The sequence below is a fragment of the Microlunatus sp. GCM10028923 genome (genome assembly GCF_042666975.1).
Taxonomy (GTDB): Bacteria; Actinomycetota; Actinomycetes; order Propionibacteriales; family Propionibacteriaceae; genus Microlunatus.
In genome coordinates this window covers 57297-112188 of sequence record NZ_JBHTFF010000010.1, presented here as the reverse complement: position 1 = coordinate 112188, position 54892 = coordinate 57297, and the positions used below count along the sequence as shown (strand labels likewise).

At 70.4% G+C, this 54892-nt stretch carries 59 protein-coding genes and 1 tRNA gene (1 of these 60 running past the window's edge); 29 read left to right on the top strand and 31 right to left on the bottom strand.

Annotation, left to right across the window (positions count from 1 at the left end):
• Nucleotides 1-508, bottom strand: the 5' end (the start) of a protein-coding gene (locus tag ACFQU4_RS23545) for a PKD domain-containing protein (RefSeq protein WP_377496582.1). Its footprint begins 2648 nt before the window's first position; only the first 508 of its 3156 coding nucleotides appear in the window; the start codon lies at nt 506-508; the stop codon falls past the left edge of the window.
• Between the two features lie 228 nt (nt 509-736).
• Here ACFQU4_RS23545 and ACFQU4_RS23540 point away from each other — a divergent pair, with 228 nt between their 5' ends.
• From ACFQU4_RS23540 to ACFQU4_RS23530, 3 genes are read left to right on the top strand one after another with little or no spacing between them, the layout of a single operon-like run.
• Nucleotides 737-1744, top strand: coding sequence for a glycosyltransferase (locus ACFQU4_RS23540; protein WP_377496580.1), 1008 nt, complete (start codon nt 737-739; stop codon nt 1742-1744).
• On the top strand, nt 1741-2664 hold the full coding sequence (locus ACFQU4_RS23535) for a glycosyltransferase family 2 protein (RefSeq protein ID WP_377496578.1): 924 nt from the start codon (nt 1741-1743) through the stop codon (nt 2662-2664). The genes ACFQU4_RS23540 and ACFQU4_RS23535 overlap by 4 nt, the downstream gene beginning before the upstream one ends.
• Before the next feature lie 44 nt (nt 2665-2708).
• A complete protein-coding gene (locus ACFQU4_RS23530) occupies nt 2709-3293 on the top strand; it encodes a hypothetical protein (RefSeq protein ID WP_377496576.1) in 585 nt (194 codons plus the stop codon).
• Here ACFQU4_RS23530 and ACFQU4_RS23525 read toward each other — a convergent pair.
• Nucleotides 3290-4144 (bottom strand): helix-turn-helix domain-containing protein, encoded by an 855-nt coding sequence (locus tag ACFQU4_RS23525; protein ID WP_377496574.1) that lies wholly within the window; start codon nt 4142-4144, stop codon nt 3290-3292. The genes ACFQU4_RS23530 and ACFQU4_RS23525 overlap by 4 nt on opposite strands.
• Before the next feature lie 98 nt (nt 4145-4242).
• Between ACFQU4_RS23525 and ACFQU4_RS23520 the strand changes: the two genes are divergently transcribed.
• Nucleotides 4243-5982, top strand: coding sequence for a hypothetical protein (locus tag ACFQU4_RS23520; protein ID WP_377496572.1), 1740 nt, complete (start codon nt 4243-4245; stop codon nt 5980-5982).
• A complete protein-coding gene (locus tag ACFQU4_RS23515; RefSeq protein ID WP_377496569.1) occupies nt 5979-7052 on the top strand; it encodes a Gfo/Idh/MocA family protein in 1074 nt (357 codons plus the stop codon). The genes ACFQU4_RS23520 and ACFQU4_RS23515 overlap by 4 nt, the downstream gene beginning before the upstream one ends.
• A 15-nt stretch (nt 7053-7067) precedes the next feature.
• On the opposite strand, the gene ACFQU4_RS23510 is transcribed toward ACFQU4_RS23515, so the two are convergent.
• From ACFQU4_RS23510 to ACFQU4_RS23490, 5 genes are read right to left on the bottom strand one after another with little or no spacing between them, the layout of a single operon-like run.
• On the bottom strand, nt 7068-8249 hold the full coding sequence (locus ACFQU4_RS23510) for a hypothetical protein (protein ID WP_377496567.1): 1182 nt from the start codon (nt 8247-8249) through the stop codon (nt 7068-7070).
• Nucleotides 8250-8265: 16 nt separating this feature from the next.
• Complete coding sequence (locus ACFQU4_RS23505) at nt 8266-9384, bottom strand: DUF1972 domain-containing protein (protein ID WP_377496565.1); 1119 nt, start codon at nt 9382-9384, stop codon at nt 8266-8268.
• A 1-nt stretch (nt 9385) separates the two neighbouring features.
• The gene (locus ACFQU4_RS23500) at nt 9386-9817 is read right to left on the bottom strand and encodes an adenylyltransferase/cytidyltransferase family protein (RefSeq protein WP_377496563.1); all 432 of its coding nucleotides are present in this window, start codon (nt 9815-9817) and stop codon (nt 9386-9388) included.
• Nucleotides 9814-10584 (bottom strand): CDP-alcohol phosphatidyltransferase family protein, encoded by a 771-nt coding sequence (locus tag ACFQU4_RS23495; RefSeq protein WP_377496560.1) that lies wholly within the window; start codon nt 10582-10584, stop codon nt 9814-9816. Before ACFQU4_RS23495 ends, ACFQU4_RS23500 begins: the two co-directional genes overlap by 4 nt.
• Before the next feature lie 19 nt (nt 10585-10603).
• Complete coding sequence (locus tag ACFQU4_RS23490) at nt 10604-10987, bottom strand: adenylyltransferase/cytidyltransferase family protein (RefSeq protein WP_377496558.1); 384 nt, start codon at nt 10985-10987, stop codon at nt 10604-10606.
• Nucleotides 10988-11186: 199 nt separating this feature from the next.
• Between ACFQU4_RS23490 and ACFQU4_RS23485 the strand changes: the two genes are divergently transcribed.
• Both ACFQU4_RS23485 and ACFQU4_RS23480 read left to right on the top strand, forming a co-directional pair.
• Complete coding sequence (locus ACFQU4_RS23485) at nt 11187-12086, top strand: siderophore-interacting protein (protein ID WP_377496556.1); 900 nt, start codon at nt 11187-11189, stop codon at nt 12084-12086.
• A 31-nt stretch (nt 12087-12117) separates the two neighbouring features.
• Nucleotides 12118-12921, top strand: coding sequence for a GNAT family N-acetyltransferase (locus tag ACFQU4_RS23480; protein WP_377496553.1), 804 nt, complete (start codon nt 12118-12120; stop codon nt 12919-12921).
• On the opposite strand, the gene ACFQU4_RS23475 is transcribed toward ACFQU4_RS23480, so the two are convergent.
• Together ACFQU4_RS23475 and ACFQU4_RS23470 are read right to left on the bottom strand one after the other, a co-directional pair.
• Nucleotides 12922-13818 (bottom strand): phosphotransferase, encoded by an 897-nt coding sequence (locus ACFQU4_RS23475; RefSeq protein ID WP_377496551.1) that lies wholly within the window; start codon nt 13816-13818, stop codon nt 12922-12924.
• Nucleotides 13815-14390 carry a TetR/AcrR family transcriptional regulator gene (locus ACFQU4_RS23470; protein ID WP_377496548.1) on the bottom strand — a complete coding sequence of 192 codons (576 nt, stop codon included), beginning with the start codon at nt 14388-14390 and terminating at the stop codon, nt 13815-13817. The genes ACFQU4_RS23475 and ACFQU4_RS23470 overlap by 4 nt, the downstream gene beginning before the upstream one ends.
• A gap of 102 nt (nt 14391-14492) precedes the next feature.
• On the opposite strand from ACFQU4_RS23470, the gene ACFQU4_RS23465 reads away from it, so the two are divergent.
• The 3 genes from ACFQU4_RS23465 to ACFQU4_RS23455 are packed head-to-tail and all read left to right on the top strand — an operon-like array spanning nt 14493 to nt 17961.
• Entirely contained in the window at nt 14493-16265 is a 1773-nt protein-coding gene (locus ACFQU4_RS23465) for an ABC transporter ATP-binding protein (protein WP_377496546.1), read from the top strand.
• A 45-nt stretch (nt 16266-16310) separates the two neighbouring features.
• Nucleotides 16311-16952 (top strand): DedA family protein, encoded by a 642-nt coding sequence (locus tag ACFQU4_RS23460; protein ID WP_377496544.1) that lies wholly within the window; start codon nt 16311-16313, stop codon nt 16950-16952.
• Nucleotides 16953-16968: 16 nt separating this feature from the next.
• Nucleotides 16969-17961, top strand: a complete 993-nt coding sequence (locus ACFQU4_RS23455) for an RNA polymerase subunit sigma-70 (RefSeq protein WP_377496541.1) — start codon at nt 16969-16971, stop codon at nt 17959-17961.
• Nucleotides 17962-18031: 70 nt separating this feature from the next.
• On the opposite strand, the gene ACFQU4_RS23450 is transcribed toward ACFQU4_RS23455, so the two are convergent.
• The 3 genes from ACFQU4_RS23450 to ACFQU4_RS23440 form a co-directional block, all read right to left on the bottom strand.
• On the bottom strand, nt 18032-18532 hold the full coding sequence (locus ACFQU4_RS23450) for a DoxX family membrane protein (RefSeq protein WP_377496538.1): 501 nt from the start codon (nt 18530-18532) through the stop codon (nt 18032-18034).
• 161 nt (nt 18533-18693) lie between these two features.
• Complete coding sequence (locus tag ACFQU4_RS23445; protein WP_377496536.1) at nt 18694-20046, bottom strand: polysaccharide pyruvyl transferase family protein; 1353 nt, start codon at nt 20044-20046, stop codon at nt 18694-18696.
• 45 nt (nt 20047-20091) lie between these two features.
• On the bottom strand, nt 20092-20577 hold the full coding sequence (locus ACFQU4_RS23440; RefSeq protein WP_377496534.1) for a hypothetical protein: 486 nt from the start codon (nt 20575-20577) through the stop codon (nt 20092-20094).
• A gap of 65 nt (nt 20578-20642) precedes the next feature.
• Between ACFQU4_RS23440 and ACFQU4_RS23435 the strand changes: the two genes are divergently transcribed.
• On the top strand, nt 20643-21257 hold the full coding sequence (locus ACFQU4_RS23435) for a TetR/AcrR family transcriptional regulator (RefSeq protein ID WP_377496531.1): 615 nt from the start codon (nt 20643-20645) through the stop codon (nt 21255-21257).
• Here the strand turns inward: ACFQU4_RS23435 and ACFQU4_RS23430 are convergent, their stop codons facing one another.
• Nucleotides 21258-22088 carry a nitroreductase/quinone reductase family protein gene (locus tag ACFQU4_RS23430; RefSeq protein WP_377496529.1) on the bottom strand — a complete coding sequence of 277 codons (831 nt, stop codon included), beginning with the start codon at nt 22086-22088 and terminating at the stop codon, nt 21258-21260. It abuts the gene before it with no gap.
• Between the two features lie 247 nt (nt 22089-22335).
• Here ACFQU4_RS23430 and ACFQU4_RS23425 point away from each other — a divergent pair, with 247 nt between their 5' ends.
• On the top strand, nt 22336-22749 hold the full coding sequence (locus ACFQU4_RS23425) for a VOC family protein (RefSeq protein WP_377496527.1): 414 nt from the start codon (nt 22336-22338) through the stop codon (nt 22747-22749).
• A gap of 6 nt (nt 22750-22755) precedes the next feature.
• Here the strand turns inward: ACFQU4_RS23425 and ACFQU4_RS23420 are convergent, their stop codons facing one another.
• The gene (locus ACFQU4_RS23420; RefSeq protein ID WP_377496524.1) at nt 22756-23685 is read right to left on the bottom strand and encodes a serine hydrolase domain-containing protein; all 930 of its coding nucleotides are present in this window, start codon (nt 23683-23685) and stop codon (nt 22756-22758) included.
• Nucleotides 23686-23796: 111 nt separating this feature from the next.
• Here ACFQU4_RS23420 and ACFQU4_RS23415 point away from each other — a divergent pair, with 111 nt between their 5' ends.
• A complete protein-coding gene (locus ACFQU4_RS23415) occupies nt 23797-24252 on the top strand; it encodes an NUDIX hydrolase (RefSeq protein ID WP_377496522.1) in 456 nt (151 codons plus the stop codon).
• A 93-nt stretch (nt 24253-24345) separates the two neighbouring features.
• Nucleotides 24346-24888 (top strand): GrpB family protein, encoded by a 543-nt coding sequence (locus ACFQU4_RS23410; RefSeq protein WP_377496519.1) that lies wholly within the window; start codon nt 24346-24348, stop codon nt 24886-24888.
• A gap of 76 nt (nt 24889-24964) precedes the next feature.
• Here ACFQU4_RS23410 and ACFQU4_RS23405 read toward each other — a convergent pair whose 3' ends face one another.
• From ACFQU4_RS23405 to ACFQU4_RS23390, 4 genes are all read right to left on the bottom strand, one after another.
• Nucleotides 24965-26524 (bottom strand): DUF222 domain-containing protein, encoded by a 1560-nt coding sequence (locus ACFQU4_RS23405; RefSeq protein WP_377496516.1) that lies wholly within the window; start codon nt 26522-26524, stop codon nt 24965-24967.
• Between the two features lie 308 nt (nt 26525-26832).
• Nucleotides 26833-27120: a hypothetical protein gene (locus ACFQU4_RS23400; protein WP_377496514.1), complete on the bottom strand. Its 288-nt coding sequence runs from the start codon at nt 27118-27120 to the stop codon at nt 26833-26835.
• A 153-nt stretch (nt 27121-27273) separates the two neighbouring features.
• Nucleotides 27274-28215 (bottom strand): phosphotransferase family protein, encoded by a 942-nt coding sequence (locus ACFQU4_RS23395; RefSeq protein WP_377496513.1) that lies wholly within the window; start codon nt 28213-28215, stop codon nt 27274-27276.
• A 98-nt stretch (nt 28216-28313) separates the two neighbouring features.
• Nucleotides 28314-28946: a nucleotidyltransferase domain-containing protein gene (locus ACFQU4_RS23390; protein WP_377496511.1), complete on the bottom strand. Its 633-nt coding sequence runs from the start codon at nt 28944-28946 to the stop codon at nt 28314-28316.
• Between the two features lie 35 nt (nt 28947-28981).
• On the opposite strand from ACFQU4_RS23390, the gene ACFQU4_RS23385 reads away from it, so the two are divergent.
• A complete protein-coding gene (locus ACFQU4_RS23385; RefSeq protein WP_377496509.1) occupies nt 28982-29356 on the top strand; it encodes a VOC family protein in 375 nt (124 codons plus the stop codon).
• Here the strand turns inward: ACFQU4_RS23385 and ACFQU4_RS23380 are convergent.
• Nucleotides 29343-29858 carry a hypothetical protein gene (locus ACFQU4_RS23380; RefSeq protein ID WP_377496507.1) on the bottom strand — a complete coding sequence of 172 codons (516 nt, stop codon included), beginning with the start codon at nt 29856-29858 and terminating at the stop codon, nt 29343-29345. The genes ACFQU4_RS23385 and ACFQU4_RS23380 overlap by 14 nt on opposite strands.
• 57 nt (nt 29859-29915) lie before the next feature.
• Here ACFQU4_RS23380 and ACFQU4_RS23375 point away from each other — a divergent pair, with 57 nt between their 5' ends.
• The 4 genes from ACFQU4_RS23375 to ACFQU4_RS23360 are packed head-to-tail and all read left to right on the top strand — an operon-like array spanning nt 29916 to nt 33645.
• A complete protein-coding gene (locus ACFQU4_RS23375; protein WP_377496505.1) occupies nt 29916-30773 on the top strand; it encodes a GIY-YIG nuclease family protein in 858 nt (285 codons plus the stop codon).
• A gap of 9 nt (nt 30774-30782) precedes the next feature.
• A complete protein-coding gene (locus ACFQU4_RS23370) occupies nt 30783-31937 on the top strand; it encodes an NAD(P) transhydrogenase subunit alpha (protein WP_377496503.1) in 1155 nt (384 codons plus the stop codon).
• Nucleotides 31934-32269 (top strand): NAD(P) transhydrogenase subunit alpha, encoded by a 336-nt coding sequence (locus tag ACFQU4_RS23365; protein WP_377496501.1) that lies wholly within the window; start codon nt 31934-31936, stop codon nt 32267-32269. Before ACFQU4_RS23370 ends, ACFQU4_RS23365 begins: the two co-directional genes overlap by 4 nt.
• Nucleotides 32266-33645, top strand: coding sequence for an NAD(P)(+) transhydrogenase (Re/Si-specific) subunit beta (locus ACFQU4_RS23360; RefSeq protein ID WP_377496499.1), 1380 nt, complete (start codon nt 32266-32268; stop codon nt 33643-33645). The genes ACFQU4_RS23365 and ACFQU4_RS23360 overlap by 4 nt, the downstream gene beginning before the upstream one ends.
• A 21-nt stretch (nt 33646-33666) precedes the next feature.
• On the opposite strand, the gene ACFQU4_RS23355 is transcribed toward ACFQU4_RS23360, so the two are convergent.
• The 4 genes from ACFQU4_RS23355 to ACFQU4_RS23340 are packed head-to-tail and all read right to left on the bottom strand — an operon-like array spanning nt 33667 to nt 39176.
• Nucleotides 33667-35448 carry an ABC transporter ATP-binding protein gene (locus ACFQU4_RS23355; RefSeq protein ID WP_377496497.1) on the bottom strand — a complete coding sequence of 594 codons (1782 nt, stop codon included), beginning with the start codon at nt 35446-35448 and terminating at the stop codon, nt 33667-33669.
• Nucleotides 35445-37148 carry an ABC transporter transmembrane domain-containing protein gene (locus ACFQU4_RS23350; RefSeq protein ID WP_377496495.1) on the bottom strand — a complete coding sequence of 568 codons (1704 nt, stop codon included), beginning with the start codon at nt 37146-37148 and terminating at the stop codon, nt 35445-35447. The genes ACFQU4_RS23355 and ACFQU4_RS23350 overlap by 4 nt, the downstream gene beginning before the upstream one ends.
• Nucleotides 37149-37159: 11 nt before the next feature.
• Entirely contained in the window at nt 37160-37612 is a 453-nt protein-coding gene (locus ACFQU4_RS23345) for a DUF3817 domain-containing protein (RefSeq protein WP_377496493.1), read from the bottom strand.
• A gap of 10 nt (nt 37613-37622) precedes the next feature.
• Nucleotides 37623-39176, bottom strand: a complete 1554-nt coding sequence (locus tag ACFQU4_RS23340) for a gamma-glutamyltransferase family protein (protein ID WP_377496491.1) — start codon at nt 39174-39176, stop codon at nt 37623-37625.
• A 46-nt stretch (nt 39177-39222) separates the two neighbouring features.
• On the opposite strand from ACFQU4_RS23340, the gene ACFQU4_RS23335 reads away from it, so the two are divergent.
• Nucleotides 39223-40128: a dihydrodipicolinate synthase family protein gene (locus tag ACFQU4_RS23335; RefSeq protein WP_377496489.1), complete on the top strand. Its 906-nt coding sequence runs from the start codon at nt 39223-39225 to the stop codon at nt 40126-40128.
• A 10-nt stretch (nt 40129-40138) separates the two neighbouring features.
• A complete protein-coding gene (locus ACFQU4_RS23330) occupies nt 40139-40525 on the top strand; it encodes an MmcQ/YjbR family DNA-binding protein (RefSeq protein WP_377496487.1) in 387 nt (128 codons plus the stop codon).
• Here the strand turns inward: ACFQU4_RS23330 and ACFQU4_RS23325 are convergent.
• Nucleotides 40510-41280, bottom strand: a complete 771-nt coding sequence (locus ACFQU4_RS23325) for a metallophosphoesterase family protein (protein WP_377496485.1) — start codon at nt 41278-41280, stop codon at nt 40510-40512. The two genes, ACFQU4_RS23330 and ACFQU4_RS23325, sit on opposite strands and share 16 nt — an antisense overlap.
• A gap of 22 nt (nt 41281-41302) precedes the next feature.
• On the opposite strand from ACFQU4_RS23325, the gene ACFQU4_RS23320 reads away from it, so the two are divergent.
• Complete coding sequence (locus tag ACFQU4_RS23320) at nt 41303-42346, top strand: S66 peptidase family protein (protein ID WP_377496483.1); 1044 nt, start codon at nt 41303-41305, stop codon at nt 42344-42346.
• Here ACFQU4_RS23320 and ACFQU4_RS23315 read toward each other — a convergent pair.
• Both ACFQU4_RS23315 and ACFQU4_RS23310 read right to left on the bottom strand, forming a co-directional pair.
• Nucleotides 42326-43051, bottom strand: coding sequence for a formylglycine-generating enzyme family protein (locus tag ACFQU4_RS23315; protein WP_377496481.1), 726 nt, complete (start codon nt 43049-43051; stop codon nt 42326-42328). The two genes, ACFQU4_RS23320 and ACFQU4_RS23315, sit on opposite strands and share 21 nt — an antisense overlap.
• A 39-nt stretch (nt 43052-43090) precedes the next feature.
• The gene (locus ACFQU4_RS23310) at nt 43091-44200 is read right to left on the bottom strand and encodes a VOC family protein (protein WP_377496479.1); all 1110 of its coding nucleotides are present in this window, start codon (nt 44198-44200) and stop codon (nt 43091-43093) included.
• A gap of 160 nt (nt 44201-44360) precedes the next feature.
• Here ACFQU4_RS23310 and ACFQU4_RS23305 point away from each other — a divergent pair, with 160 nt between their 5' ends.
• Both ACFQU4_RS23305 and ACFQU4_RS23300 read left to right on the top strand, forming a co-directional pair.
• Entirely contained in the window at nt 44361-46868 is a 2508-nt protein-coding gene (locus tag ACFQU4_RS23305) for an alkaline phosphatase D family protein (protein ID WP_377496943.1), read from the top strand.
• A 24-nt stretch (nt 46869-46892) separates the two neighbouring features.
• Nucleotides 46893-48104 (top strand): MFS transporter, encoded by a 1212-nt coding sequence (locus ACFQU4_RS23300; RefSeq protein WP_377496477.1) that lies wholly within the window; start codon nt 46893-46895, stop codon nt 48102-48104.
• On the opposite strand, the gene ACFQU4_RS23295 is transcribed toward ACFQU4_RS23300, so the two are convergent.
• Together ACFQU4_RS23295 and ACFQU4_RS23290 are read right to left on the bottom strand one after the other, a co-directional pair.
• Nucleotides 48105-48350, bottom strand: a complete 246-nt coding sequence (locus ACFQU4_RS23295) for an anti-sigma factor family protein (protein WP_377496475.1) — start codon at nt 48348-48350, stop codon at nt 48105-48107. It lies immediately after the preceding gene.
• On the bottom strand, nt 48347-48973 hold the full coding sequence (locus ACFQU4_RS23290; RefSeq protein ID WP_377496473.1) for an RNA polymerase sigma factor: 627 nt from the start codon (nt 48971-48973) through the stop codon (nt 48347-48349). Before ACFQU4_RS23290 ends, ACFQU4_RS23295 begins: the two co-directional genes overlap by 4 nt.
• 42 nt (nt 48974-49015) lie before the next feature.
• Here ACFQU4_RS23290 and ACFQU4_RS23285 point away from each other — a divergent pair, with 42 nt between their 5' ends.
• Both ACFQU4_RS23285 and ACFQU4_RS23280 read left to right on the top strand, forming a co-directional pair.
• Nucleotides 49016-50239 carry an MFS transporter gene (locus ACFQU4_RS23285; RefSeq protein WP_377496471.1) on the top strand — a complete coding sequence of 408 codons (1224 nt, stop codon included), beginning with the start codon at nt 49016-49018 and terminating at the stop codon, nt 50237-50239.
• A 10-nt stretch (nt 50240-50249) separates the two neighbouring features.
• Nucleotides 50250-51323 carry a hypothetical protein gene (locus tag ACFQU4_RS23280; protein WP_377496469.1) on the top strand — a complete coding sequence of 358 codons (1074 nt, stop codon included), beginning with the start codon at nt 50250-50252 and terminating at the stop codon, nt 51321-51323.
• Nucleotide 51324: 1 nt separating this feature from the next.
• Here ACFQU4_RS23280 and ACFQU4_RS23275 read toward each other — a convergent pair whose 3' ends face one another.
• Both ACFQU4_RS23275 and ACFQU4_RS23270 read right to left on the bottom strand, forming a co-directional pair.
• A complete protein-coding gene (locus ACFQU4_RS23275) occupies nt 51325-51702 on the bottom strand; it encodes a hypothetical protein (protein WP_377496467.1) in 378 nt (125 codons plus the stop codon).
• Entirely contained in the window at nt 51612-51980 is a 369-nt protein-coding gene (locus ACFQU4_RS23270; protein WP_377496465.1) for a hypothetical protein, read from the bottom strand. Before ACFQU4_RS23270 ends, ACFQU4_RS23275 begins: the two co-directional genes overlap by 91 nt.
• 36 nt (nt 51981-52016) lie before the next feature.
• On the opposite strand from ACFQU4_RS23270, the gene ACFQU4_RS23265 reads away from it, so the two are divergent.
• The 3 genes from ACFQU4_RS23265 (at nt 52017) to ACFQU4_RS23255 (ending at nt 54029) form a co-directional block, all read left to right on the top strand.
• Nucleotides 52017-52481 carry a GNAT family N-acetyltransferase gene (locus ACFQU4_RS23265; RefSeq protein ID WP_377496463.1) on the top strand — a complete coding sequence of 155 codons (465 nt, stop codon included), beginning with the start codon at nt 52017-52019 and terminating at the stop codon, nt 52479-52481.
• Nucleotides 52482-52523: 42 nt separating this feature from the next.
• Nucleotides 52524-53879 carry a DUF222 domain-containing protein gene (locus ACFQU4_RS23260; protein WP_377496461.1) on the top strand — a complete coding sequence of 452 codons (1356 nt, stop codon included), beginning with the start codon at nt 52524-52526 and terminating at the stop codon, nt 53877-53879.
• Between the two features lie 74 nt (nt 53880-53953).
• Nucleotides 53954-54029: transfer RNA gene (locus ACFQU4_RS23255), tRNA-Thr, on the top strand.
• Between the two features lie 28 nt (nt 54030-54057).
• Here ACFQU4_RS23255 and ACFQU4_RS23250 read toward each other — a convergent pair.
• Nucleotides 54058-54630 (bottom strand): tyrosine-type recombinase/integrase, encoded by a 573-nt coding sequence (locus ACFQU4_RS23250; protein WP_377496941.1) that lies wholly within the window; start codon nt 54628-54630, stop codon nt 54058-54060.
• Nucleotides 54631-54892 lie beyond the last annotated feature (262 nt).

Sequence of the window (54892 nt, the reverse complement as noted above, 5' to 3'; positions counted from 1 at the left end):
TCCGCGACACCCCGTTGGCCTGGGAGAACCAGCCGCCCACGTAGACGACGGTGTCGGTCACCGCGATCGCCGCGATGGTCGCATTGGTCGACGGCGCGAAGCTGCTGATCAAGGCCCCGGTCGCCGTGTCGTAGGCCGCGATCCGGTAGCGGTTCTGCCTGTTGGCCGTCGTGAACGAGCCGGCGACGTAGAGCCGCTTGCCGTCCGGCGACACCTTGACGTCCTTGACGGTCGAGTTCAGCGACGGGTTGAACGTGGTGATCAGTTCGCCGGTGGTGATGTCGAAGGCGAGCAGGTTCTGTCGCGTGGTCTCGTTCTGGCCAGCCGGCGACCCGGCGGGCCGGGCCTTGGTGAACTGGCCGCCGGCGTAGACCGTGTTGCCGTTGGTCGCCTGGGTCCAGACCACGCCGTTGATCTGCACGGTCGGCAGCGCATCGGCGGTCACCATCCCGGCCGGGCGCTGCTTGATCGGACCCGGCGCCGCCGCGGCGTGCTGTACCGGCAGCACTGCCAGCAGGGCAACGACGAGCAGAAGGGCCAGCGCGCGACTCGATGCACGACTGGCAGACTTGAAGCTGCGCATTGACTTCCCCGACATTGTGCGTGCCACCGCGGCCCCACACCGCTGTCAGCACTCCCCCTGAAACGCCGACCGTAGGCCGACTCAGGGAAATGCTAACTGATCGGCGCGTGCATTTCACCTGGTCCGACAAATCTCCCTGCGACACTGGTTGCCGTGCCACGCCTCACCGTGCTGCAGTCGTTTCCGACGCCGCGGCCGACCACCAATCCGTACCTGATCATGCTCGCCGACCGGCTCGAGCAGACCGGTCAGGCCCGGGTGCTGACCTTCGGCTACCGAACCGCGCTGTTCGGTCGCTACGACGTGTTCCAGGTGCACTGGCCGGAGATCCTGCTGCACGGGTCGAGCCCGGTGAAGAAGCTCGCCCGCCAGCTGCTGGCGCTCGTTTTCATGATCAGATTGGCGGTCACCCGGACCCCGGTGGTCCGCACCGTGCACAACGTCGAACGGCCGGACGGCCTGTCCCGGCTGGATCACCGGCTGCTCGACCTGATGGACCGGCTGACCACGCTGCGGGTCCGGCTGAACCGGCTCACGCCGGTCCCGGCCGGAGCGCCGTCCATGATCATCCCGCACGGCCACTACCGGGACTGGTTCGCCGGGCAGCGCCCGGAAACCCTGGTACCGGGGCGAATCGGCTATGTCGGCCTGATCCGTCGCTACAAGGGTGTCGAGCGGTTACTGGAGGCCTTCGCCGGTACGGACGGCGAGGTCACCCTGACGATCGGCGGCCGGCCGTCCACCGCCGAGCTGGCCGAATTGATCACTGCGGCCGCGACCGCCGACGCCCGGATCTCGGTGGTCCCGCGGTTCCTGGACGACGCCGAACTGGTCTCGATCGTGACCGCGTCGGAGCTGATCGTGCTGCCGTACCGCTTCATGCACAACTCCGGCGGCACCCTGGCTGCGCTGTCGCTGGGCCGGCCGGTGCTGATCCCGGACAACGAGGTCAACCGCGAGCTGGCCGAGGAGACCGGGCCGGGCTGGGTGTACCTGTTCGACGGCGACCTCCGGCCGGACGACCTGATCACCACCCTGCAGCAGGTCCGCCGGCCCCGCACGGCCGAACCGCGCCTGGTGGGCCGCGACTGGCCGGCGGTCGCGGCGGCCCATCTGGCCGGCTACCGGCAGGCGATCGCGATCCGGCGCGGTGGCCGATGAAGATCACCGTCGGCATCCTGACCTTCCGCCGCCCGGAGTCGCTGGCCGCCTCGCTGCCGGTGGTGCTGGACCAGCTGGGCAAGGACCCGGAGCTGATCGCCGAGATCCTGGTCGTCGACAACGACCCGGACGGGTCGGCCAGGTCCACCGCGGAAACCTTTCTGGACCAGGGACTTCGCTACCTGGTCGAGCCGGAACCCGGCATCGCCGCGGCCCGCAACCGGGTGCTCGCCGAGACGGCCGGTTCCCGGTTGTTGATCTTCCTGGACGACGACGAGGTGCCGGAGCCGGACTGGTTCGACGCCCTGCTGCGGATCTGGCGGCAGTCCGGCCGGCCGGCGGCCGTGATGGGCCGGGTGTTCTCGGTTTTCGATCATGATGTCGATCCGTGGGTGACCGCCGGCGAGTTCTTCCGCCGGCGCCGGATGCCGAGCGGCACCGAGCTTGACGCGGCGGCCGCGGGCAACCTGCTGCTCGATCTTGATCAGGTCCGCCGGGCCGGCGTCCGGTTCGATCCCGCGCTCGGCCTCGGCGGCGGCGAGGACACCCTGTTCACCCGGCAGCTGCACGCCGCCGGCGGCCGGATCGTCTGGTGCGACGAGTCGGTGGCGGTGGACACGGTGCCGGCCGCCCGGACCACCCGGCGCTGGGTGACGGCCCGGTCCTGGAGCCAGGGCAACAACCAGGTCGCCGTCGAACTCCGGCTCGCCAGCGGCCCGCTCGGGCGCGGCTCCGTCCGGATCCGTGCGGTGCTCGGTGGACTGGTCCGGGTCGCCGGCGGACTGGCCCGCGCCTTCGCCGGGATGATCACGAGATCGTTGCGGCACCGGGCCCGCGGTGTCCGGACCGCCTGCCGCGGCGGCGGCATGATCGCCGGCGCACTCGGCGCCCGCTACCGGGAGTACGCCCGGGAGGCGTAGCGGACGCCGCTACGGTGAGATCTCGATGATCACCGAGGAGGACCATGACCGAGCCGATCGTCAAGCGCGGCATCAAGATCACCGGCGAGAACCCGATGATCGTGCTCTATCGAGAGAACACCGAGGACGACGTCGTCGCGCTGGTCAGCATGTGGACGGCGACGTACTCCCCGGCCGGGACCGGGCGGGCGTTGCTGATCTGGGTGGATCCCGAGTACTCCGGCCTCGGCGCCGACGCGCCGGTCGGCATCTACACCGACAATGCCGCGCTCGCCGACTACGTCTGGCAGAACTTCTACCGTGACTACGCACGGATCCGCGGTCGCGGCATCGAGACCGCTCCGCCGATTCCCGCGCTCTTCACCGAGACCTCGGGTGGGGACCGGTTCCATCGGATCACCTGCGCGGCCGGCCCGACCATGATCGAACTGGAGTGGCGCGACGTGCTCGACTGCAAGCAGGTGATCACCTACCCGCCCGGCTTCGAGTGCACCGTGGTGGTCTGCCCCTGCGCCCACGGCGAGATCCGGGTCAACGGAGTGGCCGCGCGGGGCGAGGTGCACCAGCCCGAGGAGTGGGCCGGCAGTTCGGCCGCCCTCGCCTTCGCCGAGACCTGGCGGGAGATCTAGGAGCTCGGCCTGGGCGAAGGGTCCGGGACCCGGATCGCCGCGTGCCGCCGGCGGTAGGCCGAGGGCGGGACGTCGCAGTGGGCGGTGAAGGCCTCGTAGAAGCGGGACAGGGAGCCGAACCCCGAGCGGTGCCCGACCTCGGCGACCGACGCGTCGGTGGTCAGCAGAATCCGTTGTGCCACAGCGATGCGGGAGCTGGTGAGGTAGCTGTTGATGGTCCGGCCGAGCGCCTGTTTGAAGATCGCCATGGCGTGGTGCGGATGGACGTGGATGGCGTCGGCGACGTCCTTGACCCGCAGCGGTTCGTGGCAGTGCAGGGCGATGAAGTTCGCCATCTCGGCGGCCTGGGAGAGGACGGACCGGGCTGCCGAACCGGGGTGGTCCGGGGTCGCCGCCGGCGACTGCAGGACGCGGGTGATGAAGGCCCGGAGTTCGAGCGCCACGAGTTCGCGGTCGTCGGCATCGGGTGCGGCCAGGTCACGTTCCCACTGCTGCAGGTGCCCGGCCGAATAGAGCGCGCTGACGTCGCGGGTGCCGATGATCACCTCGCCGTCGAGCAGTCGCCGGACCTGATCGGCGGCCAGCGGCCAGGTGAGGAACTGGGCCAGCGGCACGGTCGCCCAGGTCATCCGGACCAGCGGTCCCTGCACCAGCAGCTGGTGCGGTTGCGCGGCCCAGAAGACGGCCGCCTGGCCCGCCCGCAGCGTCAACGGGCGGCCGCCGATCAGGTACTGCAGCGGATCGCCGGCGTAGTTCAGTTCGATGTCGTTGTGCTGATGAGCCTGGACCATCGTCGGCGACCAGAGTGTCTGGCACGCCATGCCGTAGGTCGCCGGTTCGGTGATCGTCACCAGAGTCCTCCGTTGGCCACGGTGTTGATCTGAGGATACCGGAAGTCTTGCGGGCAAGACCGGAGGAACGTTCCGCCTTCCCCGAATATGGTCGCGCCATGAACCCGATCAGACGACGATCACTGCTCGGTGCCGGGACCGCGACGGCCGCGTTGGCCGCGTCCGGCTGGCTGGCCGGCTGCACCGGCGATCAAGGTGGCGGCGGCGACCGGCCGAAGTCGTTGCAGGACGTACCGATCAAGGAACTCGGGCCGGAGACGCCGGACGTCCACTATCCCGAGGGCTACGTCGGCGCGCGGGCCACGGTGGTCGAACCGTTCGGTGACGGCAGCACCGAGTTCCGGGTGGTCGTACCGCAGGACGCCGAGGTGGTCGGCGACTGGAACAAGAGCTCGATGACGTCCTGGTTCGAGAAGCGCACCGGGGTCAAGATCAAGTTCACCTCCGTGCTGGCCGCGGCGACCGACGGTTCGCCGGACCTGACCAAGGTCAACGCGATGCTGTCGTCCGGTGATCTTCCGGACGCGTTCCTCGGCCTGCCGTTCTCCAACGACCAGGTCTCGCTGTACGGCCAGCAGGGGCTCTTCGTCGCCCTGGATGAGTACATCGACGTCTACGCACCACACATGCGTCAGTTGCGTACCGACTATCCCGGCCATCAGGCGCTGACCCAGGCGACGGACGGGAAGGTCTACCAGTTCGCCGGCATCAACGACTGCTACCACTGCGCCTCCAGCCCCGGCCGGGCCTGGATCAACCAGCGCTACCTTGACCAGGTCGGGGCGGAGCTGCCGACCACGACCGAGGAGCTGCGCGAGGTCCTGAAACTGTTGCAGGAAAAGGATCCGACGCCGAAGCGCAACCTGATCCCGTTCGCCGCGAGCGTCGAGAACCCGGTCGACACCTTCATCATGAACGCGTTCCTCTACAACCCCGGCGGCACGGCCAACGGCGGCTGGCTGGCGCTGACCGACGGACGGGTCGAGTTCGTCGCGACCAAACCGGAATGGCGCGAGGCGCTGCGCTTCCTGCGTACCCTGCACGACGACGGGACCCTCGGCCGGGATGCGTTCACGATGACCGACGCCGCCCTGCTGCAGGCCGGCAACCAGGGCCGGCTGGGCTTCGTCCGGGCCTACTACTGGGGCTCCTTCAGCGACATCGCCTACAAGCCGGGCGCGCTGTGGAAGGACTACGTGGCGGTGCCGCCGCTGCGCGGACCGGCCGGGGTGCAGTACGCGCGCTGGGACCACTTCGGCTACAAGACGTCGCCGATGGTGATCACCTCGGCCTGCAAGCAGCCGGAGATCCTGGTCCAGTGGGCCGACGCGCAGATGGAGCTGGAGGCGTTCCAGCACCACGTCGCCGGCAACCAGGGCGAGAACTGGGACTGGTCGAAGAAGGGTGCGAAGGGCATCAACGGCAAGCAGGCCCTCTATGAGCTGAAGGCCTACCCGCCGCCCGCCGGGACCTCCTGGAACCAGTACGGCGCGATGTACAACTCCAACGACGCCCGGCTCGGCATCCAGATCAACAAGGCGAACCCGAACTTCGAGGCCGAGCTGTACCGGTCCGCCCAGTCCTATCAGCCGTTCGCGGAGCCGGAGGCCATGCAGGTCCCGCCGTTGATCTTCAACGAGGCCGACGCCACGGCGAAGGCCGACACAGCGGCGACGATCTACAACCGGGTCCGGACCGCCATGGCGGCGTTCGCGATCGGGGAGACCGACATCAACGACGACGGTGCCTGGAACGAGTACGTCACCTCGTTCGACGCGATCGGCATCCAGGCCTACCTCGAGCTGCACCAGCAGGCGTACGAGAACCGGCCGAAGTGACAATCCCGAAGGTACGCCGGCTCGGCGTGGTCGGGCTGGGCGAGGGCCGCAGCGTGCTCTCCGCCGCGCAGTCGTCGGCCCGCTGGGAGATCGCCCGGATCTGTGATCTTGACGAATCCCTGTGTCGGCAACGGATGCGGGAGTTCGATCTCGATCACTGGACGACCAGCTACGGCGACCTGCTGGCGGACCCGAAGATCGACACGATCGCGATCTACACCCCCGACCAGCTGCATCTTGATCACTGTGTACGGGCCCTGGCGGCGGACAAGCACGTGATCTGCACGAAGCCGCTGCTCGACTCGCTGGCCGGGGCCGGCCGGCTGCTCGACGCGGCGCGCCGGTCGTCGGGGCGGCTGATGGTGGGCCAGAGCACCCGGTTCTTCGAGCCGATGATCAGGCAGCGGCGCGACGTCGAGGCCGGCCGGCACGGCGAGCTCGTCGCGGTCGACGCGCACTACCGCTCCGACTCCCGTTGGTTCCTGAGCCGGGACTGGAGCACCGGCACGACCTTCTCCTGGCTGTGGAACTTCCTGATCCACGCGGTCGACCTGGTCCGCTGGTACCTGCCGGACGTGGACGAGGTGACCGGCTTCGGCACCGTCAGCCCGAACACGCTCGGCGCCGGTCTCGACCGGCCGGACTCGCTGCGGTTCGTGCTGCGCGACTCGGCCGGCCGGATCGCCACGGTGTCCGGCGACTACACGCTGCCGGCGATCGACCGGTCGCTCGAACCGGCGATCGGTTGTGTGGTCCGCGGCACCGAGGGAACCAGCCGGGCCGATTACCCCGGGCTCACGTACCACACGCGGTTCGCCGGCCAGGCGCCGCAGACCCAGGACTTCGGCCGGATGGCCGGCCATTACTTCCGGTTCGGCGGGACCAGTCACCATGCCGGGGAGTACCAGAACTACCTGGACTACTTCGCGACCTGCCTCGACGCCGGGACCGACCCGGCCCCGGGACCGGAGGAGGCCATCGGGACCCTCGGCCTGCTCGAGGCGATGGAACGCAGCATGGACCACGGCGGCCGGCCGGTCCGCCCGTCCCAGCTCCTGGCCGACCTGTGACCCCGGGCCGGGTGCTCAGTCCGCCCAGTTCCCCAGTGCGAACTGGATCGTGTTGTAGACCAAGATCAGCAGGCCGATGATCATGATCGGCCAGAACCGGAACACCCGGGGCCGGGTCACGGTCAGCGACGCCAGCAGGATGAACAGCGGGAAGACGGTGAGGGTGTTCCGGGCCAGCGAGAGGTACGTGTTGCTGGTCATCAGCGACACCGCGGTCAGCCCGGCCAGCAGGGCGGCCGGCCAGTCCCGCCGGCGCAGCAGCAGGATCACCGCGAGGCACAGCCCGATCGCGAAGATCAACTCCAGCACGCTCTGCACCCGCCAGTCCGGCAACGGCTCGGCGACCACGTGGATCAGCTGCTGGCGCAGGGTCTGCCAGGGCCACTGGGTGCTCCGGTTCCAGCCGTCCCGCTGGGCGTCGAACCAGACCGTGAGGCTGCCGGTCCGCCACCACAGCCAGCCCAGGTAGAGCGCGGCGCCCAGCCCGCCGGCCGCGACCATGATCAACCGGTGCGGCCGGAAGCTGCCCGGGTGCCGCCGGACGTCGACCAGGTAGAGCACGATCAGGGCCGGGATCAGGAACAGCCCGCTGACCCGGGTCGTCGTCGCGATCATGCCGAACAGCGCGGTCAGCAGGTAGCGGCGGCGCAGGCAGCACCACCAGGCCGCGGTGGCGCCGAGCAGGAACAAGGCCTCCGAGTACGAGACGACGAGGAACAGCGCGTACGGACCGGCCAGGAAGAAGATCACCGCCCGCCGCGCCACCGTCGCCCCGTGCCCGTGTTCGGCGATCCGGTAGACCAGCAGCCCGGCCCCGAGGGAGCACAGCGCCGGCACCAGCCAGAGTGCGACGGTGCCCGCCGGCACCGGATCGCCTAGGCCGAACAGCCAGCCCACGCCTCGCGCCAGCAGCGGGTAGCCGGGGAAGAACGCGACCCGCTCGACCGTCGTCCCGTCCGCGCAGGCGGGACCGAAGTAGCCGGCCTCGAGGATGCAGGCGAAGTAGCCCGAATCCCAGTTGAAGAAGGTGCCGAACGGGCCCGGCCGGGAGTGCTCGGGCACCCCGGCGACGGCGACGACGATCCAACCGAGGCCCTGGATCAGGGCCCGGGCGGCCAGCCAGACGAGGACCGGGAACCGGACCCACTCCGGGATCCGCACCAGCCGGTTCCGTACCGCGGTCGCGACCGTCGTCATGATCGGGATCGTCGGCTCAGGCGGCCTTCGCCGACCGGGCGGCCAGCCGGTGGCAGAGCCGTTCGTAGCCGTCGGCCACGTCGTCCCAGTCGTAGCGACGGATCGCCTCCTGCAGCGCCGCGCCGGCGGCCCGGACCCGGTCCGGTTCCCGCTCCGCGGCCATGATCTCGGCCGTCACGTCGGCCGGCCCGCTGAAGTAGCCGCCGTGACCGCCGATCACCTCGCGGTTGAAGATCACGTCGTACGCGATCGGGTACGCCCCCGCTCCGGCCGCCCGGAGCAGCGACGGATTCGTACCGCCGACGGAATGGCCGTGCAGGTAGGTCCGGCAGTGCCGGTACAGCTGATCGAGTTGATCTTGGTCCCAGATGGCACCGAGCAGCCGGACCCGGTCGTCGGCGGCCGCCTCGACCCGGGCCGTGTAGGCCTCCGCGTACGGTGCCGAGCCGACCACGACCAGCGGCAGCCGCGCCCTGCTGGCCACGTAGCCGGCGACGATCTCGCGGACATGGTTCTCCGGCTCGAACCGGGCCACCACCAGGTGGTAGCCGCCCGGCTCCAGGCCGAGCGAGGCCAGCCGGTCGGTCATCGGCGAGAGGTTGATCGGCGCCCCGTACGCGATCATGGTCGTCTCCGCGTCGAACTCGCTGCGGTAGTAGTCGGCGATGCCCCGGGCGTCGGCGATCAGGTCGTCCGACCAGCGCACCGCGAGCCGCTCGGCCAGCCGGTAGTACCGACGCCCCAGCGAGCCCCACTTGCCCCGCTGCCATTCCAGCCCGTCGACGTGGGTGGCGACCGGGATCCGGCGGGCCCGGATCACCGGCAGCAGGAGCGCGTTGGCCGCGTTGAACACCAGCGCCACCTGGATGTCCCGCAGCGCCGGGTTGATCACCGACAGCGCCGTGTGGGCGAGCGTCTCCAGGGACCGCTTGCGGACGATCGGCAGCTCGACCCGGCGCATCCCGAGGTGCTCCTCGCCGGGCCCGTCCGGGTCCGGCCGGCAGAACACCGTGACCTCGTGCCCGCGCTTGGCCAGCCGGCTGCCGACCTCCTCGACCGCGGTCTCGAAGCCGCCGTACCGGGCCGGCACGCCGCGGGTCCCGATCATCGCGATCCGCAGCTTCGCGCCGGCCATGTCAGGCCCGCCCGGTGACGGTGGTGCGCAGTACGGTGCTCGAGGTGTGTGCCGTGTAAGGGAAGTAGCGCACGATCACGCCGACCGAGGCCATCGCCTGTTCCAGCCGGTCGCCCTTGGGAGTGCCCCGCCAGTCGTCGCCCTTGAAGATCACGTCGAAGCCGTAGCGGCGCCAGGCGTCCAGCTTGTCGCTGGCGTGATCGACGACGACCTCGTCGACCAGGTCCAGCGCGCCGACGACCTCGAGCCGCTCCACCAGCGGCACCACCGGCCGCTTGCCCTTGGCCGACTCGAGCACCTCGTCGGTGACCACGCCGACGATCAGCCGGTCGCAGTGCGCGCGGGCCCGCTGCAGGATGTTCAGGTGCCCGATGTGGAACATGTCCCAGGCGCCGGGAACGTAACCCACCAAGGCCCGGCGCGCCCCGCTCACGGAGCGACCCGCTTCATCGCCTGCACGTCGGAACGCCATTTGATCACCACCAGAAGGAGATAGCCGGCGGTCGCGACCGCCATCAGGGTGTAACCGACCGGGAACACCCAGGGAACGCCCCAGAACAGGAAGAGCAGGCAGAGCAGGCCGTAGTCGGTCGGCAGCTTGAGCAGGGTCTTGATCAAGGAAGCGGCCTGCGGCGGCGGTGCCGCTTCACCGCGCTCGGCCCGGGCCAGCCGGCCCATCAGGTCGACCAAGATCATTCCGAAGAAGTGCACGCTGGACACGAGCGCGGAACCGATCGGGACCAGCAGCAGCGGCTCCGGCACCTCGGGCACGAACCGGTCGGAGTAGCGGAACCAGGAGATCAGCACGACCAGATGGACCGCGACCACCTTGACCGCGTCGATCATGTGGTCCAGCCATTCACCGTCCGGGCTGCCGCCGCCGCGCAGCCGGGCCAGCTGGCCGTCGGCCGAGTCGAGGGCGTACCCGATGATCAGGCCGGCCCCCACCGGCAACCCGAGCCACCAGACCGGCGGGACCAGCGCGAGCACGCCGATCGAGGCGAAGGTGAAGACGGCGCTCAGTCCGGTGACCTGGTTCGGGGTCAGCCCGAGTTGGTACGCCGACGCGGCGAACACCCGGCCGACCGGTCGGTTGACGAACAGCGAGTACGGCGGCGCACCCTTGCCGGACTTCTGTGCCGAGCTCAGTCGCCGCAGCGACGACCGGAAGGTCGACCGCGCTGAGCCTTCCATGGCCATCCAAGGCCCTCCATGATCATCAGGCCGAGATCGGCACGGCGCCGTCGCGGTCGGACCGCAGCGCCGCCTGCAGGGCGGAACTCGTCGTCGTCCGGCGCGGCGTCAGTTCCAGCTCGCGCACGCCGAACGGCAGGGAACGATCGACAGCGTCGCCATCGATCAGGAGCAGGGTCGCCGCAGTGGCCGATCCTGGCACCGCATCGTGCACGACGACCTCGTCGACGCCGCGCACATGCCCGACCAACGCCGTCCGCTCGGCCAGCGGAACCACCGGTGGCCGACCATGGGCGCGCTCGACCGCTTCGTCGGTATAGACACCTACGATCAGCCGATCGCACAGGCTGCGAGCCTGAGCGATCAGGTCGAGGTGACCGACGTTGAGCAGGTCGAACGAGCAGGCCAAATAGCCCAAACTCATACCAACCCCCGAAAGCACATTTCCCCCACGCATAAGGCCTCCCCCGAGGCCTGAGGAGAACCTTAACCCAGCCGGTACCACAGAACCAAGAGATTCGCCGCACACGATGCAGGGCCCGAAGATGTGCTGTACGGTAGGTGAGGCTCACCTAAGCTAGTCACCGTTCGCGCAAAGGGATCACTTCGTGACCGTCATCGAAACCGCGACCGCCGCACCGGTCGACACTCGGCCCTATACCTCGTTCATCGGCACGGTCGCCCGGGTCGTCGAGTTGTCCTCGTCGATGATCCGGATCACCTGCACCGGCCCCGACTTCGAGAACTTCGGACCCAGCCGCTACGACCAGCGGATCAAGTTGATCTTGCCCGTTCCGGGCCGCGGGTTCGCCGACTTCCCGACCGGCGCGGACTGGTTCGAGCAGTGGCGGCTGCAGCCACCGGAGCAGCAGAACCCGATCCGGACCTACACCGTGCGCGCCTTCCGGAGTGAGTCCGCGGAGCTGGACATCGACCTGGTCCGGCACGGGATCAACGGCCCGGCGTCGGCCTGGGCCAGCCAGGTCGCCGCGGGCGACCCGGTCGCCGTGCTCGGCCCGAACCGCCGCTACGACGGCGAACATGGCGGCGTCGAGTTCGTACCGCCGCCGGCCGGGACGCCGATGCTGCTGGCCGGCGACGAGACGGCCCTGCCGGCGATCGCCGCCATCCTGGAACAGGTCCCGGCCGACGTGCGCGGCAAGGCGATCATCGAGGTCCCGCACGCCGACGACCGGCTGGAGTTGATCAAGCCCGCCGGCGTGCGCGTCGAGTGGCTGATCCGCGGCGACGCCCCGGTCGGCCGGCCCATGATCGACTGCTTCGCCGGCCACGCCGCCGAACTGTTCGGCAGCCAGACCGGCACCGCGCCGGCACTCCCGGTCGAGGACGACGACCCGGAGCTCGAGCCGTGGGACGTCGCCGAACAGGGCAACTACGCCTGGATCGCGGGTGAGGCGGCCATGATCCGGACGCTCCGGCGCCTGCTGGTGAACGACCTCGGCGTACCCCGGACCTCGGTGGCCTTCATGGGCTACTGGCGGCTCTGAGCACCCTCGGGTACGCGGGTAGCCTGCCCGCGTGAGCGACGAGAGGGCGCGGCTGCTGGCCGCCTACGACGAGCAGCTGAGGACCCACGCCGAGGCCCAAGGGGCACAGGCGATGGACCGGCTCGGGCCGCTGTGGCTGGTGAAGAACGCAGGCGGGCGCGGGTTCATCACCTATCGCGATCTCGGCGGCGCCGACGCCGAAGAGGTACGGAAGCTGGTCGCGGCCGCACTCGCCCACTATCGCGCCGACCCCTCGATCACCATGATCGAGTGGAAGACCCGTGGTCATGATCACGCACCGGGACTCCACGAAGCCCTGCTGGAGCACGACTTCACGCCCGAGGAGCCGGAGTCGATCATGATCGGCGAGGCGGCCGCGCTGGCGGTCGAGGTGCCGCTGCCGGACGGCGTGACCCTGCGCCGGGTCGAGGACGACGAAGGACTGCTGCGGTTCTGCGAGGTCGAGGCGGCCGTGTTCGAGATCGACACTGCGCCGATGCTGCAGATCCTGCGGAGCCGGCTCCCGGACGACGACCTGCTGGAGATCTGGATCGCCGAGGCCGACGGGGTCGCGGTCAGCGGCGGCCGCCTGGAACTCGTGCGGGACACCGAGTTCGCCGGCATCTGGGGCGGCGCGACCCTGCCCGGGTGGCGCGGCCGCGGGATCTACCGTGCCCTGACCGCCGCCCGCGCCCGCTCGGCGGTCCGGCTCGGCCGAACCTTGATCAACAGCGATTCGACCGAGGACTCCCGGCCGATCCTGGAGCGCTACGGCTTCGTGAAGGTCTCCACCACCACGCCGTACAGCCAGACCCTCCGACCCCGGCCGGAGTGATCATTCCGCGGCGAGCCCGGAGATCATCCGCGCCGCGTGGCCGGCGAAGTCGAAGTCCTGGTGCTCGGGCGGACTGAGCCGCGAGCGGAGCAGCCCCCAGGCGGCCTCGAAGTGCCGGACCACCCACCGGGCGTCGCGCAGCTCCCCGGGCTCGAAGCGATGATCATCGCCGGCCAGGCCGGCGTACGCCTCGAGCAGTCCGGCTTCCGCGGCCGAGCCGGCCTCAAGCCCGGCGGCCATCGCGACCGCGGCGAGGTCGTACAGCCCGGACCCCGAGCCGGCGAACTCGAAGTCGATCAACCAGACCCGGTCGCCGTCGTCGATCACGTTGTTCGGCCAGACGTCGTGATGGGTGAGCACCGCGGGCCGCCGCCGGTCCACCCGGGCGATCGCCGCCAGCCGCGGCGCCACCCGGTCCAGTTCGTCCGGCAGCCGCAGCCCGAGCCGGACGGCCGCCCCGAGCATCCCCTCGATCTGCTCGAAGATCGTCGGCCAACCTGGTTCGGCCGGGATCGCGTGCAGCGCGGCGAGGGACGCGAGCAGCCGGCCCCGCTGCTCCGGATCGGCCACGGTCCGGTCGGTCCAGGTGCGTTCGGCCGTGACGTACGTGCTGACCAGCAGGCCGGCCTCGTCGTCGTACCCGATCAAGGTCGGCGCGACCCCGGCTGCAGCCGCTGCCTCGACCTGCCGCCGTTCGACGGCGGCGGCCACGCCGAGCCCGGTCGAGCCGGCGGCGTTGCGCAACCGGCCGACGTAGCGCGGCACCCCGTCCGGGTCCAGCCAGCGCCAGGCCCGGTTGTTCAGGCTCTGCACCTCGGTGATCGGCTCCACCCGCCACCGGTCGTCCACCGGCAGCCAGGAGGCAGCCAGCCGGATCGCCTCCGCGTCGGTGATCACGAACGGATGATCTTGCGCAGGGTGTTCAGGCAGTGCGTGGTCGCGGCATGCCGGTTCATCGTGCCGCCCCGTACCTGCGCCCAGGCGGTGAACAGCAGCGACCAGAGCAGGCCGGACATCCAGTCGGGCGGCATCGTGTCGTCGATCGACCCCTCGCGGTGACCGCGCATGATCAACTCCGCCAGGGCGGCATCGGCCGGGCCGCCCTCCTCGGCCCAGAACTCCTCGCTGTCCGGCTGGATCGACTGGGTGAACATCAGAGTCAGCCAGTCGCCGAGTTCGAAGTACTCCTGACAGAGCCGGACCAGCACCTCGTCGGCGGCGCCGTCGCTCAGCCGGGCCCGTTCGGTGGCCTCCTCGACCCGGCGCTCCGCCTCCTCGGTCAGGGCGGTGATCAACTCCGACCGCTCCGCGAAGTAGCGGTGCACGGTGGTCCGGCCGACGCCCGCCTCGACGGCGACGTCGGACATCGAGGCGCCCGGGTTGCGGGCCAGCAGGGCGACGGCGGCGTCGACGATCGCCCGCCGGGTGCGCGCCCGGGTGCCGGATTCGGCCGCGGAGGTCTCGGTCACCTCGCCCCCTTTCATCGCCGGACACGCTACACGTTCGGAACATAGCCACCCTATACGGAAATTCTCTTGTCGTAATGGAACAGGGCTGTACCATTTTTGACTATGGAGACCCACAAGCCTTCGTTCGCCCGCCTCCGGGTGCTCTGGTCCTTCGCCTATCCGCACCGTCGCCGGCTGCTGCTCGGCCTGGTGCTCGGCCTGGTCGTGTCCGCCGCCGGCCTGGCCACCCCGATGGTCACCAAGTGGGTGCTCGACACCCTGTCCGCCGGCGGCTCCCTGACCGCGCCGGTGCTCGGACTGCTGGTCCTGCTCGTGGTCGGGGCGGCGGTCTCGCTCTGGCAGTGGATCCTGCTCGGCACGCTCGGCGAACAGGTGGTTCGGGACGCCCGCCGGTCGGTCGTCGGCCGGCTGCTCCGGGCCAAGCTGGCCCAGGTCACGGCCCGGCCGCCGGGCGAGCTGGTCACCCGGGTCACCTCCGACACCGTGCTGCTCCGCGAGGCGGCGGCGTCCAGCGTGATCGGCCTGGTCAACGGCGCGATCATGCTGGTCGGGACGCTGCTGTTGATGGCCGTGCTGGACCTGGTGCTGCTCGGCACCACGGTGATCGCGGTGGTCGTGGTGGCGGCGCTGTTCGGCCTGTTGATGCCGCGGCTGGCCAAGGCCCAGGAGGCGGCGCAGGAGCAGGTCGGCCGGCTCGGCGCGCTGCTGGAGGGGACGATGCGCGCCATCCGTACCGTCAAGGCGAGCCGGGCCGAGGACCGGCAGGACGCCGCGATCGGTGCCGCGGCCGAGCAGTCGGCCGGTCACAGCATTCGGGCCGTCCGGCTCGAGGCGACCGCGTGGACGATCTCGTTCTCCGGGATCAACCTGGCGATCATCGCGATCCTCGGTTTCGGGGCCTGGCGGGTGGCCGACGGCGAACTCGCGGTGTCCAGCCTGGTCGCCTTCCTGCTGTACGCGTTCGGGCTGATGGGCCCGATCACCGAGTTGAGCCAGAACGTGACCGCGCTGCAGTCCGGGATCGCCGCCGCGGGCCGGATCCGCGAGGTGGAGGCGCTCGAACCCGAGGCCGCGACGACCTCGGCCGGGCCGCTGCCGGTCGATCTTGAGGGGCCGCTGGTCCGCTTCGAGCGGGTCGGCTTCGGCTACCGGACGGACCGGCCGGTGGTGTCGGAGATCGAGCTGGACCTGCCCCGCCGCGGACAGCTGGCGATCGTCGGCCCGTCGGGTGCCGGCAAGACCACATTGGTGTCGCTGTTGTTGCGGTTCATCGAGCCCGATCGGGGTCGGCTGCTGCTCGACTCGCGGCCGTACCAGGACTTCGCACCGTCCGAGGTACGGTCCCGGATCGCTTATGTGGAACAGGAAACGCCGGTGCTGCCGGGGACGATCCGGGAGAACGTCGCCTTCACCCACCCGGACGCCACCGAGGCGGAGATCCGGGCCGCCCTGGCCAAGGTGCAGCTGACCGAGCTGGTCGACCAGCTGCCGGACGGGCTGGACAGCCAGCTCAACGGTTCGACGATCTCCGGCGGTCAGCGGCAGCGGATCGCCCTCGCCCGGGCGATCCTGCGTTCACCGGATCTGTTGATCTTGGACGAGGCGACCGCGCAGATCGACGCGCTGACCGAAGCGGCCGTCACCGCCTGCGTCGCCGAGCTCGCTCGTGATCATGCGGTGCTGACCATCGCGCACCGGCTGTCCACCGTGCTGGATGCCGACCGGATCGTGGTCCTCAACGAGGGCAAGGTCCGCGCCGTCGGTGATCATCGGCAGCTGCTCGCGACCGACGAGCTGTACCGGGAACTCGTCGCCGCACTGCGGATCGCCGACCGTGCCGAACCTGAGTCGGAGCCCGCCGGCGCCGGGGTATGACCCGAGGACGACTGCGGACCTTGGCGAACTCGTTAGTCTTGGCGGGTGCCAATCGACTTCGACCTGATCGCCGACTGGGCCGTCCAGCTGATGGAGCGGCTGGGCGCCCCCGGCGCCGGGATCGCCATCGCCCTGGAGAATCTGTTTCCACCGATTCCCAGCGAGGTGATCCTGCCGCTGGCCGGCTTCGCCGCCAGCCGCGGAACCTTCCCGATCTGGCAGGCGATCCTGTTCACCACGCTGGGTTCGCTGGTCGGAGCGATGGCCCTGTACGGCATCGGCGCCGCCCTGGGCCGGGAGCGGATGCGCAAGATCGCCGTCAAGCTTCCGTTGATCAAGGTCTCCGACGTCGACCGCACCGAGGCCTGGTTCAGCAAGCACGGCGCGAAGACGGTGTTCTTCGGCAGGATGATCCCGATCTTCCGGAGCCTGATCTCGATCCCGGCCGGGATCGAACGGTTCCCGATCCCGTTGTTCCTGCTGCTCTCCGGCAGCGGCAGCCTGATCTGGAATTCGATCTTCGTCACCGCCGGCTACGTGCTCGGCGAGAACTGGCATGTCGTCGATCAGTACGCCGGGATCTTCTCCAAGCTGGTCATCGTCCTGGTCGTCGCCGCGGTGGCGATCTTCATCGTGCTGCGGGTCCGGGAACGGATGCGCGACCGCAAGGCCACCTCGACCAACTGAGCCGGGACGAGGTCAGGTGACCGACCAGGGCATCGAGCCGGCGGCAGCCGACCTCGCGGCCGCGCAGGCCGGTGACGGCGCGGCCTTCGACCGGCTGGTCGCGCCGCTGCGCCGGGAACTGCACACCCACGGCTATCGGATGCTCGGCTCGGCCCACGACGCCGACGAAGCCGTCCAGGACGGACTACTGCGGGCCTGGCGCGGCATCGGCGGCTTTCGCGGCGAACCGGCGGCGCTGCGCTCCTGGCTCTACACCGTGATCACCCGGGTCTGCCTGGACAGCCTCAAGGCCCGGACCCGGCGGGCGCTGCCGTACGACTTCGGACCGGCCAGTGATCGGGTGCACCTCGACCCGCCCGGCCGGACCGATCTCCCCTGGCTCGGGCCGTACCCGAGCGAGGCGTCCCCGGAGGACGGCTACCAGCACCGGGAAACCTTGGAACTCGCCTACGTCGCGGCCTGCCAGCGACTGCCCAGCAACCAGCGCGCGGCGTTGTTGCTGTTCGACGTGGTCGGCTTCGACGTGGCCGAGATCGCGATGATCATGGACACCTCGACGACCGCGGTGAACTCTGCGCTGGCGCGGGCCCGGCGGGCGCTCGCGGCCGACCCGCACGGCCCCGGGGAACGCCCCGACGACGAGCAGCTGCGGGCCGCCGCGGCCGCGTTCGCCAACGCCCTCGAGCACGGCGACCTGGACCGGCTGGTGGCCCAGTTGGCCGCCGACGTGAGCTGGTCGATGCCGCCGATTTCCGTGTGGTACCAGGGACTCGAGCGGGTCTCCGAGTTCGCCGCGCAGGTCCCACTGGCCTGCGGCAGCTGGCACTGCCGGGTGGTCGAGGCGAACGGGCGGCCGGCGGTGGCCGGCTACCTCCGACGGCACGGCGACACCGCGCACCGCGCCTGGTCGCTCTCCCTGTTCGAGGTCCGCTCCGCCCGGATCTCCGCGATCACGTCGTTTCTCGGCGAAGATCACTTCACCCGGTTCGGCCTGCCGGTCGCCCTCTGATCAGGACGCGAATCGGCCCGGTCACCCCACGGTGGGGTGCCGGGCCGGTTCGCGGATGATCTTGCTCGGCTCATGCTTCCTTGCCGGTCCGCAGCCGGGCGCCGAGCGCCTGGGCGGCCAGCACCAGCGCGCCGCCGACCAAGATCAGGTCCTTGAACACGTACTGACCTTCCAGGGTGGGCAGGCCGCCCGGGAACAGCCGGTCGGTGAACAGGATCAGCGGCGACACGATGCCGGCCAGCGACATGCCGAGTACGACCACGCCGAACCGGGAGAACAGGCCGGTCAGCATGGTGAGGCCGACGATGCATTCGGCCACGGCCACGAACAGGACGGCCGGGTAGCCGCTGAGGATGCCGAAGGAGAGCTTCTCGATCGTCATCCGGGACAACTCCTCGGCCGGGCTGGCGCCGGGGAAGAACTTCAGCACGCCGAAGGCGAGGAACACGATGCCGAAGGTGCGCTGCAGGATCGAGACGCTGTGCCTCGACAACAGGCCGGCGACGACCTCGAGCGGGTTGCGAACGGTGTTGGGCTGGGGCAACGGCCGCGGTGCGGTCTGGGTTGACATCGGAAGGCTCCACTCTGTGGTGATCTTGAACGGGACGGCACAAGACTCCATCGAGAGGGCCTGCCGCCACATCCGATGCACAGCGACAGTTGGGTACGCGATCGCATGTAAGGGGGATGCCCCAGAGCACGTACGGGGATCCCCTTGGTTCGTTCGGCTTTCTAGCCCCGGCGGGTGCGCCGGAGCAGGCGCCGGACCCGACGGGCGGCGACCGCCCAGGACAGTCGCAGTTCGCCCGCGTCCCGGTCGATCCGGACCAGCTGCCGGCGCTTCCCGGCCTCGGCCGCCCGCTTGAGCGCGTACAGCTGCTCGGGGTCGGCACCCATCAGGGTTTCCACCGGCGGCGGGAAGTCGGCCGCGGCCAGTTCGGCGTCGAATCGCTCGGCGCTCTCGCCGGGCAGGTAGACGTGCCGCAACTTGTGTCGGTCCAGGAAGGCGGTGAAGGTCTCCCACCGCTCGGCATGACCGGCGTTGAGCGGCTCCCAGTCGGCCTCGGCGTAGAGCTCGGCGGCGTCCGGACGCTCCGGCAGGTCGGTGATCTTCCGGTGCGGGATCCGGTGGTACTGGGCCAGCTCGAGGGTGCGCGAGTCGTGCGCCAGCACCAGGGCCGGCGTTCCGGCGAGCAGGGCGGCGATGTTGCCGTGGATCCGGCTGCCGAAGGAGAACTCGTACTGCGCCAGATGCTCGAACCAGGTGCGCGGATCGAGGAAGAAGCGGACCCGGTTCTGCCGGATCAGCGGGTGGTCCAGGGTCACCGGTACCCCGGTGGTCCGCATCTTGGCGCGCTCGCCCATCGGGTAGTCCCCGTTGATCATCAGCTCCAGCGTCTGCCAGTTCTGGGCCTGGTAGACGAGGTTGGGGTAGCGCTCCGCGTGGTCGAGCGAGATCGGTCCGAGCGCGGCGACGTACGGCGAGATGTTCAGCGCGATCGGCGACTCGGCCGTGAGGGTGTCCACCTTGCGGTTGACCTTGAGGTCCGGCCCGTACATGAACATGGACGGGCAGCCGATCACCTCGACCTCGTCGGCGGCGAAGCCCAGCGAGGTGAGGTATTCGAGGGTGAACTCGCCGCGGACCCCGATCGTCGGGGACTGCCGCAGCACCGCGCGGACGAAGCGGCTGACCGCGCGGTCCAGCACCTCGGCGTCACGGCGGCGACCGCCCAGGGTCGCCTGGGCTCCGACGCCGACCACGGTGACCGGGATGGTCAACTGCTCGAGCAGCTCGGACAGTCGGTCCAGCTGACCCGTGTAGTTGGGCCGGAAGGCGTTGGCCAGCGGGATCACCAGGTGGTCGAACTCGGCGTTGATCCGGTCCGGCGGGTGCCGGAACAAACCGGTGGTGATCTGGGCCCGCTCGGTGGAGAGCAGGCGCCGGACGGATTGGCTGAAGACCAGATTGCCGGTGTTGCCGCCGATCAGGTCCTGCCGCAGTGTCGCCTCGGCCGAGGCGACCCGGAGCGGGTCCTTGTGGGCGCGGAGCAGCAGTCGGTGCGAGTGTGATGATTCAGTCATGATGCTGGCCGGGAGTCTATCGTTCCCGGTCAGTCGTCGTTCGGGTCATCCCTCGATCGGCCAGTCGTAGCGGCGCAGCGCGGCCCGCGCCTCCTCCTGCCCGACGTCGAGCTTCTTCCGGATCAGGTCGACGTCATGGGCGTCGCGGAGCACGAGGTGACCCTCGTCGAACATGGCGACCGCGACCTGGGAGCGGGCGAACCGGGTCTTGTCGGAGCCCACCACGATGGTCAGGTCCCGGGCGGTGACCCGGAGCCCGACCAGGCCGCCGAGCAGGATCAGCCCGAGCACCGCCCCGACCACTCCGCCGATGACGATCAGCACCCAGGCGCCCCAGGAGTTCACGGCCCGCTGCAGCAGCTGCATCGGCTTCTCGAACGGGAGCCCGCCGATGCCGAGCGCCCAGTTGATCACCAGCGGCGCGATCCAGCCCAGCAGCAGGCCCGCGACGACCGCGCCGGCGAACAGGATCGCCTGGTGCGCGCCCTTCGTCCGAAGTTCGATCGCGTCGTCCGCAGTCTTCTCGTTCACGTACACAATGAAACATTGATGTGCCATTTTTGGCAAGCCTGGTGCCACAGCGGTACATTGAGCTCGTGCCAGCACAGACGCCGGGCCGGGCCGAGCCACCCCCGCCCGCGGAGCCGACGGACGCGGCCGAGTCCCGGACGTCGGCGCGGACCCGGCGGGCGATCGTCGAAGCCGCGATGGAGACCTGGGCCGGCGACCGGCACGCGACCCTGGCCGACATCTGCGGCACGGCCGGCATCGGCCGGTCCACGCTGCACCGTTACTACGCGGACCGGGCCGCCCTGCTGGCGGCGGTGAGCGAGGAATGCCATCGCCAGTTCACCACTGCCGCCGTTCGGGCCCATCCCGACGACGGACCCGGTCTGGAGGCGATCCTCCGGCTCAGCGAGGAACTGCTCCAGCTCGGCAGTGCGCTGTCGTTGATCTTCTCCGACAACGCGCTGGTCGATCCGGACACCTGGTCCGACGCCGAGGAGTCCGACCGCGGGCTGGCGGGCGTGATCCTGCGCGGCCAGCAGGACGGGTCGATCGATCCCGACCTGCCGGCCGACTGGGTGTCGCTGACCTTGTGGATGCTGCTCGCCGGGGCCTGGCAGCACGGGCTGCTCGGGCATTCGCGACGGGAGACCGTACAACTGTTCGCCCGGAGCCTTTCCGGTGCGATCGGGTCGCGGTCGTGATCAGCCGAGCAGGGTGACCAGCTGTTCCTCCTCGTACCGAAGATGATCTTCGAGCTCGGTGATCAACCGGTCCACGACGGCAGTCAGTCGGTCGCGGTCGGCGGCGTTCTCGCCGAGCACCTGCCGTAACTGCTCGAGCAGGTCCGCGACCTTGGCGTGCTCCGCGGTCAGGCGCTCGATCGCGGGGCCGAGCTCCGGGTGCCGGTCCGCGAGCATCGGGAAGATCGCCTGGTCCTCGCCCGCGTGGTGGCGGCCCAGTCCGGCGCACAGGGTGAGGCAGTCGATCCGGAGCTGGGCTCCGACCGTGGATCCGGGGGTAAGGAGATCGCGCCGGATCAACGCCAGCTCGCGGCGGAACGCGTCGTGCGCCGCGACCAGCATCGCGCCGGCCGACCCGCCGGTCATCGGCTCCGGCGGACCCTGGCCGGCGGCGATCAGGGCGATCACCGGCAGCGTCCGGCCGCTCTGTTCCTGGTACGTCAGCCAGCCCGGGTCGGCTTCGACGGCCCGGGCGAAGGCGGCATCACGCTCCGCTCCCGCCAGCGACAGGGCCTCCGCCGGGTAGCGGAAGACGCCGTCCTCGATGGTCGCCCGCGGCCGGGCGAGCAGGTTGCGGTACCACTGGGGATGGTGCGGGCTACCGCCCGCGGAGCCGATCACCAGCAGTCGGTCGCCGCCGTCCGGCAGGTAGCCCAGCGGCACCGTGTGCGGGCGGCCGGACCGCGCACCGGTGGTGGTCAGCAAGATCAGCCGGGCACCCTCGAACGGGCCGCCGACCCGCCCGTGGTTGCGCCGGAACTCCTCGATGACGGCATGGTTGAAGTCGGTCAATGGTCCTCGGAATCTCCTTGATGGAAAGGGAAGGGAAAGCGTCTGTTCCGAGGACTGCGGCGGGCCTCGCGCCCGCGGGCCGATCAGAGGTCGGCCGGGGAACTCTCTCGCTGATGGCCCAAGGCCGACCCGGTCGTCACGTCGTGGAATGTAGCTCGGCGATTCGGCCAAGATCAAGTTTCACGGTTCTGCTGCAACCGTCAGAGGTCAGGTTTAGCGTGACCCACAGGACGACTTAGGAGGGACCATGACCTCGGTTCTCAATCCGTACCTCAGCTTCGACGGCGAGGCGAAGGATGCGATGGAGTTCTACCACCGGGTGTTCGGCGGCGACCTGACCATGAACACGTTCGGCGAGTTCGGTGCCGAGGATGTCGCGATCAAGGACCGCATCATGCACGCGATGCTCAAGACCCCGAGCGGCTACACGCTGATGGGGTCGGATCTGATGCCCGGGATGGAGCACAAGCCCGGCAACACGGTCACGATCAGCCTCAGCGGCGACGAGGAAGCCCTGTTGCGCAGCTACTTCGATCATCTCTCGGTGGCCGGCACCGTCGGGGTGGCGCTGGAGAAGCAGACCTGGGGCGACATCTACGGGCAGTGCACCGATCAGTTCGGCATCGCCTGGATGGTCGACATCTTTCCGAAGGAGGACTGAGCCGGCTCAATCGGCGGCGAGTGCGGCGTCGACCTCGGCGCCGAGCCAGGGCAGTTCCTGGAAGACCTGCTCCGGCGTACTCGGGTCGAACCTGCCCTCGGACAGACCGCAGTCGCGCAGCCGTGCGACCACCAGCCCGGATCGCGGGTAGGCGTAGAGGTACTGCCCCTCCGAGCCGTCGTGCCCGTACGCGAACGGGTCGCCGGTGCGGTCAGGGTCCTGATGCGGCCAGCGTTGCAGCAGCAGGAGACCCGCGCGGGCGCCGGGGATCGGAGGCCGGCGACAGGCGTCGACCCAGCCCGCCGGCAGCAGTCGATCACCGCCGCGGCCGTTGTCGATCATGAGTTCGCCCAGCGTGGCCAGGTCCGCGGCCGTGAACGCCGCGCTCGCCATGCCGAATGGGTTGCCCGCCGCGTCCGTCCCCCAGGTCCAGTCCTCGATTCCGAGCGGCCGGAAGAGTTCGGTCGCGGCGAAGTCGAGGAACGGCTTCCCGGCGGCTCTGGTGATGATCGCCGGCAGCACCGAGACCGCCGCGTTGTTGTACGCCTGCACGGTGCCCGGTTCCGCGGCCAGCGGGTGTTCCTTGATCACGTACGCGACGTAGTCGTCGGGTGGAGCCGCGTTCAGCTGCGGCCAGGTGTCCGCCGCCAGGCCGCTCACGTGTCCCATCACGTGGCGTACCGTGATCTTCGCCTTCAGCCCTTCCCGCCATTCCGGGAACCAGGTCCGGACCGGGCGATCCAGGTCGAGCAGCCCCAGCCGTACCGCGCGGCCGATGATCAGTCCCACGACCAGCTTGGTCACCGACATCGTCGAGATCGGCCGCCCGCCGTCCCCGATGGTCGCCAGGACCTTGGTGCCCTGGGCCAGCAGGAGCTGGGTCGTGTCCGCCGCCTCGGCTTGCTCGAGCAGGCGCCTCATCGCGTCGTCGCGCATACGGCTCCCTTCATGGTCCGGGCGTTCTGGCGCGCCGGGGTCGACCAAGATCAAGATCGTGTCCGCCTGACCCGACGAGCCTACGTCGAGCGCGACACTAGAGTTCGGTCCATGAGCTTCCGCCTGGCGGCCTACGCCCTCGCGATCAAGGACGGGGCGGTGCTGCTCGTCCGCCACGTCTCCGGTGCGTGGACCCTTCCGGGCGGGCGGGTCGAGCACGGTGAGGACCCGTACGACACGGTCGTGCGCGAGGTGGCGGAAGAGACCGGGCACCGCGCCGTGGTGGAGCGACTGCTCGGCGTCGACTCGCGGGTCATCCCCGCGACGGAGAGCCGGGCCGGGGTCGTGCATCAGAACGTCGGCGTCTTCTACCAGGTCCGGATCACCGGCGGGGAGGCTCGGCCGGAGCCGAACGGGGACACCACCGCGCTGGCCTGGACGCCGATCGATGCAGTGGCGGACCTGACCCGGTCGTCGCTGGTGGAGGTCGGGCTGGCCCTGGCGCGGGACCTGCCTGCGACCGGACACGTGGCGGCCGTTCCGGTCGGCGGGTTGATTGAGCACTGACCTCCGGGCGTCGCACCCGCTGCCCGACGTCGCGCGCGCCTGGACCTCGACTGCTTGGCCCACACCCTGCCCTGACCGATGGAGAACTCGACCATGGATGCAATGATCATCGCCGACTACTCACCGGCCTGGCCCGAGCAGTTCGCCGTCATCGCCGCGCGGCTCCGGACCGCGCTCGGTAGCCTCGCTGTGCGCATTGATCACACCGGATCAACGGCCGTGCCAGGTCTCGCCGCGAAGCCGATCATCGATCTCCAAGTCTCGGTCGCGAGCCTTGATCCGGTGGAGACCTACCGGTTCAAGATCGAATCCTGTGGTTTCGCGTGGCGATCCGACAATCCGGAGCTGACCAAGCGCTACTTCCGCGAGGTGCCGCCGCGGCCGCGCACCCACCTCCACGTACGCCGCGCCGGAAGCTTCTCCGAACAGTTCGCCCTGCTGTTCCGGGACCACCTGCGCGCTCACGCCTCGCGAGCTGTGGCGTACGCGGAGCTCAAGCACCGGCTCTCGCCGCTACTCATGGCCGATCGCGCGGCCTACGTCGCGGCCAAGGACCCCTTCATCTGGGAGACCGTCCGGCTGGCCGACGCCTGGGCGCAGCGGATCGGCTGGGAGCCGGGCCCGAGTGATGCGTAGCGCGCACCACTGATCAGCATGGGTCGGTTCAGTCGCGGACGTCAGCGACTCGCTAACCCTGTCGAAGGGGATCACGTCACCGAGAGACCGCACCCCAGAGGGCGCGGGCGACCGATCCGGCGCCAAGATCATGAGTGCCGGTACGGTTCGTCAGGAAGACGTGACCATGCGGTGACCGGAAGATCATCGTGGTCGGATCAGGTTTTCGTCGCCGCCAGCCACCGTGGGTCACCGCGCGATGCTCCGTCCTCGACAGCGGAATGAGCTTCTCGACTCGGGTCTGGCCGGGTGGACCGTTCGGCCGGTACGGATCGGTGTGGTCAAGATCAAGATTCCGGGTCGCGGTCGACCACGGGAACACACTCCCTGGACACCGCAACATCGCATGATCACGATGCCGGTCCGGGATCTCGTAGTCATCCACTGGCGGCGGCGCATCATTCAGATCAATCACCGGACGCACCACGACACGATCATGACCCAGCCACTCACCAACCACACTCTTCAGAGTCGGCCCGAGCTCGGGCACCCGGCAGACACCCTCACCCTGACTGAGGTCTTCGGCGGAGATGTGGACGACCACGGTCGAGGTCGGCACCAGCAGACGCGGATCCAACCTCTCGACCAGCCGCTCCACCGCCGCTTCGAAGATCACCGACTCCACATCCACCGCGGCCGGACGATCCCGGAGGGCTGGATGGACCTCGGACTCCTCGATCATCAAGTCTGGTTCGTCGTCCGGCGTCAACGCGGCGACAGCCTCGGCGAGCTCCTCGTCGAACCGCTCCGGCTGCCGACGCCTCGCCCGCAACCGCGTGATCGCCGCGACATCGCCCAGCATCCCGAACGCCTCAGCACGCCGCTCATCCGCAGTGCCCTCACTCAGACAATCAGCAAGCTCCTGGACCCGGGCATACAACCGCTCCGCCGCCAACGGCTCCAGCCGACCAAAGACACCCTTCAACCCGTTGTCATCGGTCTGCGACTTCCACACCCCAACCTGCCGCCGCCGCTCCTCATACTCCGCCCGAGCCCGATCACCATCGATCCGCAAGATCGTCGCCTCGACCGCATCAAAGAGCTTCCCCGGCGGCTGCGTCCCGGCGAACCACGCCACCGCCCGATCCACCTCACCGACCTGCTCCAACGACAAGTGATGGGTCATCCGGGCGACCCGCCGCGCCTGCCACTCCTCCAACTCACAGCCCATCACCTTCGCCCACAACTGTGGCAGTCGATGACGAAGATCAAGAACATCACCCAGGAACAACATCCCGGAACCAGTGCTCTTGCCCAGCTTCGCGAACAGTTCGACCATCGCGAGATCGTTGACCGCCGGCGTCCCCTCACCACCCGGCCGGACCGCCCGCGCCAACCCCGGCCCAGCCTCCATGATCGACTCCGCCGGATGCGCATCCGCCCAGGCCGCGACCCAGACCAGGAGCTCGTTCGCGACCGCGATCCGGCCACGCTTCAACCCGTCCACGGCCTTCAGGATGTCGCGACTGCCGTATCCGACAGCCTTCGACTTCAGCGATTCGAACATGTGCACAATTCTAGCGTCTCGGGCCGACAGAATCCCAACAAAACAAGGACTCTGTGGATAACCATGACCTCCGGCGGCCGATGTGGACAAGTACAGATCTTGGACCGATTGCGGTGAGTGTCGTCGTGACCTGGCGGCGGCGGAAGGAGAGCCGGCGCGGTCGGGCGCGCACCGGTGTCGAACGAAGATCAAGAAGGTGGCCGAGCCTACGCGGACGTCTGGGACCGGACCGATGTACTCACCACCTGGGCTGTTCCGGAGGTGGGGCGAGACGGGGTTGCCTTGTCCGACATCGACGGCGATCGGACGAAACAGCTCGCTATCGGGCCGATCTGGTTCGATCCCCGTCGATTTCGGTCAAGGTCCCTACAGAGCTGGCGGAACTCAGCCCAGCCCGCTCACCGGAACGGTGACGTCCCGGAGCCAGAGCAGGGCGGCTGACCGTGCTGGGCTAGGGCCTCGCGGTCGGCCTCGGCGAGATTGGTCAGCCAGGCGTGCGCTCGTCGCAGCGACGCGACCCGGAGTGCGTCGGTCATCGTCCGGCGCAACTCGTCGATCGAGGCGTCCGACCAGGCCTCCAGGTAGCCGTCGACGGTCCAATGCAGCACGGGATGATCAAGGTTGAGCGCGTCGGGAAGATCGGGCACGGACCAGCGGTACCGACACTCGATAGTCATCATGATCATGGAGAGGAACGGATGGTTCCAGGCGGCGCCGCTGAAGTCGATCAACCGGCGCCGGGGCGCGTGCCCTGACTGCGCAAGAGAGAGTCTGCGCGTCCTGCCCGAACTCGCCGTGCCGGGCTCAGTCGCACGCAGACTGCCAGGGGCCGGCTGAACTCAGCCGGTCCGAACCAGCCCGCTCACCGGAACGGTGACGTCCCGGAGCCAGAGCCAGGGCAACTGACCATGCTCGGCCAGGGCCTCGCCGTCGGCCTCGGCGAGGTTGGCCAGCCAGGCCTGCGCTCGTCGCAGCGGCGCGACCCGGAGGGCGTCGGACATCGTCCGGCGCAACTCGTCGATCAAGACGTAGTCCGACCAGGCACTCAGGTAGCCGTCGATGATCCGGTGCAGCACGGGATGATCAAGGTTGAGGGTGTCGGGAAGATCGGGCACGGACCAGCGGTACCGGCATTCGATGATCATCATGATCATGGAGAGGAACGGATGGTTCCAGGCGGCGTCACCGAAGTCGATCAACCGGTACCGCGGGCGACCGGGCCGGGGCGGCAGCGCGTTGCCCGGCCAGAGGTCGCCGTGATCAAGGCAGCGCGGTAGCGGCGAGGCTGCGAGACGCTCGGCCGCCCGGTCGAGGTCGGAGGCGGCCGAGTGGATGAGCCGCACCTGGGCCGCTGGAATCCACCTCGGGTCCGAGGCCGGGAGCTCGTGCAGCCGGTCGGCGAGCTCGCCGGCCATCCGGGCGGCGCCGGCGCAGTCCCAGCTGGGGATCCCCGCGTCGGCGGCTTCCCGGTCGCGGCCGACGGTGGCCTGCTGGAGTCCGGCGTAGTCCGCCAGCAGCGCGGTGATCGTCTCGACCTGGACGCCTCGATGATCGGGATCGCCCTCGTAGAGGGTCGGGCCTCCGTCGCGGAGCAGGATCCGGCCCGTGGCCGCATCGACGGCGAGCGGGTGATCAACAACGCCCGGATCGCATTCGGCGGCGAAGGCTGTCGCCAGCCCTTCGGTGCTGCGGGCCGTGGTGGTCTGCTTGATCAACACCGAGCCCTCGCCGGTCGGTAGCCGCCAGACCGCCGACCATGCCTGGACGGAGACGGCGGTCATCGGCCCGGTCGGTTCCGTCTCGAGTTCTCGGAGTCGGTCCCTCGCCCACCGCTCGGCCGCCTCCCGCCAGCTTTCCGTACCCCACGACGGAGTCATGGCTATGTCCAGTCCGGCAGCCAGGCAGCGCGCAGTTCACTGCACCGGAGGTAAACCTCCTCGCACGGAGCGCCACGGCCTCGGGCCCGTTCGGCGCAAAGCTCCAGGGACTGCCCGAGCCGTACGGCAGCCGGGCCGGTCAACCGCGACGGGTCGGCCCATGCCTCGAGGTGCGTCAGGAAGGCGTCGGTCCGCTCGGGCCGGCCACGCACCTGTTCCTTGACCGCCGCGATCCACATCTTGAAGATCTGCGGCCAGTGATAGCGGCGACCAAGATCAGCATCGTCCTCGTGGCGCGGGCCGGCGCAGCCGATGTCGAGGTGCCAGAAGAGCGGATAGTCGGCCAGATAGATCGTCCGCACGTACGTGTCCGGGAGCCGGTTCAGTCCCCAGCCGGTGATCAACGGCCGGCCGAGCGATGCCAGGTGGCCGGGAAGATCCAGGGCGAAGGCCCGGTCCGAGATGTCGTCGAGGTCGACGATGAGATCGATGTCGGAGTACGCGTCCGCGCCGCCCGAGGCCAGGCTGCCGAACGACCGCACGCCGACCACGCCGGGTGTCGCGGCGAGCCGGGCGATCACCGCCTCGGCCAGCTCGGTACGCCGGCCGACGTCGCGTACGTCCTCCGAGCTCACCCACTCAGCCTAGTTTCTCCTGGTTGACTCGGCCCATGGAACGTCTCCGCCCCACCCTGGCGGTCGCCGGGATCTCGCTCGACTGCACGGATCCCCGCGAACTCGCCGACTTCTATCTGAGGCTGCTCGGCGGCACCCTGCTGTGGTCCAGTGACGACGCCGCCGCGGTCCGGACCGGGACCGTGGTGCTGATCGCGCAGCGGGTTGATGATCACCGCAGACCGGACTGGCCCGGGCGATCGATCGTCCACCTCGATCTGTCGAGCAAGGATTTCGATCTTGCCGAGCAGACCACGTACGCCCTCGCCTGTGGGGCGAGCCGGCCGGCGCAACAGCCCGATCCGCGATGGACGGTGCTGCTGGACCCGGCCGGTCATCCGTTCTGCCTGACGCCCTTCACGCCGGACTGACTCCGCCGACCCAGGCGAGCACATCGCGGGCGATCTCGGCCGGGGTCGACCGGTCGGTACGGAACTCGCGAGGGATCAGTGCCTCGGTCTCGGCATGACCGGGATCGTCGAGGAACTCCGCGATCTCGGCCGCAGACCAGCCCCGGGCCGACAGTCGCTGCTCGCGAACGGTTCGGCTGCAGGCCAGCCGGGACCAGTGGGCGCGCGGCCCGAAGGGCTTGCCCTCGGCCAAAACGTTTGCCCGCGGAGTCGGGCAGAGGAAGATCACCGGATGCCCGGACCGGCCGACAAGATCAAGAACCCGGACCCAGAGCCGGTCGTAGCCGGCCCCGATCTCTGGGTCCGTGGACGGCCCGATCCGATGTCCCAGCAGTTGCCCGTCCTCGAGCAGCTCGTCCATGTCCAGCACGATCGGACCGGCCGCGAGCCGGACCAGCTCCGGGCACAGCGTCGACTTCCCCGCCGCCTGACCGCCGGCCACGATGAACAGGTTCCCCGCCATGGCACGACTCTGGCAGGTCCTTGACTCTCGGGCTAGCCGAGGCCCCAGGATGGGTTCATGGAGGTTCCGGACGGGCTCGAGGTGATCAGCGCGGCGGCCGCTGAGGCGCCGCGGAGGCCCGGTGTCTATCTCTTTCTCGGCGAGGCGGACGACATCCTGTACGTGGGCAAGGCGACCGACGTACGGCAGCGGCTCCGTCAGCACGCAGCGGCCAAGCCGTCCGACTACTGGCTGGACCAGAAGTATGTCCTGGTCCGGCGGATCGTCTGGGAGCTCGCCGCCGACGAGGAGGCGGCGTTCTGGCGGGAGGAGGAGTTGATCTTCGCGCTGGGGCCGGCCCACAACGCGCAGCGCCGCCGCGACGGCGATCCGGCGACCGCACGCCGCTCCCCGTACCTCACTGTGATCCAAGATCAACACGATCGACTTCGGTTCGTGCTGACGCCGACGCTGCCCACGGCCGGCCGCGGCTACGGCTGCTTCCCGCACCTCGGCAAGGGACATGGAGCGCCGCTCGGCATCGCCTGCAGCGACGGCTACACGGCCCTGCTGCGGCTGCTCTGGGCGGCGTCGGGCGAAGGGACCCAGGTGCCGGCGACGCTGGCCCGGTCCGCGCCGGACGAATACGCCGTCACCGTCGAACCCGCACTGCGCGAACCCTTGCACCAGTTCCTCTCCGGCGCCAGGGCCAAACTGCCCACCGAGCTGCTCGACCGGGCCGCCAACCGCCCGGCCTTCCAGCAGACGGGGTTGCGGAAGGATCTCGCGCTGGCCCGGCTGTTCTACCGCGCCGGTCCGCAACGGCTCCGCGAGCGCCGGCTGCGGCACGGCCGGCGGGCCGGCCCGATCGACCCCGACACCCTGCGCGCCCTGATTCGCGCCGAGATCACGGCGGTACTCGATCCGGTCGGCTAGATTCGCGGTGTGCGGATCGCGCTGGCGAGGGAGTCTGCCCCGGGCGAGGCCCGGGTGGCGATGGTGCCCGAACTGGTCGGTGGCCTGATCACCGCCGGGTACGAGCTCGCCGTGCAACCCGGGGCCGGCCAGGGCGCCATGATCACCGACGACGCCTACGCGGCCGCCGGGGCGACGATCACCGAGGACGCGCTGCAGGGTGCGGAGTTGATCATCGGCGTGCAGCCGCTGCCCGCCGAGCTGGTTGCCGGCCTGCCGCCCGGGACGGCGACGCTGTCCTTCCTGCCGTACACCCAGGATCTCGAGGCGGTACGGATCCGCCGGGATGCCCGGATCACGTCGTTCGCGATGGACCTGGTGCCGCGGATCTCGCGGGCCCAGTCGATGGACGCGCTGACCTCGCAGGCCATGGTCAGCGGCTACCGCGGGGCGATCGTCGCGGCCGGGATGCTGCACCAGTTCTTCCCGATGAGCATGACTGCCGCCGGCACCATCCCGCCGGCCCAGGTGGTGGTGCTCGGCGCCGGGGTGGCCGGGCTGCAGGCGATCGCGACCGCCCGCCGGCTCGGCGCGGTGGTCAAGGGCTATGACGTCCGGCCGGCCGCGGCGGAGGAGATCGCGTCGATGGGCGCGATCGCCATCGACCTCGGCCTGCCGCCACTGGACGGCGCCGGCGGCTACGCCCGGGAGATGTCGGAGGAGCGGGCCCTGCTGCAGCAGGAACGGCTCACCCCCTACCTCGCCGCGGCGGACGCGGTGATCACCACGGCCGCGGTGCCGAACCGGAAGCCGCCGATCCTGGTCACCCGGGCGATGATCGAGCGGATGAAGCCGGACTCGGTGATCGTCGACCTCGCTGCGGACACCGGCGGCAACGTCGAGGACGTCCAGCCCGGCACCGTCACCCGGATCGGCCAGGCCCGCGTCTGGGGCGGCGCGAACGTCCCGAGCCAGCTGCCCGGACCGGCCAGCCGCCTGTACGCGCAAAACGTTGCGAACGTGATCATGCTGATGACCGCCGACGGGCGGTTCGCACCCGACCCTGCGGACGAGGTGGTGGCCGGCATGTGCCTGACCCGGGACGGGATGATCACCCACGGCCCCGCGGCGATCTTGATCGACGACACCGCCCTGATCGACGACACGAGAGGGCAGCCCCGATGAGCGACCCGATGGTCTGGTTGATCTTCTTCGTCCTGGCCGTCTTCGTCGGCATCGAGACGATCTCGAAGGTGTCCGCCACCCTGCACACCCCGCTGATGTCCGGCGCGAACGCGATCCACGGCGTGATCTTGATCGGCGCGGTCCTGGCCGCCGGCACCGCGACCACGACACCGGTACTGGTGCTGGCTCTGGTGGCGGTCGTGCTGGCCTCGATCAACCTGGCCGGCGGCTTCGTCGTCACCGACCGGATGCTGCGGATGTTCACCCGCCGCAAGGAACTGCCGGGGCGGGGCCCTTCGACGGGCTCAGGGCGCAACGAGGTCGAGTCGTGATCACGCCGACCTGGGTGCAGCTGGGCTACCTGGCGGTCGCGGTCTGCTTCATCCTGGCGCTCAAGGGATTGTCGTCGCCGCGGACCGCCCGGCGCGGCAACCTGATCGGGGCGGCCGGCGCGGTGGCCGCGGTGGTGCTCGTCTTCTTCTCCGCCCCGCTGGACCACGTGCTGCCGATCCTGCTGGCGATCGCTGTCGGTACGGCGATCGGGGTGGTCGGCGCGAACCGGGTGAAGATGACCGGGATGCCGCAGCTGGTGGCGCTGTTCAACGGCGTCGGCGGCGGCGCGGCGGCGATCATCGCCCTGGTCGAGCTCGGCGCCATGACCGACCAACGGCCCGCTCTGATCGACCTGATCGCGACCGCGTTCACGATCTTGGTCGGCTCGATCAGCTTCGCCGGGTCGATCGTCACGTTCCTCAAGTTGCAGGAGTGGATGACCACCCGGCCGGTCACCTTCCTCGGCTACCCGATCGCGTACGTCGCCTGCCTGATCGCCGCCCTCGGCGCCGCGGTCGGCGTGGTGCTGGTCCCGTCGGTGGCGGTCGGCGGCCTGCTCACGCTGCTCGGCCTCACCCTCGGCGTCCTGCTGGTGCTGCCGGTCGGCGGCGCGGACGTACCGATCGTGATCTCGCTGCTCAACGCGTTCACCGGCCTGAGCGTCGCCGCCACCGGCTACGTCTTCGAGAACCTGCTGCTCCTGGTCGCCGGCACCCTGGTCGGCGCGGCCGGCACCCTGTTGACGATCTTGATGGCCCGGGCGATGGGCCGATCACTGTTCAGCACCCTGTTCGGGGCGCTCCGCGGCGGGTCCACCCTCGGTGCGACGACGGCCAGCGACCGGCCGGTGCGGTCCGCGGGACCCGTCGATGTCGCGATCCTGCTCGGGTACGCGAACCGGGTGATCATCGTCCCCGGCTACGGCCTGGCGGTCGCCCAGGCGCAGCACACGCTGCACCAGCTGGTCGAGGTGCTGCAGCAGCGCGGCGCCCGGGTCGACTACGCCATCCATCCGGTGGCCGGCCGGATGCCGGGACACATGAACGTGCTGCTGGCCGAGGCCCAGGTCCCGTACGAGCAGCTCAAGGAGATGAGCGAGATCAACGGCGAGTTCGGCCAGACCGACGTGGTGCTGGTGGTCGGCGCCAACGACGTGGTCAACCCGGCCGCCGAGACCGACCCGAGTGCGCCGATCTACGGGATGCCGATCTTGAAGGTGAACCAGGCCCGGCAGGTGGTCTTCATGAAGCGGTCGATGCGGCCGGGGTTCGCCGGGATCGAGAACGAGCTGCTCTTCGCGCCGACCACGACGCTGCTGTTCGGCGACGCGAAGGACACGATGAGCAAGCTGCTCGCCGAGATCAAGGCCCTGTGATCAAGGTTCAGTGATCAAGACTCAGTGGGCCGACCAGCTGGCCCACAGCGCGGCGTAGCGGCCGCCGGCGGCGACCAGTTCGTCGTGACTGCCGGCCTCGACGATCTTGCCGTCGTCCAGGACGACGATCCGGTCGCACTCCCGGGCCTGGGTCAGCCGGTGCGCGACGACCAGCGCGGTCCGATCCTTGATCAACGCCCGGCCGGCCGCCTCCAACTGCCGTGCGCCGGCGCTGCCCGCCTCCGCGGTCGCCTCGTCCAGCACGACCAGCGGCGGGTTGCGGGCCAGCAGCCGGGCCAGCGCCAGCTGCTGTACGTGAGCCGCGCTGAGCACGGCGGTGTTCGGCCCGACCGGCGTGTCCAGGCCGTCCGGCAGCGCCCGTACCCAACCGTCGGCGACGACCCGTTCCAAGATCATCCAGATCTCGTCGTCGGTGATGCCCGGCCGGGCCAGGGTCAGTTCCTCGCGCAGGGTCCCGGTGAAGACGTACGTCTCCTGGGCCACGATGCCGACCCAGTCACGCAGCTCGTCCTCGTCCACCACGGTGTCGGCGGACAAGATCAACTCCCGCTCGCCGTCACTGATCGCGACCCGGCCCTGGGTCGGCGTGATCGCACCGCCGATGATGCCGGCCAGGGTGGTCTTGCCCGCCCCGCTGGCGCCGACCAGGGCCACCGAACCTCCGGCCGGCAGCTCAAGATCAACTCGATCCAGCACCAGCCGGCCCTCGACATAGGCATGATCAACTCCGACCGCCCGCACCGTCACCGGACCGCGCGGCGACGGCAACGGAGCCGGCTCAGGATCGGGAATCCCGGCCACCCCGACCATCCGGGACAGCGCCGCACCGGCCCGCTGCAGGTCGTCCACCGACATCAGCAGCCAGCCGAGCGGCCCGAACAGCCGATGGAACAGCAACGCCGCGGCGGTCACCGCGCCGACGCTGACCAGGTCGGCGTTGACCAGCAGGAAGCCGGTCGCCAGCACCGCGCTCAGCCCGACCGCCTCGGCCCCGTTCAGGCACAGGCCGAACTTGGCCACCAGCCGGATCAGCCCGACCGTGGCCTCCAGCGCCGACGCCGAGGCCCGGCGCAGCCGGCCGGACTGGAGTTCCGCCATCTGGTAGGCCTGCACGGTGGGCCGCCCACGCAGCGAGGACAGCAGCACCCGGGACCGTTCCGCGGCCAGCCGGCGCTCGGCCGCATAGCGGGGACCGGCCTGCGGCAGATACCAGCGCAGCCCGATCACGTGCACCGGCAGGACGGCGGCGAAGGCGAGCGCCAGCCGCCAGTCCAGGCTGACGAAGCCGACCGCCGCGACCACCACCGTGATCAACGCCGCGGTCACCCCGGACAGCACCGGGATGGCCTCCATGAACAGCTCGACGTCGTCGGTCACCCGGGACGCGATGTCGCCGTGACCGGCCCGCTCGAGCACCCGGGTGTCCAGCCGCAGCGCCCGCTCGACGACCCGTTCCCGGAGGTCCGCGCCGACCTGGGCGGCCAGTCGCTGCAGGGCCCGGCCGGCCGCCGCCGTCAGCACCACGCCGGCCAGCATCACCAGCACCAGCGCGACGATCAGCCCGGCCAGCGGACCCGTGTCCCCGGTCCGCGCCACGATCGGTACCTGGTCGACCAGAGCACCGAGCAGGATCGGCAGCGCCACCGTGCCGGCACTGCTGGCCAGGCTGAGCAGCAGCGCCGGCACCAGCTGGTTCGGGTGGGCCAGCACCTGCCGCAGCACGGTCCGCGCCGTGACCCGGCCGGTCGCGATCGGCAGCAGTTCCCCGGTCGCCGTGGTCATCGCAGCACCACCGCCGCATAGTCGGGATCGGCCAGCAGTTGATCATGGTCGGCGACGGTGGCCGGCCCTTCGGCGGGCAACCAGGCGACCTGGTCGCACCGGGCCAGCAGTGCCGGCGACGTGGTCAGGACGACCGTCGCCGCACCGGGCGTGATCTGGTGCCGGGCCTCCCGGAGCCGACCGGACACCTGTTCCTCGGTGACCGCGTCGACGGCGGTCAGCGGGTCGTGCAGCACCAGGACCGGGCGGCCGGCGGCGAGGGCCCGAGCCAGGGCGACCCGCTGCCGCTGCCCGCCGGACAGGTTCGCGGCCTGGTCGAGCAAGATCATCCGATCCGGATCGTCGTCGCCGGAGCCGTGGCTGAGGCTGGTGATCACGTCGTCCGCCCCGGCCGCGGCCAGCGCCGCGGTCCGGATCGCCGGTTCGACCGGGCGTTCGTCGGTCCGCAGGGCCTCGCCGAGACTGCCGCCGAGCAGTTCGGTGGCGTGCGGTTCGGCGAGCAGGTTGCGGCGCAGTTCGGCGGCCGGCAGCTCGGCGGTCGGCCGGCCGGCCCAGGTCACAGATCCCTGCTCCGGTACGGATTCGCCGGTGATCATGCCGAGCACAGCGGTCGCCGCGGCCGGGTCGGCGTACGCGATTCCGGTCAGCGTGCCCGGCTTGATCGTCAGCCCGAGTCCGCGCACCGGCCCGGCGCCGAGCCGGTCGAAGATCAACGGCCCTGCTGCCGCCTCCGGCGCCTCAGCGCTGCCGGTCCGACCCAGGAGCGGCACCAGCCGGGCGGCGCTGGCCCGGGCCGCCGCCAGGCCCGCGATGCAGGAAGCGACGGTACGGACCGGGTCGGCCAGGAACGAGACCATCGCCACCACCGTGACCAGCTCGCCCACGGTGATCCGGCCGGCCAGCGCCATCAGCACGGCCGCGATCGAGGTACCGGCCATGATCAGCCCGGTGGCGAGCAGGCCCGAGCCGGTCACCACTGCGGAGGCGGTCGCGGCGGCCCGCGTCGCGTCGAGCGAGGCGCGGCTGGCGAACCCGTACCGCCGGATCGCCTCGCCGACGCCACCGAACCCGCGCAGCGGACGCAGCCCGGCCACCAGCTCGGCGGCGGTGGCCGCGGCGAGTCCGCCGGTCTGCTGCTGGGCGTGCAGCCGGCGCTCCAGCCACGGGCTGAGCCGGTCGACACCGAACAGCAGCAGCGGTACGACGATCACCAGGGCCAGGCCGAGCACCAGGTCGACCCGGAGCAGCACGACGATCGACACGATCATGCCCGCCGAGGCGGCGAACAGGACCGCCGCGTTGTTGCTCACCCGCGCGGTCGCCAGCGCGTCCGAGGTGGCGATCGAGAGCAGTTCGCCGGTCCGCCGGTCGGAGCCGCGGTCCGGGTCGGCGAGCACCCCGTGGACGGCGTCGGAGCGCAGCCGGTGCGCCTCCGTGTACGCGGCGGTGTCGATCGTGCGATAGCCGTACGACGCCGAGAAGGCCAGCACGGCGAACAGTCCGAGCACGCCGGCCACGGCGATGATCATGGACGTCGGATCGCCGGTCGACACCGCGAGATCGATGGTGAGGCCGATCGCCAACGGGACCAGGGCCTCGCAGACCTGGTGCGAGGTGACCAGCAGGCCGCCGACGAGGGTACGGCGACGTTGGTTGCGCAGGACGGTGCGCAGCAGCCCTTGGGCCGGATTCTTTGCCACGTACGGATCCGTCAGCTGAACCGCGTCGGCCAGCCGGACGGCGGGCCGAGCCAGAGCAGGGTGCCGAACACCACCACGACGGCGGCCAGCGCTATCGCCGCGGCCGGCAGCGGATGCCGCAGCACCCAGCCGGTCAGCCGGGCCAGCCGGCCCTCGCCCTCGCGTTGCCAGTCGCCGTCGAGCAGCCCGCGCCGTTCCGCCCAGCGGTCGAAACCGATCGTCGCCCAGGGCACGATCGCCGAGCCGAGCCCGGCCAGAATGATCTTGGGCCGCCAACTCAGGTTCAGTCCGGCGAAGAGTGTCACCAGGACGTAGCAGAGGAACGCGAACCCGTGCACGCCGCCGCCGATCCGGACGCCGAGCTCGGTGACGCCGGCCGCGCGCAGGATCAGACCGATGATCAACACCGTCCAGGTGATCGCTTCGGCCGTCGCGACGATCCGGTAGAGCAGGCGCGGGGTCATGAAGGAGACCCTAACTCCCGTCTGCTCGCGGGTCCGTCCCGGCATCCAACCCACCCTCGGTCGCCCGGACCAGGTGGGCGTGGCCGAACCGGTTGTCCAGCCCGTCGATCACCTGCGCGCCGAACTCCGCGGCCAGCACCTCCCGGACCGCGTCGGGAGCGGCGGCCTCGACCAGCACCTCCGGCCCGCCGTCGGGACCGGTGCCCGGCGTGACGACGAACCGCGGGGCCTGCAGGGCCGCGTCGGCGGTGGCGCCACCGGCCAGCCGGGCCAGCAGCTGGGCCGCGATCGCCGGCTGGCTCCGGCCGCCCATGGTGGCGACGGTGGTGTCCAGCCGGCCGCCGCGCCGGACCAGGCACGGCATCAGGGTGTGCGGCGGTCGCCGGCCACCCGCCAGCACGCCCGGACGGGCCGGGTCCAGGCTGAACCCGCCGGCCCGGTTGTGGCCGAGGATGCCGGTGGCCGGTTCGACGACGAGCGACCCGAAGGTCCCCGCCACGCTCTGCAGCGAACTGATCCACAGCCCGGCACCGTCCACCGCGGCGATCCCGATCGTGTCGCCGTCCAGCCGGACCGGGTCCGGCGCGCCGGCGCCGGTCGCCGAGCCCAGCGCGGCCGCGTCCCGCCGGACCACCTCCGGGTCGAGCACCGCGGCCAGGTCGACCTCGACGGCCTCGGGATCGGCGGACCGGGCGTCCCGCTGGGCCCCGGCGAGCTCGTAGGCCCGGACGAACGCCGCGGTCTGGGCCGGGTCCAGCGGATCGGTCAGGCCGAGCGCCTCGGCCAGCGCCAGCATCTTCAGCAGCCCGAAACCCTGCGAGTTGGGCGGCGCCGTGATCACCTCGGCGTCCTGCCAGCGCAGGGTCAGTGGCGCCACCACGTCGGCCTGGTGCCCGGCCAGGTCGTCCCTGGTCATCGTGCCACCGAGAGCCGCCAGCCCTTCGGCATACGCGGCCCCGAGCTCGCCGCCGTACAGCGCAGCCACGCCCTCGTTGGCCAGGGCCGTCAGGCTCGCGGCCAGGGCCGGCTGACGGAACCGGTCGCCCTCGGCCGGCGCGGAGCCGTCCGCGGTCAGGAACAGGGCCCGGGCGCCGGGATCGCCGGCCAGCCGGTCGGCGTACTGGGCCAGGTCGCGGGCCATGCTCGGCGCGACCTCGGCGCCGTCCCGGGCCAGGGCGATCGCGGGCTGCAGCAGTTCGGCGAGCGGCCGGCTGCCGTACCGGAGGTGCAGTTCGTGCCAGGCCGACGGCAGCCCGGGCACGCTGATGCTGTGCACGCCCGACCCCGGCATGACGGTGTGCCCCAGTCCGCGAAGGTGCTCCGGGGTGAGGCCGTACGGGGCTCGCCCGGTCCCGTTGATCGCCACGACGGAGCCGTCGGCCGACCCGGCCAGGGTCCAGCTGTCGCCGCCGATCGTCACCATGTGCGGGGACACGACGCAGAGCACCGCGGCGGTCGCGATCACCGCGTCGGCCGCGCTGCCGCCGTCGGCCAGCACCTGTTCGCCTGCCCGGGTGGCCCGAGCGTCCGGAGAAACGATCCGACCTGTGAATTCACCCGTCATGATCATCAATCTAGGCGATAGGCTTGCCGCTGAGGCAGAGTGGGTGATGATCTTGATCAAGACCGAACAGCTGCACGGGGTCCATGTCGCGCTGGCGACGCCGATCGACCCGACCACGGGTGATCTTGATCCGGCCGGTTTGTCCCGGTTGCTGGACCGGGTCGTCGGTGGCGGGATCGACGGGATCTGCCCAACCGGTTCGACCGGCGAGGGACCGCGACTCACCCGGTCCCAGCGGCTCACCGTCCTGCAGTCGGTACGGGAGCGGGTCGGGCCGGACCGGATCGTCGTGCCGGCCGCGTCGGCGCTGAACCTGCCGGACGCCGTCGCCGAGGTGGCCGAGCTGGCCGCCGCCGGCGCGAGCGCGGTGCTGCTGGCGCCGTCGCCGTACTATCCGCAGGCGCCGGCCGAAGTGATCGCCTGGTATCGGATCGTCGCCGAGGAGACCGGCGCACCGCTGGTGCTGTACAACATCCCGGCGATGACCAAGATCAGCATCGCCCCGGGCGCCGTGGCCGAGCTGGCGGCGCTGCCGAACGTGATCGGGATCAAGGACAGCAGCCGCGACGTGGAGTACCTGCAGCAGGTGCTGCGGGCCACCGCGGACGCCAACCTCGCGGTGCTGACCGGAAGCGACACCCTGCAGCTGGCATCGCTCGTCGCCGGCGCACACGGCATGATCGCCGCCGGGATGAACCTGGTGCCGCGGCTCGGCCGGGCCGTCCAGGACGCGGTCACGGCCGGTGATCTGGCGGCCGCCGGGCGGGCCCAGCGGGAGCTGACGGCGATCGTGACGGCCTGCCGGGTCGGCCAGTCGCCGGCCGGCTGGAAGGCCGCGCTGGCCTGGGCCGGGATCTGTTCCGACGCTTTGGTGCCGCCCGCCGCCACCCTCCCGGCCGAGGTCCGGGCCGAGCTCAGCGCCGTCCTCGACGGGCTCGTCCCGTCGGCGTAGGGTCGCGATCATGGCGACCCTCAAGGATGTCGAGAAGATCATCGCCGAGCTGCCCGAGGTGACCGTCGGCGAGCGGCACGGTCACCAGACCTGGTTCGTGCGCAAGCAGTCCTTCGCCTGGGACCGGCCGTTCAGCAAGGCCGACGTGAAGCGGTTCGGCGACGAGACGCCGCCCGCCGGGCCGATCCTCGCGGTGGGTGTCGGCGACCTGGCCGAGAAGGAGGCGGTACTGGCCGGAAGCTCCGACGCCGTCTTCACGATCCCGCACTTCAACGGCTTCGCCGCGGTACTGATCCAGCTGGAGACGGTCGGCCGCAAGGAACTCCGCGAGTTGATCATCGACGCCTGGCTGGCCAAGGCGCCGAAGGAGCTGGCCGACGCCTATCTGGCCGGCTGACTGCGGAACTTCTCCTGCAACCAGTCGGCCGACGGATGGCTGACCCGTTGCAGGTCGGCCAGTACCTCGTCCAGGTCATAGTCGACCCGTCGCGGTTCGATCGTGTGACCTCGGTCGTCGGCGGTGAGCAGGGTCCAGCAGGCCCGGCGCTCGGCCGACGCCGGCAGGCTCACGCTGCCGGAGTTGATCACTCGGATCCCGTCCACCGTACGATCGAGCGGCTTGTGCGTGTGCCCGACGAAGATCAACTCCGCCTCCGCACCGGCGACCGCCGCGCGCACCTCGTCGTCGGACATCGCCGGACTGATCCCCGGCCCGTCATCCGTGCCCGGTGCCGCGTGTACCAGCAGTACCCGGGTGCCGTCCGGCAGCGTAACCCGCGCATCCAGCGGCAGCGCTCCCAACCAGGCAAGGAATCCGGCCTCGGTGACCACGCCCCGGGTCCAGGAGATCGCCGCCACCGTACGCAGCAGCACCCCGATCTCCTCCGGCGTCCGTACGGTCTCGATCGACCCCGCCACCCGCGGATGCTCCCCGGTCACCGTGTAGCGATCCGTGTTGCCCCGGATGATCTTGGTGTTCGGCAGTTCCGTCAGCCGACTCAGCGTCTCGGCCGGCCGCGGCCCGTTCGCGACAAGATCACCGATGATCCAGTATTCGTCGACCCCGGCAGCCGCCGCATCCGCGAGCACCGCTTCCAGCGCCGGAACGTTGCCATGGACATCGGAGAAGATCGCGACCCTGGACGCTGTCATGCGCTCAGCCTAGGGTCTGGGTGTGGATCTGCTGTCTCCACCCAAGGCCCGCCCGGGTGACAAGGTCGCCGTCCTGTCGCCCTCGTTCGCCGCGCCGGCGATCGCTCCGACCGTGCACGAGCAGGCCCTGGAGCGGCTGGCGTCCTTGACCGGGTTGGTGCCGGTGGAGTTCCCCACCACCCGCAAGCTCGATGCGTCGCCGCGCGAGCGCGCGGACGATCTGAACGCCGCCTTCGGCGATCGATCCATCCGGGGGCTGGTGACGACCTTGGGCGGCGATGATCAGCTCACGGTGATTCCGTACCTGAACTCCGAGGCGTTGATCAACGATCCGAAGCCGTTCCTCGGCTACAGCGACAGCACGAATCTTCTGCACTGGATGTGGACGCACGGGGTGGCCGGATTCCACGGAGGATCCACCCAGCTTCAGCTCGGCCCCGGACCGGAAGTCGACCCGATCCAGGCCCGATCCCTGCGGGCCGCGTTGATCACCGGGGAACGACTGGAGCTCACCGAGCCTGGTGAATCGGAGGACTTCGGCCGGGACTGGGCGGACCCGCGGGCACTGGTCGAGTTCGGCGACCGGCACCCGACCGAGCCCTGGCACTGGGCGGGACCAAGCCGTGCGGTGACGGGACCCTCCTGGGGCGGCTGCATCGAGGTGTTGCAGTGGATGCTCACGGCCGGCCGCTTCCCGAACGATCCGTCCGCTCTGCGGGGCGCCGTGCTGCTCCTGGAGTCGTCGGAGGACTTGATCCCCGCTCGCGAGTTCGGCCGGATCCTGCGATCGCTCGGTGAGCGCGGCATCCTGGCCGTGATCGCCGCCGTGGTCGTCGCCCGGCCGCCGGCGACCAGCCTGACGCTGCAGCCGACCGAAGCCGAACAGCGCGGGTATCGACGGGACCAGCGGGACGTCGCGGTCGACGTCGTGGCGTCCTACAACCCCGAAGCGGTCGTGGTCGTCGGCCCGCCGTTCGGGCACACCCGTCCGCAGTGGATCGTGCCGTACGGCGGGCCGGTGACGGTCGACGGGCTCGAACGGCGACTATTCGCCGACTACCGCTGAGCTGCCACCGGGTCGCGACCGGGCCAGGCGGAAACCAAGATCATCCATCCGGAACGTCGGGTGACTCTTCCGCCGGCAGGAGGCCCGGAGGGCCCGCGGTTGATCATTCCAGCCGCCGCCCCGGAACACCCGGTACGGACCGCAGACGTCCGGGTCGAACAGGTCCCAGCACCATTCCCAGACGTTGCCGATCAGATCGGACAGGCCCCAGGCGTTCGGCGCCCGGGTCGCGACCGGGCGCGGGGTGCCGCCGGAATTGCCGCGATGCCAGGCGATCTCGTCCAACTCGCCGTAGCGATCACCGGGGTCACCGGCCCGGCACGCGTACTCCCATTCGGCCTCGGTCGGCAGCCGGTAGCCGTCGGCGGTCCGGTCCCAGGTCGCGGTCAACCCGTCGCGGTCGTCGCCGATCAGGTAGCAGGGCCGCAGTCCGGCAGTCACCGAGAGGGTGTTGCAGAGGGCCAGGGCGTCCAGCCAGGAGAGTTCGGTCGCGGGTGCGTCCGGCTCGCCGGGCCCGTCCGGCCAGGTCCCGGTCAGGCCGGCCAGGTTCGCCCGGGTGACCGGCCGGGCGGCGAGGGCGTACGGCTCCAGGTCGACCGGCCAGCGGCGCCGGCTGCCCTCGTCGACCAGCCGGATCCAGCCGGCCGGGATCTCGATCATGGACGCCGCGATCGACGCCGCGACGTCCGGCCCGGTGCTGGTCATCGGCCCATCCTGCCTCAGCCGGCGGCCCGGTCCCGCCGATCAGCCCTGGGCGAGACCCACCTGGTTGCCGTCCGGGTCGAGCAGGCCGGAGCCCCGCGGCATCCCCTCCGCGTCGGCCGGCGGGTGCAATTCCGTGGCTCCGGCGGCCAGGGCCCGGGCGTGCACAGCGTCAAGATCATCCACCAGGAACGAGAAGGTGGCCTTCCCCGGCCGGTCGAACCGTTCGTGATCATCGATCAGGTGCAGCAGGAAGAAGCCCGGCTTGCCGTACTCGCCGAAGGTGATCGCCGAATAGTCGCCACCCTCGGTCCGCCGTACGGTCTCGTACGGACCCCCGAAGACCGTTGTGTAGAAGGCGATGCTGCGTTCGAGATCGTCGACGGCGATCTTCAGCTGGCACGGCGCCGCCGGCCCGGGCTCACCCTGATAGAGCCAGATCCAGTTGCCGTCGGCGTCCTTGATCGCCGAGCAGCGCGGCATGCCTTCCGGGGTATGCGGGCTGGTCACCTCGACCGCACCGGCAGCGACGGCCGCCGCGTGGGTTCGGTCAAGATCTTCGACGAGCAGCCCGAACGTGGTCGGGCCGGGCAGGTCGGATCGCTGCGGATCGTCGAACAGCCAGATCAGGAAGAAGTCGTCCTCCCCGTAGGTGCCGAAGGTGAGCGCCGACGCGTTGCTGTGGCTGGTCCGCCGCGCGACCTGGAACGGCAGGCCGAGCGCGTCGCGATAGAGCGGCAACGAGGCCTCGCGGTCGTTCACTCTGAGCTTGAGCTGAACCGGCCGGCAGCCGGTGGGCAAGGTGGGCATGGTGAGTCCCTTCTGGAGGAATCGGGTGACATCCGCAATCCGGATGTCCAGGTGGCTCCGCTCCAACTGCAATCGGCGGCGGTGCTCGAGCAGCACCTGCTCGGCCGCCGCCTCGTCGCTGTCCAGCACCTGCCGGACCATCTCGATCGGCAGGTCGAGCCCGCGCAGTGCCCGGATCAGCTTGGCCAGCCGGAGCTGTTCGGGTCGGTAGCGGCGATAACTGGTGTCGCCGTCCACCTCGGCCGGCCGGAGCAGCCCGACCTCGTCGTAGTGGCGCAGCGCGTGCACCGAAACCCCACTCAGCCTGGCAAAACGGCCGATCGCCATCAGTTCGTCGTCCACGTGAACCACTATCGAGTCTCGGGCCGCCCGAGAGTCAAGACACCCGCCGGCCACGTCAGCGCCACGTCAGCGCAACCGTCAAGTCTGTTCCTGCTCGCGCAGGCCGGGCAGGATGACCGGCAGGCCTGTGCTCACCAGACCCAGGGGGATGCTCGTGATCATGAACCTATTGGACCGGCGCCGGTTCCTCGTGCTCGCCGGCGGCGCCGCCGCGACCACGGTCGGCGCCCAGGCGTTGTGGCAGGAATCGGCGGCCGCCGCGTCGCTGGACCCGGCGCCGTTCACCCTCGGAGTCGCCTCGGCGGATCCGGACCCGTCCAGCGTCGCGCTGTGGACCCGGCTCGCGAACGATCCGGCGGCCGGCGGCGGGATGCCGGACCGGGTGATCCCGGTCGGCTGGGAGGTGGCCCAGGACGAGGGCTTCACCAAGATCGTCAAGACCGGCGTCGCGCAGGCCCGGCCCGAGCGGGCCCATGCCGTCCAGGTGGTGGTCGACGGGCTCCGGCCGAACTCCTGGTACTGGTACCGCTTCACGTCCGCGGGTGCGACCAGCCGGGTCGGCCGGACCCGCACCCTGCCGCTCGCCCAGGACCGCGCCGAACAGCTCCGGTTCGCCTTCGTCTCCTGCCAGGCCTGGGCCGGCGGCCGCTACTCGGCCTATCGTGATCTTGCCGAACAGGAGGTCGATCTCGTCGTCCATCTCGGTGACTACATCTACGAGACGGCGGCCGGCAGCCTGGCCGAGTTCCGCCGGCTGCACGCCCTCTACAAGTCCTCACCCGATCTCCGGGACGTCCACGCCCGGTTCCCGTTCGTCACCGTCTGGGATGATCACGAGGTCCTGAACAACTGGGCCGATGATCATCAGGGCAGCCCGGACGGCACGCCCTGGGCGGAGCGGCAGAGCAACGCGTTCCAGGCCTACTACGAGCACCTGCCGATGCGGACGCGGCCGTTGGGTGCGGACTGGAAGGTCTACCGGCGGTTCCGCTGGGGCCGGCTGGCCGAGTTCTCCGTGCTGGACACCCGGCAGTACCGCAGTGACCAGGCCTGCGGCGACGGCATGAACACGCCGCCCTGTGACGCGATGTACGACGAGGACCGGACGATGACCGGGCCGGAGCAGGAGCGCTGGCTGCTGGACGGGCTGGCCACCTCGACCGCCCGGTGGAACGTGATCGCGCAGCAGACGATCTTCGCCAAGTTCGACTACGACCTCGGGCCCGGGCTGGCGTACAACCTTGATCAGTGGGACGGCTATCCGGCCGCCCGGCAACGGATCCTGGACGCCCTGCAGAAACACCGCCCGTCGAACCCGGTGATCATCGGCGGCGACTGGCACTCGGCCTGGGTCAACGACGTCCTGGCCGACTTCGACGACCCGACCTCGGAGGTGCTGGCCAGCGAGTTCATCGCGACCTCGATCTCGTCCGGCATCGGCTGGGACGCCGCGGTACGGCAGGGGCTACCGGCCAATCCGCACGTCAAGTTCTACGAGGGCGGCTATCGCGGGTACGTGCTCTGCGACGTCACCCCGGACCGCTGGCAGGCCGACCTGCGGATCGTCCTGTCGCCCGGCGACGGAGCCTCGGCGGCGTACACGCTGGCCCGGTTCGAGGTACGCAACGGAGAGCCGGGAGCGCGTCAGGTCGGCGCCGCGGACGGGATCGCCGGAGTGGTCCGGGACGGGACGGCCGGCTTGATCAACGCCGAGGTGCTGGTCCGCCGCGCCGACGGGACGACCATGATCAGGACCTGGACCGACGGCAACGGCCGCTGGCACCTGTTCGTGCCGCCGGGCAGCTACCGCCTCGAGGCGCACGCCGTCGGGTACGGATCCGCCGGCCGGGAGATCACCGTCGAGTCCGGCGGCACCGTCGACGGCGACTTCACCCTGGAACCGATCGACGGACCCTTCGCCGGCGCCGGGCGCTACCTGCCCGGGCCGAACGCCGAGGGCACCGGCAAGGATCTGGTGATCGGCAACGGCAGCGTGGCGATGACCGTGGCGGCCCAGTTCGCCGACCCGCAACTGCCCGGGGCCACCGCCGGCAAGCCGATCAACCTGGCCGGCATCGGCCACCTTGATCAACTCGACTGGATCAACCTCGGCCTGGTCGCCACCAGCCGGCCCACCGGGACGGAGGCGTGGCAGCGCGGGCTGGTCCGGTGCGATCAGGTCGCCGCCGACGAGGCCGCGGCGGTGATCACCAGCAGCGGTGCCGCGGCCGAGGCGACCGGGATCACCGTCGCCACCCGCTATGCCGCCGCCGATCAGCCGTGGATCGGCGTCGAGACCACCCTGACCAACACCGGCACGGCGGCGGTCACGGTCTGGGTCGGCGACGCCGTTGATCATGACGGACCGGGCCAGCGCAGCGGTGTGCCGGGCCACGGCACGATCTCGACGCCGTACGCGAATCCAGCCGACTACCGGCCGACCGGACCGTGGATCGGGATGACCGGCAGCGACCGGCAGACCTACGGGATCGTCTACGAGGACTCGGAGTTCACGGCGTACGGCAACGGGAACTGGATCATGAGCCTGCGCGAGGTCACCCTGGCCGCCGGCCAGACCTGGACCCTGCGCCGGCGGATCACCGCTCTGGACAGCGGCACCGGCACCGACCCGTGGGCCGTGCTGGACGAGATCGTCGCGGCCGACTGACCGGGTCCGGGCAGAATGGCCCGGATGCGAGGACCGGAGGCGGGTGACGGAGCGAGGCAGCCGCGCCTCGGCACGGTCCTGACCGGTCTGTGCGTGACCGAGATCGTCAGCTGGGGCGTGCTCTACTACGCGTTCCCGGTGCTGGCGCCGTCGATCCGCGCCCAGACCGGCTGGTCTCCCTCGCTGACCACCGCCGCCTTCTCCGGCGCTCTGGTGGTCGCCGCGGTGGTCGGGATCCCGGTCGGCCGGTTGCTGGACCGGCACGGGCCGCGGTTGATCATGACGCTCGGGTCGGTGCTCGCCGTGCTGGCCTGCGCCGTGATCTCCTGGTCGCCGAACCTGGTCGTCTTCGCCCTCGGCTGGCTGCTGGCCGGGGTGGCCATGGCCGGCGTGCTCTACCAGCCCGCGTTCGCCGCCCTGACCCGCTGGTACGGGCCTCGCCGGCTCCGCGCCCTGACCGCCGTCACCCTGGTCGCCGGACTCGCCAGCACCGTCTTCGCCCCGCTCACCGAAGCTCTGAACGCGCAGCTGGGCTGGCGCACCGTGTTCGCGGTGCTGGCCGTCCTGCTGGCGGTGATCACGATCCCGGTACACGCGGTCGTGCTGCGGCGGCACTGGCCCGCCGACCATCAGCACGGTTCCCGGCTCGAGGTCGGCGTCGATGATCATGTCCGGGCCGTGCTCGGCAGTCGCCAGTTCTGGTTCCTGACCGTCGGGCTGACGGTCGCCTCGCTGGCCGTGTTCGCCGTCGTGATCAACCTGGTCGCGCTGCTCGCCGAGCGCGGCATGAGCAGTGCCCTGGCCGCCTGGACGCTCGGTCTCGGCGGGGTCGGCCAGGTCGCCGGGCGGCTGTTCTATCCGGCGCTGGCCCGGCGCATCGGGGTACGAGCCCGTACCTTGATCATCTTCGGACTGGCGGCGGTGAGCACGGCCGCGCTGGCCCTGGTGCCCGGGCCGGTCGGAGCGCTGATCGCGATCGCCATGATCGCCGGCGTCGCCCGCGGCATCGGCACGCTGCTGCAGGCGACCGCGGTGCCGGACCGGTGGGGTGCGCTGGCGTACGGCAGGATCTCCGGTGTGCTGGCGGCGCCGGTCACCGTCGCGTCCGCTCTGGCTCCCTGGATCGGTGCCACGCTGGCGGTGCTGCTCGGCGGCTACCCCGCCATGTTCGGTGTCCTGGCCGTGCTGGCCATCGGCGCGGTGATCTTGCTCGCGTTCAGCGTCCCACGTCGTTGATCAGCGGCCGTTCTTCCAGTCCTCGAAGGCCGAACGCAGGGTGGATTCCGCCGCCGGATCCAGGTCGGCCGGTTCCAGCCGGCCGGCCAGCCCGATCGTCCGGCGGAACTGCTCCAGATAGGTCGTGCAGCCGTCGCAGCCGGTCAGGTGGCTGTCGAACCGGCGCGCGTCCGGTTCGGGCAGCGCGCCCTCCAGGTAGTCGGTGATCAGCCCGACCAGTTCCCGGCAGGTCAATTCCGTGGTCACGGCACCTCCTCCGCGAGATAGTCCTCCAGCGCGGCCCGGACCCGGGTCCGGGCCCGGTGCAGCAGCACCCGTTGATTGGTCTCGGTGAGCTCCAGAACGTTACACACCTCGGCCGAACCGAGTCCCTCCACGTCGCGCAGCGTGATCACGGCACGCTGGCCGGCCGGCAGGTCGTCGATCGCCCGCTGCAGGCGCGCTGCCGTTTCGGCGCCGACCAGCCGGTCCTCCGGCCAGGGATCCGGCAGCACCGCCCAGTGTCCCGGCCAGCGATCGTGATCATCGGGCAGGAACCGGTCGGGCTGGGTGGTGCCGTCGTCCGGTTCCAGGGCGGAGAACGGGATCGTCCGCCGGTCCCGGACGCCGCGGGTCTTTGCAGTGTTGGTGAGGATCCGGAAGATCCAGGTGCGCAGCGACGCGCGGCCCTCGAACCCGTCCAGCCCGCGCAGCACCCCGAGCCAGGCCTCCTGCGCGACCTCCTCGGCGGCGTCGGCCGTCCTCACGTACGCGCGCGCGATCCGCACCATCGAGGCGTGGTGCCGCCGCACCAGCGTCGCGAACGCCGCCTCGTCGCCGGCCCGCAGCGCCGCCAGGGTGGCCTGCTCGTCGTACCCGGCCGCGGACATGCCTGGACTGTAACGAATCCGGCGGGGGCGGGACTACCGATCATGAACTCTCACGTCTCGCTGGCGCGCCGGCTGCTCCCGCTGCACGTCTCGGTGTTCCTCGCCGGGTTCGGGCTCTGGGTGCCGATCGAGAAGCTGTTCCTCGGTGAACTCGGCTTCCAGCCGTTCACGATCGGCGTGATGGCGGCGACCTATGCGGCGGTGGTGCCGGTGGTCGAGATCCCGTCCGGCATCCTGGCCGACCGGTGGAGTCGCCGCGGCGTGATGATCATCGGCACCGCGGCGCTGATGATCAGTGTGCTGCTGGGCGGCTTGAGCACCGACGTCACCGGCTACCTCGTCTGCGTCGCGGTGCTCGGCGTCTACTTCGCGCTCACCTCCGGGACGGTCGACGCGATGGTGTACGACACCGTGGTCGAGCACACCGGGAGCGGGGCCGCGTTCGCCCGGCGGATCGGGCGGATCCGGTTGATCGAGAGCGTCGCCCTGGTCGGCAGCGGGCTGGCCGGCGGCTGGCTCGCCTCGGTGACCACGGCCCGGCTGACGTACCTGATCACGGTGCCGATCGTCGCCCTGTCGATCATCGCGCTGCTGCGGTTCCGGGAGCCGCCGCGGCTGTCCGGTGAGCGCCGGGAACCGTTGCGGGCCCAGGTGTCGGCGACGTTCTCGACCATGATCGGCTCCGCGGCCGTGCGCCGGGCGGCGGCGCTCTCCGTACTCAGCGCCGTCCTGTTGAACACCTTGTACGAGTTCGGTCCGCTCTGGCTGGTCGCCCTGTCCGCGGCGACGGTGATCTTCGGGCCGGCCTGGGCCGGGTTGATGGCGACGATCGGGATCGGTGGCTTGGTGGCCGACCGGGTCCGGCTCGAGCGGCCGGTTCCGTACCTGATCACTGCGGGGGTCGCCCTGCTGGCGACCCTGACCATGATCATCGGCCGGGAGGTGCTGCTGGTGACGGTGGCCCAGATCGCGCTGGCCCTGGTGATCATGGTGATCAGCCTCCGGGCCACCACCCTGCTGCACGACGCGGTGCCGTCCGAGGTGCGGGCGGGCGTCGCGTCCGGGGTGAGTTCGCTGTCCTGGCTGGCGTTCCTGCCGTTCTCCCTCCTGTTCGGCCTGATCAACCAGGCGGCCGGGGTCTTCGCGGCGGGCTGGCTGGTGGCCGGCGTGGTGGTCGCGGCACTGATCGTGGTGTCCCGGTGTGTCCTCGTCCACCGGACGGACCGGGAGTCCTGCAACGCTCCGGTGGCGGCCGCGCGCCAGTAAAGTCTCGACCATGTCCCTGCTCACCGAACGTCATTCCGTCACGCCCTATCGCGACATCGCCGTCGCGGCCGGCGTCCCGGCCGATGATCTTGATCGGGTGATCGGCCTGCTGCCACTGATGGTGACCGGCTTCGAGGCCAGTCGCCACGATCTGCTCTGGGCGCTGGCCTGCCTGTGCCCGCCCGGACCCGACCTGGCGGCGGCGCGGCCGACCCTGGACCGGCTCGGCTGGACCGACGCCGAACGCGACGAGCTCGCGGCCGGGCTGGACCGGCTGCTGGACGATCCGCGGTATCCCGAGGAATGGGTGGCTCACGACACCGTGGCCGCGGCGCGGCGACTGTCCGGGGTTCGGTGGATCACGCCGCGCGGCCTGCGCACCCAGGGCGACCTGGAACCGCTGACCGATCCGCCGGCCGGCCTGTTGCCAGGGCGGGTCGGACTGCTCACCGAGCTCGCCGACCGCGCGATCGCCCGGGGCCGTGATCAACCGGGACCGTTGCTGATCGCGGTCGACGGCGGCACCGGCGCCGGGAAGTCCACGCTGGCCGACGAAATCGCCGACGAGTTCCGGCGCCGCGGCACCTGGGCGGTCCGCGCCTGCGTCGACTTCTTCAAGGTGCCGCCGGAGCTGCGCCAGGCAGGCGGCGTGGGCGACATGTTCGACCGTGCCGCGGTGCGTCGCGAGTTGCTGGAACCCCTGCTGCCTGGCGGTGATCGACTGGTCCGTACCGCCTCCTGGGACGGCTGGACCCAGCGCGACCTGCTGGATCGGCCGCGGCTCGCCGTACCCGAGGACGGGGTGGCGGTGGTCGACGGCGTCATGATCACCACGGCACCGGAGTTGCGTGACCTGTGGACCTTGCGGATCTGGGTCAGCGCCGGCGCGGACACCCGGCGCGAGCGGATGGTCGTCCGGGACGCCTTGTGGTCCGACGATCCGTCGCCGGAGGCGCTGCGGAAGCGGTTCGACAGCCGGTTCAAGCCGGACGAGGAGAAGTACCGGATCGAGAGCGGCGTCGAGTCGGTCGTCGACGCCGTCGTCGACAACGACGATCCCGCGCGGCCGGTGCTGCTGCGCTGAGTCAGCCGACCGTGGCCCGGCCGATCTTGATCAAGGTCTGCTCGTCGGCGAACTCGAACAGCCGCTGCTTCGACTGGAGCGGCCGAGGCTCGGTGATCAACTCGTGGCGGGAGACCCCGTACTGATCATCCGGATCGGACCAGCGCGGCTCGAACCCGTACCGCTGGAAGGCCTGCTCGACTTCCGCGTACAGTCCCGGCGCCGTGCGATTCGCGGTCCAGATCACCTGCGCCCAGGCCTCGCAGAGCTGCGGCAGTCCGGCCACCAGCCGGTCGATGTCGGCATCGGTCAGGCTGCCGAAGACGCCGCACAGCAGGACGATCCGGGCCGGCGCCGCACCCAGATAGGGATCGGTCGAGCCGGCATCGCCGTGCACCACCTCGATTCCGCCGAGGCCGGCCGCCGCGATCCTGCTCCGGCCGCAACGACGTTACGTTCGTCCGCCTCGACCAGCCGAGCCCGCACCTCGGTGCGCCGTGGTGACTCGGCGACGGTGGCGACGACGTCGTGGCCCTGGCCCGCACAGACACTGATGATCATGATCGGGCCCGGCGGTGCTTCGATGATCACCTGGCTCAGTTGATCTTGGACGAGGGCGAGGCGGGCCAGCAGTCCGCCGCCGGGACCGTACCCGTCGTGCCATCGGTGCCAGTCCATCACGTGAGTCTAGAACCCTCCATAGGATGAACCACCGTGGTGATCGAGGAGAGACCCGTCGATGATCCCGGTTTGTCCGCGTTGCTCGGGGCTGCGTTCGCGGAACTGGTCGCGCGGTACGGCCCCGAGGGTCGTTCGGCCGTGCACGAGGAAGCCCGGTACCTGGTCGCATCCGTGGATGGTGTCGCGGTGGGATGTGGGGCTGTGCAGCCGGCCGGACCGAGCGTCGGTGAGCTGAAGCGTATGTTCGTGCTTCCGGACTACCGGGGTCGGGGAATCGCGCGGAAGCTCGTCGTAGCCCTGGAGGACTTGGCCGGGGCCATGGGTTGCCACACGCTGCTGCTCGCAACCGGCGTACGGCAGCCGGAGGCGATCGCCCTCTACGAACGGTGCGGCTACGTCCCGGTTGAGCGGTACGGGAAGTACGTCGACCAGCCGTTGACCCGCTGCTTTCACAAACCCTTGCCCGAGGGAACGACGGCCGGCGCCTGGTCGTCATGAACTCCACTTGTATTCGAACTTATGTTCGAATACACTGTCCCTATGACTGCGGAAGTCCTCGACGACGCGCCGCCCGTGACGAGGGCGCTGGTCGCCGTGCGCTCCGCCCTGGCCGAACTGGTCGCCGCCGCGCGCAGCGGCGGACTTGATCACCACGAGGCGCCCGAGCTGCTCTCCCTGGTGGCCGACGCCGAAGAGGTACGTAACCAGTTCCAGGCTTTCGACGCGGAGCTGCTCGCGGCCTGCCGGGACCGGGGAGTGGCCGAGCTGGCCTGCCGGAAGTCGATGGGCAAGGTGCTGGAGCAGTTGTGCCGGATCAGCCCGTACGAGGCAGCCCGCCGGGTTCGCGCCGCCGACGCCGTCGGACCGAGGCAGACGATGACCGGCCTGCCCCTGCCCCGGCTTCGCCCGGACCTCGGCAAGGCCCTGGCGTCCGGAACGGTGAACCCCGAGCAGACCGCGATCATCGACCGGACCCTGGTGGACCTGGACCAGGCCGGCGTCACCGCCGAACAGGTCGCGTCCGTCGAGAGCGAACTGGTCGACCTGGCCGGGCGGTTCGCCCCGAGGGACCTGAAGGTGATCAGCCGGCACTACCTCGACCTGTACGACCCGGACGGCCCGGAGCCCGACGAGCAGCGCAACTGGGACCGCCGGTTCTTCCGGATGCGCCAGACCGACTCCGGAGCCGTGACCGGCGAGTTCCGGCTGACGGCCGCAACCGGCGCACGACTCGCCGCGGTGCTCGAACCACTGGCCCAACCACGGCCGGCCGTGCCCGGCTCGGAGACCCTGACCTCCGACCTGCGCACCCGCGACCAGCGGCTGCACGACGCCCTCGACGACGCCTGCTCCCGCCTGCTCCGCTCCGACGACCTGCCCATGTGCGGCGGCACCCCGGCCTCGGTGATCATCACCGTGGACGCCGAGGACCTGCTACGCCGCACCGGCCAGGCCGTCACCAGCGGCGGCGCCGCGCTCTCCGTACCGGAGCTGCTCCGCCTCGCCGACGAAGCGGAGATCTACCCGACGGTGATGACCCGCCACGGCGTCCCGCTCGACCTCGGCCGAACCCGCCGGATCGCCAACCGCCACCAGACGATCGCCCTGATCGCCCGAGACGGCGGCTGCTCCTTCCCCGGCTGCGACCGCCCACCCGAGTGGTGCGAACGCCACCACATGGTGAGCTGGCTGGACGGCGGCCCGACCAGCCTGGAAAACCTGACCCTGGCCTGCACGTACCACCACCACAACTTCCTCCAACGAGGCTGGCAGGTCCGCCCCGAAGACGGCCTACCCGCCTGGATCCCACCCCGCTGGATCGACCCCGACCAGCACCCCCTGGTCAACAACCGCATCCTCGCCCGCCGCCACCGACCACCACCCCGACCACAATGATTTCGCCGAGCAGGGCAGGTCTCGATATAGTGTCCAACCGTGCACCGACCCGGACCCCGGGCCGGCCAGCACAGGCCGCCTTAGCTCAGTTGGCAGAGCGATTCACTCGTAATGAATAGGTCAGGAGTTCGACTCTCCTAGGCGGCTCCATACCTCAGAACCCTTATATACAAGGGTTTCAGGCATCCTTCTCGACCTCATCACTGTCGCCAGGATCGTTCGTTTCGGCCTCCGAGGCCCCTGTGAGGCCCCCGAGTCGGTCAGCAGCGGCCCATAGGTTGTCGTCGATCAGGTGCCCGTAGAGGTCCATCGTCATCGCTGCCGAGGCGTGGCCAAGGATGCGCTGCAGCACCTTCGGATCGGCTCCGCCGGCCAGCCACAACGAGGCGCACGTGTGGCGGAGATCGTGCACTCGGAGTGCCGTCTTTCCGATCGCGGACTTCGCCGAGGTCCACTGGACCGAGCGTTTCCAGTTCGACTCGCTCAGCGGCCCCCCAATCGGCGCCGGAAATATCCACTGATCATCGGCCTTGCCCGCAGTCCAGCGATCCAGGATGGGCACCAGCTCGGCGACTAGGGGCACGGTTCGCGCCGCGTGACTCTTCAGCGTGTCCACGTACAGCTCGCCGGTGTCGCTGCTGGCCAGAACTGCCCGCTGCAATCGGAGCCCTTGTCCGGGAACCTCGATTCGATCACCAACGCGCAGGCCGGCCAGCTCGCCCCAGCGAATCCCAGTCAGGGCCAGCACCATGATCACGTCCGCGCGTACGGCCCGGTTGCCGCCTTCATCAGCTTCGCGAGTTGATCACGCGACAGGAACTGTGGCTCTCGCCGAACTCTGCCCGACCTTGGGACCTTGGCCGATGCCGCCGCATTGGCCGCAGTGCGGCCCGGCCGGATCTGGTGTCGGTAGATGAGCTTCGGTCGCCGGTTCCGGCATGGCCGACCAGGCGGGATGTCCTGAGTCGAGGCAGGGCGATTGTGCGTCTTGATCGGGCGGGTCTTGGTGTCGC

What these genes read in the sequence shown, in the direction of transcription:
- ACFQU4_RS23505 (WP_377496565.1), bottom strand. Translation starts at nt 9,384, where the DNA reads ATGGCCGGCGCGAAGCTGCGGATCGCGATGATCGGGACCCGCGGCGTG.
- ACFQU4_RS23425 (WP_377496527.1), top strand. Translation starts at nt 22,336, where the DNA reads ATGACCTCGGTTCTCAATCCGTACCTCAGCTTCGACGGCGAGGCGAAG.
- ACFQU4_RS23340 (WP_377496491.1), bottom strand. Translation starts at nt 39,176, where the DNA reads ATGACGGGTGAATTCACAGGTCGGATCGTTTCTCCGGACGCTCGGGCC.
- ACFQU4_RS23325 (WP_377496485.1), bottom strand. Translation starts at nt 41,280, where the DNA reads ATGACAGCGTCCAGGGTCGCGATCTTCTCCGATGTCCATGGCAACGTT.
- ACFQU4_RS23535 (WP_377496578.1), top strand. Translation starts at nt 1,741, where the DNA reads ATGAAGATCACCGTCGGCATCCTGACCTTCCGCCGCCCGGAGTCGCTG.
- ACFQU4_RS23385 (WP_377496509.1), top strand. Translation starts at nt 28,982, where the DNA reads ATGGAACGTCTCCGCCCCACCCTGGCGGTCGCCGGGATCTCGCTCGAC.
- ACFQU4_RS23355 (WP_377496497.1), bottom strand. Translation starts at nt 35,448, where the DNA reads ATGACCACGGCGACCGGGGAACTGCTGCCGATCGCGACCGGCCGGGTC.
- ACFQU4_RS23380 (WP_377496507.1), bottom strand. Translation starts at nt 29,858, where the DNA reads ATGGCGGGGAACCTGTTCATCGTGGCCGGCGGTCAGGCGGCGGGGAAG.
- ACFQU4_RS23345 (WP_377496493.1), bottom strand. Translation starts at nt 37,612, where the DNA reads ATGACCCCGCGCCTGCTCTACCGGATCGTCGCGACGGCCGAAGCGATC.
- ACFQU4_RS23250 (WP_377496941.1), bottom strand. Translation starts at nt 54,630, where the DNA reads ATGGTGCTGGCCCTGACTGGGATTCGCTGGGGCGAGCTGGCCGGCCTG.
- ACFQU4_RS23335 (WP_377496489.1), top strand. Translation starts at nt 39,223, where the DNA reads ATGATCTTGATCAAGACCGAACAGCTGCACGGGGTCCATGTCGCGCTG.
- ACFQU4_RS23450 (WP_377496538.1), bottom strand. Translation starts at nt 18,532, where the DNA reads ATGTCAACCCAGACCGCACCGCGGCCGTTGCCCCAGCCCAACACCGTT.
- ACFQU4_RS23445 (WP_377496536.1), bottom strand. Translation starts at nt 20,046, where the DNA reads ATGACTGAATCATCACACTCGCACCGACTGCTGCTCCGCGCCCACAAG.
- ACFQU4_RS23285 (WP_377496471.1), top strand. Translation starts at nt 49,016, where the DNA reads ATGAACTCTCACGTCTCGCTGGCGCGCCGGCTGCTCCCGCTGCACGTC.
- ACFQU4_RS23510 (WP_377496567.1), bottom strand. Translation starts at nt 8,249, where the DNA reads ATGACGACGGTCGCGACCGCGGTACGGAACCGGCTGGTGCGGATCCCG.
- ACFQU4_RS23365 (WP_377496501.1), top strand. Translation starts at nt 31,934, where the DNA reads ATGAGCGACCCGATGGTCTGGTTGATCTTCTTCGTCCTGGCCGTCTTC.
- ACFQU4_RS23305 (WP_377496943.1), top strand. Translation starts at nt 44,361, where the DNA reads ATGAACCTATTGGACCGGCGCCGGTTCCTCGTGCTCGCCGGCGGCGCC.
- ACFQU4_RS23260 (WP_377496461.1), top strand. Translation starts at nt 52,524, where the DNA reads ATGACTGCGGAAGTCCTCGACGACGCGCCGCCCGTGACGAGGGCGCTG.
- ACFQU4_RS23420 (WP_377496524.1), bottom strand. Translation starts at nt 23,685, where the DNA reads ATGCGCGACGACGCGATGAGGCGCCTGCTCGAGCAAGCCGAGGCGGCG.
- ACFQU4_RS23290 (WP_377496473.1), bottom strand. Translation starts at nt 48,973, where the DNA reads ATGTCCGCGGCCGGGTACGACGAGCAGGCCACCCTGGCGGCGCTGCGG.
- ACFQU4_RS23495 (WP_377496560.1), bottom strand. Translation starts at nt 10,584, where the DNA reads ATGGCCATGGAAGGCTCAGCGCGGTCGACCTTCCGGTCGTCGCTGCGG.
- ACFQU4_RS23415 (WP_377496522.1), top strand. Translation starts at nt 23,797, where the DNA reads ATGAGCTTCCGCCTGGCGGCCTACGCCCTCGCGATCAAGGACGGGGCG.
- ACFQU4_RS23280 (WP_377496469.1), top strand. Translation starts at nt 50,250, where the DNA reads ATGTCCCTGCTCACCGAACGTCATTCCGTCACGCCCTATCGCGACATC.
- ACFQU4_RS23395 (WP_377496513.1), bottom strand. Translation starts at nt 28,215, where the DNA reads ATGACCGCCGTCTCCGTCCAGGCATGGTCGGCGGTCTGGCGGCTACCG.
- ACFQU4_RS23270 (WP_377496465.1), bottom strand. Translation starts at nt 51,980, where the DNA reads ATGGACTGGCACCGATGGCACGACGGGTACGGTCCCGGCGGCGGACTG.
- ACFQU4_RS23300 (WP_377496477.1), top strand. Translation starts at nt 46,893, where the DNA reads ATGCGAGGACCGGAGGCGGGTGACGGAGCGAGGCAGCCGCGCCTCGGC.
- ACFQU4_RS23520 (WP_377496572.1), top strand. Translation starts at nt 4,243, where the DNA reads ATGAACCCGATCAGACGACGATCACTGCTCGGTGCCGGGACCGCGACG.
- ACFQU4_RS23530 (WP_377496576.1), top strand. Translation starts at nt 2,709, where the DNA reads ATGACCGAGCCGATCGTCAAGCGCGGCATCAAGATCACCGGCGAGAAC.
- ACFQU4_RS23410 (WP_377496519.1), top strand. Translation starts at nt 24,346, where the DNA reads ATGGATGCAATGATCATCGCCGACTACTCACCGGCCTGGCCCGAGCAG.
- ACFQU4_RS23400 (WP_377496514.1), bottom strand. Translation starts at nt 27,120, where the DNA reads ATGATCATGATGACTATCGAGTGTCGGTACCGCTGGTCCGTGCCCGAT.
- ACFQU4_RS23315 (WP_377496481.1), bottom strand. Translation starts at nt 43,051, where the DNA reads ATGACCAGCACCGGGCCGGACGTCGCGGCGTCGATCGCGGCGTCCATG.
- ACFQU4_RS23330 (WP_377496487.1), top strand. Translation starts at nt 40,139, where the DNA reads ATGGCGACCCTCAAGGATGTCGAGAAGATCATCGCCGAGCTGCCCGAG.
- ACFQU4_RS23375 (WP_377496505.1), top strand. Translation starts at nt 29,916, where the DNA reads ATGGAGGTTCCGGACGGGCTCGAGGTGATCAGCGCGGCGGCCGCTGAG.
- ACFQU4_RS23465 (WP_377496546.1), top strand. Translation starts at nt 14,493, where the DNA reads ATGGAGACCCACAAGCCTTCGTTCGCCCGCCTCCGGGTGCTCTGGTCC.